Source organism: Bifidobacterium animalis subsp. animalis ATCC 25527 (assembly GCF_000260715.1).
In the GTDB taxonomy this organism is placed as follows: domain Bacteria; phylum Actinomycetota; class Actinomycetes; order Actinomycetales; family Bifidobacteriaceae; genus Bifidobacterium; species Bifidobacterium animalis.
In genome coordinates this window covers 1,614,139-1,671,809 of the sequence record NC_017834.1, presented here as the reverse complement: position 1 = coordinate 1,671,809, position 57,671 = coordinate 1,614,139, and the positions used below count along the sequence as shown (strand labels likewise).

The window sequence follows — 57,671 nt, the reverse complement described above, 5'->3', positions numbered from 1 at the left end:
CCGCGAACTCGGCCGTCTCGCCGACGCCGTGTCGAAGACGAACCGCTTGCTCGGCATGCCCGCGCCGATCATCTCGTTCGAGCCGGGCCGCTGGATCGTCGCCCCCGCCGGCGTGACGCTCTACCGTGTGGGCACCGTGAAGACCGTGCAGCTTGGCGACGGCTTCACGAACAACGCGGGCGAGCAGATTCGCGAACGCGCGTACATCTCGGTGGACGGCGGCATGAGCGACAACATTCGCCCGGCGCTCTACGACGCGAAATACACCGCGATTCTTGCCAATCGCGAGTCCGCTGAACCGGCGAAGCTCTCGCGCGTCGTCGGCATCCACTGCGAGTCCGGCGACATTGTGGTGAATGAGGCGAATCTTCCTGCCGACGTGCACCGCGGCGACATCCTGGCCGTGCCGGTCACCGGCGCCTACGGCCGTTCGATGGCGAGCAACTACAACATGGCGCTCATCCCGGCCGTCGTCGGCATTGACGGGCATGGCGCGCATGTGATGATGCGTCGGCAGACGATCGACGACCTGCTCGCGCTCGACGTGAGTGAGTGAATGGCAAACACCTGCCACCTGCGTAATCGGGGACAATTCCGCCCCGCTTTCCGTCCCCTTTTACGCAAAAGAAGGATGTGCGCCGAAAGGTGTTGCCTATATCCCTCTGCTATCCCTCTGCTGCTATCCCTCTGCTATCCCTTTGCGTAATTTGGGACAAATTTTGGTGCTATCTGTCTCTTCTTACGCAGATCACGCAAAGAGCGGCGGATTTCGATTCCACAGACAGAGCGACTGCGTACGCGGCTATACACCTCCACGTACAATGACCTAAGCAAACCCGTGAACACGCAGTGTGCACCGCATGAAAGGATTCCCATGGCAGAACAGAACGCCCCGATCCGCGTAGGCCTACTTGGAGCCGGCACCGTTGGCTCGCAGACGGCGCGCATCCTGGTCGAGCAGAAGGACGAGCTTGAGCAGCGCATTGGCCGTCCCATCGAAATCTCCGGCATCGCCTGCCTGGACCCGAACGAGGTGGACTTCCCGTGGATCGACAAGTCGCTGCTCACCAGCGACACGATGTCGGTGGTGAAGAACGCGGACATTGTGGTCGAGCTCATCGGCGGCACCGGCGTCGCGCGCACCTTCGTGCTGGAGGCGCTCAACAACGGCGCGTCTGTGGTCACCGCGAACAAGGCGCTGCTCGCGAAGTACGGCCCGGAACTGTATAAGGCGGCCGAAGACAACCATGCGGATATCTACTTCGAGGCGGCAGTCGGCGGCGCGATCCCGATCGTGCGCCCGCTGCGCGAGTCGCTCGTGGGCGACCAGGTGAAGAGCATGCTCGGCATTGTCAACGGCACGACGAACTACATTCTCGACGAGATGACCACCAAGGGCCTCGATTTCGACGTCGCACTCAAGGAGGCCCAGGAGAAGGGCTATGCCGAGGCCGACCCGACCGGTGACATCGAGGGGTATGACGCCGCGAACAAGGCTGCGATCATGGCCACGCTCGGCTTCCACACGAACGTCGGCATCGACGACGTAACCGTGGAAGGCATCACGCACATCACCGCCGACGACATTGCCGCCGCCACCGCGGAAGGCAAGGTGGTGAAGCTGCTCGCCGTGGTCGATCACACCGAAGACGGCGTCTCCGCACGCGTTTACCCTGCGCTCATTCGCAACGAGCACCCGCTGGCGTCGGTACATGGCTCGTTCAACGCGGTCTTCCTGCGCGCCGAGTATGCCGATGACCTCATGTTCTACGGCCGCGGTGCCGGCGGCGCCCCTACCGCTTCCGCAGTCGTCGGCGACATCGTCACCGTCGCGCGTCACATCGCCTCCGGTTGCACCGGTCCGGCGATCCGCATGTACAACGACTACCCGATCGCGCCGCTCAGCTCAGCCAAGGCGAGCTTCGCCGTGCGCTTCCTCATTCACGACAAGCCGGGCGTGCTGTTGCAGGTGGCGAAGGAGTTCGCAGACCGCGGCATCTCGATCAACGGCGTGAACCAGGACCTCAAGCCCACGGCGACCGAACCGGGCTATGACGGCGAGATCCAGCAGCTGCGCCTGGTCACGCATATGACCGACGAGACGACGCTGCGCGAGGCGGTCGACGCGGTGTGCCAGCTTGACTCGGTGACCGGCGACCCGTCGATCATTCGCGTGCTCGACTGATAATCTGTTATACATAGACCGGCAATTCGTATTGCCCTGACCGTCAGAGTAGGAAGTGGAAAATGGATCCGGTGACTCGTAAAGTCCACGTTCGCGTGCCGGCGACCAGCGCCAATCTCGGCTCCGGTTTCGACACTGTGGGACTTGCCTTGGATTACCATGACGAGCTCGAGTTCACGCTCAGTTCCGATCCGCTCAACATGGCGGCACAGATTCTCATCACCGGCGAAGGCGAGAACACGCTGCCGCGCGACGAGTCTCACCTGGTGGTCTCCACGTTCCGCCGCGCATGTTCGCGCTTTGGTCTGAGCAAATGCGGGTTCATCATGGAGGCGCACAACAACATTCCGCAGGCGCGCGGCATGGGCTCGTCCGCCGAGGCGATCGTGGCCGGCATCTCCGCCGCCTACGCGTTCTCGCACGAAGGAGAGCTCGACCGTGATCTCATCTTCCAATACGCGGCGGATCTCGAAGGACACCCCGACAACGTGGCGCCCGCGGTGTACGGCGGCATGACCGTCTCGTGGACCGAAGATGGGCAAAGCGAGATCGTGCAGGGCGAGGTGGTGAACACCGGCTTCCGCTCGGTGAACTACCTCGTCGACGCCGGTGTGCACGCCTCAATTTTCGTTCCGGATTACGAACTCTCCACCGCGCAGGCCCGCGCCGCATTGCTGAACACGGTGCCGTTCGCGGACGCCGTGTTCAACGTGTCTCGCATGGGATTGCTGATCGGAGCCATGAATCCGTCCGCGTTGGCAGGGGAGCAGGACCCGAACGAACTGCTGTTCACCGCCACGCAAGACAAGCTCCACCAGAGCTATCGCGCGCCGCTCATGAAGCCGTCTGCCGAACTCATCGACCTACTGCGCGAACACGGGTATGCGGCCGCCGTATCGGGTGCCGGCCCGTGCGTCTGCGTGCTGCATAACGGCGACGCCTCGGACGACCTGAACCAGATTGCCGCCGCCCAGCTCGCATCCGGCCACTGGCGTGTGCTCCACCTCAACGTGGACACGCAGGGTGTGCAGGTGGCGCGGCTGTAGCTCCAGCCTCTTTTGCGTAATTGGAGACGAGTAAGCCGCTAATGGTGTCTCTTTTTACGCAAGGAGCTATCGGAGCCTGTCGCAAATCTGCGGAGTCTGCTGAATCGATTACACATGATATTACCAGTATTGGTAATATGAATTTCGCCGGTAAGAACCATTCCCATCATTTCATCCGCACATCAGCGGGTGATCGAACTCGGTCTGGGTTTGTCTTGCATGAGCGAGAATGATCCGGTAGTGATGTGCTCTCGATATTGAGAGCGGTAATTTGCCCCGCATGAGCGGGGGTAAGGAGATGAGGGGAATAGATTTGCTTTTCATTTGGAAAGGTAGTAATGTGAAAGCAATTTGAATCACTGAATGACCTACAACCATTCTAGATCGAAGTTTTGGTACTTGGAATGGCGTTGGACATCGCGAAGGGGGTGTGCATGAGAGACTGTTACGGTCGACCTGATTTATCGGCACGTGCGCTTTGCGTTTGGGCGAAAACGGCATTCTCGGCAGATCTCAATGACCACCGCTATCTGCGGCTGTGGCAGCATATGAGGGATACGGCCGCCATATCGGAACTGTTGTGGAAATATGCCATTCCCGAGAAGGATAAAAAATTGTTGTGTGAGGATCTGGGTGGCGAGACGAATGCCGTAAGCGTCCTTACCTTCCTTGCGATGGTGCATGATGTAGGCAAGGCGTCGCCAGCCTTTGAAGTGCAGAATGATTATTTTGCAGATCGCGTTCGCGAAAGTGGTCTGCACATTCCTAGCGGTATTGCCCATACCAAGGAGCGCTCGCAATATCGGCACGAGCTGGTGGGGTATAAGGCATTACTACGATGGGCCTCACGACAGAAGCTGAACACTCAGGTAGGGTCGTTGGCGCATGGATTGGCGTCAATCGTTGCCGGGCATCATGGAACCTGCATTACCGATGAGAAGAAGCGGCTGCTCAACAGCTATGATGCGACGACCTATGTCGGTGACGCGGATTGGGAGGCGGTCAGGATGGAGCTCGTCGATTGGGCTGCGGGTGTGACCGATTTTCAGTCGACGATTGACCGATTGAACAACCGGCCAATTCGTAGCCGTTCCCAAGCATTGCTTACGGGCATGGTGATTGAATCGGACTGGATTGCAAGCGACTCCAGACTTTTCCCACTGAATGATGGCGAAGCGGACGAGCTTGGTTATGACTCGCATCGCCGTTCTCGACGAGCATGGCGGCTTCTGGCGTTGCCGCGCCCATGGGAAGCTGATACATCGGGTCTATCTCCCGACGATTTGTTTGCTTCACGGTTCGACCTTTCTGGTGCCCGACTGAGGCCGATGCAACGTGAAGCGGTTGATCTCGCCTCGACGATGGAAAAGCCGGGGCTTATGATCATCGAAGCGAATATGGGCGAGGGGAAGACTGAGGCGGCGTTGACCGCTGCGGAAATTCTGGCTTCGCGATTCCATTGTGGAGGCATTTATTATGCGCTGCCCACACGAGCAACGGTGAATGCCATGTTTCATCGCGCTCTCCAGTGGATTGGACATCTTCCCGCCCAACACGGCATGGAATTGGGTTCCGTGTTTCTGGCGCAGGCCAAGCATGATCAGAATCCGGAATATGTGCGGCTGCGCGAGGAATGGTTTGATGATCCGGCAATTCGGGATAAGATCTTTTCGCATACATCATTTGGTTATGTGGATGACGAATATTCGCAAGATTCGCCCCGCGAACGAGGTGCCGTGCAGGCGGTGGTCAATTCTTGGCTGACCGGCCCCAAACGTGGAAATCTTTCCGACTTTGTGATTGGCACAATCGATCAGGTGCTTATGGCCGCTCTTCAGAGCAAGCATGTGGTGCTTCGTCACTTGGCGCTTAGTGGGAAAGTGGTTATTCTCGATGAGGTCCATTCCAACACCGCTTATATGAACGTGTATATGGAGAATGCACTTTCGTGGCTTGGGGCATATGAGGTACCGGTCATCATGCTCAGTGCCACACTTCCGCAGGATAGGCGCGAGGCCTTCTTGCGGGCGTATAAAGCTGGTGCCCATTTCCTTCAGGCTTTGGAGGGCGATAAGGCGATTGCCACACAAATCGAAAAGGAGCAGACACAGAACAAATCACGTGCATGGTCATTGCCTATGCGGCATTCGTTGCCCAACCAATTGACTAAACCTTCTGCTGGAAGCGGAGAGAAGCCTTCGGCCGCAAAACCATTGGATCTGCGATACCCTCTCATCAGCTTGGTTGAGGGCGATGGCATTCCCCGATCAGTCAGTCCTGCTGCTTCCGGGCGTGCGATAGACGTGCAAATGAGCCTTATCGATGATTCCGATGAAGCATTGGTTGCATTATTGCGCAAGCAACTGCACGAAAGCGGTTGCGCGGTGGTCATTAGGAACACGGTATCTCGAGCACAGCACACATTCGATCTCCTCCAGAAGGAATTCGGAAGCCACATGGATGTGCTGTTGGACCATGCCCGTTTTCTGGCATGTGATAGGTCGGACATCGATCAGAATCTTCTCCTCCGATTCGGTAAATCCAGTACATCGGAGATGCGGCAAGGGATTGTTGTGGCAACACAAGTGGTGGAGCAGTCACTCGATGTCGATTTCGACATGATGATCACCGATGTCGCTCCTGCGGATCTCATCCTGCAACGTGCGGGGCGCTTGCACCGTCATCGTCGGGGTGAAGGGGAATCCGAACGACCTGAGCCACTCCGGCAAGCGCGGATGTACATCACCGGGGTCACATGGAACAGGGATGCCGCTCCTGGCTTTTCCGCAGGGATCACTCGTGTGTACCAACCATTCTTCCTGCTGCGCACATTGGCGATGCTCGGCATCGAGCCTGATCGAGCCAGTACTGTGAATCTTCCGGGTGATATTTCAAGGCTCGTGCAGTCCGTCTATGAGGACGGCACCCTCCGGTGCCGAGCGGAATGGCGCGAGGTGGAGATTGAAGCACATGCAGCACTTATGGAACATTTGGCAGACAGTCGTAGTAAAGCACGTGTATTCAGCTTGATGGCACCGCAGCGCAACACGCGCCATCCATTTGCGTTGGACGACTGGCTTACCACATGCATATCCGATGTGGAAGGCGCTGGAGACGGGATGTCGAGACAGGCCAGGGCGGCCGTACGCGATGGTGACGATTCCTTCGAAGTCATAGTGCTGCAACAGGATGCGGATGGAACATTGATGATTCCGGAATGGGTGTCGACTGCCGCGCCGCGCAGGTTGCCACAAGGTTTTGACGCACCAACCCCTGACCAAGTGCAAGCGGTGCTGGCATGCACCATCTCACTTGGAAGTAGTTCTGTGTCCTATTTGAATCTGGACGCCGTGATCAATGCAATTGAATTTGCGACACCTGCGACATGGCATGTCCTCATGCAGCAGGAGCGACTGTTGAGCGGGCAACTTCCATTGATTCTTGACCACAATGGAGAGACGACGCTCCAAGTGAAGACCAGTGACAGGAAAGGGAACAAGATATGCCGAGAATTGAGGATTCGTTACTCACCACAGAAAGGATGGGAAGCCCATGTCAATAGGAAATGACAACACGTCATTCAATTTGATGGATAGGCAATGGCTGCAGGTCATCATGAAACAGAATGGCGCCGTTCTCGAGCTGTCCATCAAAGAGACGTTGAGGCGTGCGAAGGACATCGAGTGTCTTACCGGCGACAACACCATACAGCAATTTGCGTTGGTTCGACTTCTGGAGGCGATTGTCTATGGCTCTTTGGGGAATGATTTCAATGAAGATGCCTGGTGGGGGTTGTATGAACGAGGGCCGGAAGATGAGGATGTATGGCATCGCATTGAACAGTATTGCGATGCCTATCATGATCGTTTCGACCTGTTCGATGCGAAACAGCCGTTCTATCAGGTCGCGGGACTGCATACCGCGAAGCATGAGGTTTCCGGCTTGGAACGCATTATTCTCGACGTCCCCGCTGGAGATCGCCTGTTCACCATTCGAGGTGGTGAGTCCCTTCAAACGATGTCGGCGGCGGAGGCTGCTCGCTGGCTCGTCACTGTGCAAGCGTTCGACCCATCGGGCATCAAATCCGGTGCCGTGGGCGATCCACGAGTGAAAGGCGGAAAAGGGTACCCAATCGGAGTCGCATGGAGCGGGCATCTTGGCGGTTATATCTGTGAGGGCAATGACTTGTGGACCACGCTCATGCTCAATTATGTGAGTAGGCACGCGATTAGTGCGGGGCATATGGATGTAGATTGGACCACCGATACTCCCATATGGGAACGCCCGCCACTTACGCAGTGCGCCCAGGACGGTTATGATCAGCCGGCGGAAAGCACGGGTGTGCCTCGCTACTTCCATGGACCCGCGACGTTGTACACCTGGCAGTCCAGACGAATTCTCCTATCTCATGATGGCGAGACGGTGAATGGCGTGCTGATTTGCAACGGCGACCGACTTAAGCCACAAAATGCCGAGAACTACGAACCCATGACTTCGTGGCGTCGCAGCGATGCACAGGAGAAGAAGCTCAAGATTCCTGTGGTGTACATGCCCCGCAAGCATGACCCCTCCAGAGCCTTGTGGCGAAACCTCCCCACCATTACCGTGGCTGACGCCTATGATGTGGCCAGCGTTCCGGAACGACTCCGGCCTCTTACGTTCAATTGGCTACAGCAACTCCAGTTGGGAACATCGCTGGACATGCCCATCCGCATTCATGCTTATGGGGTGGAATATGGCAATCAGGAGGCGGTGATCGACACCATTGTCGACGACAAACTGGATCTCAACCTCAGCGTGCTGACCTCCAAGAACCCTCAGGTCGGCGATGCGATTGCAAAAGCCGTGAACATCGTCGACGCAGGGATTAGAGAACTGGCTGGATTCGCCGGTAACCTCGCCAAAGCGGCGGGAAGGCCGGAGGAGACGCCCCGGGCACACGCCCACGAGTTAGCATATTCGCAATTTGATTATGCCTTCAGACAGTGGATAGCGACGGTCACCGAGGAGACGATTGACGAAGATATCGCCCGGTGGAAAAAGACCGCAAAGTCTTTGCTGTATCGACTGTGCGACGATCTGTCCCAGCAAGCGTCACCACAGGCGATTGTGGGCAGGGAAATCAGTTCGAGGAATCCGAAGACAGGCGAGACCACGTCCAGGCATTATGACGCTGCAGTCGCACAAATCTGGTTCAGGGCAAAAATCAATACCATCATTCCCAAGGAAGGAGAGTGACCATGATGAACGAAAACAGCGACGAGGGGAAAATCCGCCTATCGCCGTTTGGGCAATGGGTTGCGCGCAAAGCTGCCATGCTGGCAACCGGCGGCGGCTCGGACAAAGCAACCGCTGGAGGCTACATAGGCAACGATTCAAAAGCGGTTGCCGCCATTGCGCAACTCGCGCATGCGGCCGGACATGAGGTCGGGGCGGATCCGGATATTTTCGTATGGACCGTGCCGGACGAGGATGATGCCGCCATATATCCCTATAGGGTGCCACATGACTGCGCCCCTACAGCCGAAGAAATGGCAGCCCATCTCGCCATGACTTTATTCGCGGTGCAGCAACAATCCCATCGTGAGCAATCCATGCAGACGGATTCCAATATGTCGTTGGGACGAGCCGTGGGAATGATTGCCTATGGCAATTTCAACGAAAAAGGGATTCGCTCAACCTTTGACAAGATGCAAACGGCCAATGGGTGGGCGGAAATGTCCCATCATGCTCGGCGTTTGATCAAACTGCTGAAACGAGAGGAAATTCCCCTCAACTATGGACTGCTTGCCCAGGATCTTGTCAGGCTGCGCCGAGGCCGCGAAACCGCGAATCTGGTGAGGCTGCAATGGGGGCGTGATTACCAGAGCGGTTACCGTGCCGCAATGAATGCAGCCAGTGACGAATGACCACATCCACCAACACAACAAAACACAAGACAATGAAAGGATCTAAAATGACCAACCGAACGATTGCGGAAATCCATGCTCTCGAAACCACAGCATCCGCGAATCTGAACCGCGACGATACCGGCAGCCCGAAGACAGTCGAATATGGCGGTGTCACTCGAGCTCGGGTATCGAGTCAGGCATGGAAGCGTCCGACCCGATTGATGTTCCGTGAATTGCTGGGCGAGCAGGACTTGGGAGTGCGCACCAAGCATGTTGTGGACAAGTTGCGCACCGCCATCGACAATCTGGATGCCTCGCTCTCCGATGACTCTGAGAAGATGGCGGAAACCGTATTGGAAACGGGTGCGGGGATCAAGCTCACGGCGCCCCGTAAAAAGAAGAACGCCAACAATGAGGACGAAGAGAAAGCGAGGCAATCCACATACTTGCTGTTCCTTGGCAATAGGCAGTATGATCGTCTTGCCCAATTCGCCGTCAATGCTTGGAGGGAAGCCGGAGACCAGAAGGCATTTGAAGCGGCAATCAAGGCGCATAAGAAGGATATCAAGAAGATCGTGCAAGATGACAAGGCCATCGATGTGGCCCTGTTTGGCCGAATGGTTGCGGACGACACGGATCTGAACGTGGATGCCGCCGCGCAGGTCGCACATGCCATCAGTGTTCAAGCGGTGGACACCGAGTCCGATTACTATACGGCGGTCGATGACGCCAAGAATGATTTCCACGATGAGAACGAGGGCGGCGATCAAGGTGCCGCCATGCTTGGCGAGATTGAATTCAATGCAGCGACGTTCTACCGCTATGCCAACGTGGACGCCAATCGTCTAAACGACACGCTCGGCGATCCGAAGACGACGGCCAAAGCAGTGGGCACATTCATCCGTGCATTCGTGACCAGCATGCCGCAAGGCAAGATTAACTCGTTCGCGCAGGGTACACTGCCCGAACTTGTCATCGTCAACATTCGTGACACTCAGGCGGTGAACTTGGTCGGTGCATTCGAGCGACCGGTGCGTCCGGATTACGTGGAGCATGCGACGGAAGCCTTGGTCGAACGTGAGCAGCAAATCGACGAAGCCTACGGGACGGCTCCAATTGCCACGTGGGTGATTCGCATCGGTGACAATACCAAGGCCGCGAATCTATTGGCTGAACCGACCAATCTCAAGGCGCTCATCGATGATGTGGAACATATCGTGGAACAGCGTCTGGCTGGGGAGTGACCATGTCTGTTTTGATGATGGTGCTCAAAGGCCCCATGCAATCATGGGGTTCCTCAAGCCGTTTCACCCGGCGTGAGACGGAGATGATGCCCACCAAGAGCGGGGTGATTGGCATGATCGCGGCCGCCTTGGGCGTAGGACGCACTGAGAGTCTGTCGCGATTCAGAGGATTGCGATTCGGTGTTCGTGCTGACCAGCCTGGAACCGTGCTGTCCGACTACCACACTGCGATGGACGAACACGGGAAAATGCTCCCGCTGTCTACTCGCTTCTACATTCAGGACGCCGTGTTCGTTGTAGGAGTGGAAGGGGATAGGGACTCGTTGGAGAACTACGCCCAAGCCTTGCATACTCCGTTCTATCAGCTATTCCTCGGACGTCGCTCATGTCCACCTGCTGGACCAATCGAGACATGGATCACCGAGGGTTCCCTAGAATCCGCATTGTCCAATGCGCCCTGGAAGGCTGCTGACTGGTATCGGCGCAGAGTGCTAAATACTCAAGATGGGCGCCCTTTCCTTGAAATGAGAATTGAGCCAACGGTGGAGGAGTCTACAGAAAGCGGCGTCTTGGAGACACTGGCCGACGAGCCTGTGAATTTCAATCCCGAGAGAAGGCAATGGAAACTCCGACGATATCGGCGTTCGTATGAGGCCACTCCCGGCCTGTCCGCCAATAGCAGTAGAGGAGATGCCGCTGTGCCTACAGGGTCTGGTGAGCTCTCCAACCTGAACGATGCCGATTTCTTCGATGCTGTACGACAGGAGGTGGAATAACCATGGCCATGTTCTCCAGAGTGCTGGTGAATCCAAAAGATCGGCGAGCGCTGCGCATATTCGGTTCTTTGGAACGAATCCATGCGGTAGTCGCTCGTGCAACAGATGGCGGCTCCACCAAGGAACGGACATTGTGGCGATTGGACACGGATGGCAATGGAAAGATGTTCCGTCTCTATATTGTCTCTGCCGTGGCGCCCGACGCGACCGTGTTGAATGAGGAGCTGGGCGTGGAGCCCAAGGCGATTTCCAGCTGCGAGTATGAACCCTTCCTCGATCGACTTGAATGTGGCCAGGAACGGGTGTTCCGGCTCACCGCCAATCCAACCAAAACGTTGCCTTCTGAAGGATTTGTGACCCGAGGGAGTCGAACGCCACTGGTGAAAGTCGATGATCAAGAGGAGTGGATATTCGACAAACTGCGTAAAGCCGGCTGTCATATGACCATCAATCGACTGGAGCAGCCGGAACTGCGTATTCGTGATTCCGGATTGGTGTCATTCCGCCGGAAGAGCTCGCGTGTGACCTTGGTCAGAGCGACTTTCGAGGGAATCCTTGCCATTGATGATCCTGATCGGCTTCGCAGAGCTTTGGTCGAGGGTATAGGGCCGGCAAAAGCCTATGGGTGTGGACTGATGACCTTGGCTCCGCTGGTTACCCGGGCATCATTGGAATGAGTCCTTGGTAATAGGAGAGGTGTATGAGCAAGATTCCCGGAGTAAAACCACCAGAATTGAAATCGTTGGTGCGGGTGCAGGATAGGCTGACGTTCCTGTATGCCGAGCATTGCATTGTGAATCGGTCGGATAATGCGATAACCATTTCAGACCAGCGAGGAACAGTGCATGTTCCTGCCGCTACCCTAAGCGTGTTGATGCTCGGCCCAGGTAGCAACGTGACACACGCCGCCATCAGTCTGCTTGCGGAATCTCGCTCTACATGCATTTGGGTAGGGGAGCGAGGCGTCAGATATTACTGTCATGGTGCCTCGCTCGCCAGTTCCACCCATCTGCTTGAGGAACAGGCGAAGCTCGTGTCATCAGAGCGAAGTCGATTGAAAGTCGCTCGGAAAATGTACGAGATGCGTTTCCCCAATGAGGAAACGGCAGGGCTCACCATGCAGCAACTATTGGGAAAGGAGGGAACGCGAGTTCGCAGAGCATATGAGCGTGAATCTAGGAGAACGGGAGTCCAGTGGAGTGGTCGATCATACAAAATGACCGATTTCGATGAAGCTGATCTCATCAATCAAGCATTATCCGCAGTGAACACGTCGTTGTATGGGGTGGTGCATGCGGTAATTGTTTCCCTCGGCTGCTCTCCGGGATTGGGATTCGTGCATGCTCGGAATGAGCGTAGCTTCGTATATGACATTGCTGATCTTTACAAGGCGGATATCACAATTCCGTTGGCATTCGATCTTGCGGCTTTGGGAGTGGAAGATGTTTCCGCGGCGGCTCGGAAGGCATTGCGGGATCGCATGAAGGATGGAAAATTCCTGCAGCGATGCGTCCGTGATGTGCGATACCTCCTCCTTCCAGATTCCGAAGTTGCCGAGGAGGACGTTCAAGTGGAAGATATTACTACGCAGATTTGGGCCGGAGCAGCGGGATATTCCAACGCGGGGCATAATTTCGGGAAAGGAGTCGTTGATGGGGAAGAATTCTGATCGCGGGATTCGGGAACTACATTTGTGAGGCACCATGATAGTGATTGTGCTGACTTCCGCACCTCCGAAATTACGTGGACATCTCACTAGATGGCTGCTGGAAATCTCTGCGGGGGTGTATGTGGGCAAGGTCTCCGCTAGGGTGCGAGAACTCTTGTGGGTGCAGGTCCTTGAGAATCTGGAGGAAGGGAAAGCCGTGATGGTATATTCCTCGAATACTGAGCAGGGGCTTGAATTCAAGACTTATGGGCAGACATGGCAACCGATAGATTATGATGGATTGGAGCTTATCCTGCGGCCGGCCGAGCAATCTTCGGAGAATGATTCCGCCAGAAGACCTTCGCGCGGACGGTGCACGGGATGGAGCAATGCGTCGCGGTATCGACGATTCGGTCGATGATGGTGCGTCGAATAGCGACGACGGAAAGTGAGCGGAGTGTGCAAATCCAATCTTTTGACATAGTCGAGAGAGTGTTTTGCCAGTAAAGTCGGACTGTTTGCCCCGCACAGGCGGGGATGATCCGCTGTATCCACGGCGACCCGTCATACACGAATTGTTTGCCCCGCACAGGCGGGGATGATCCGTGCAAGGCCGAGTCCCTTGCCTACGCCGCTGCGTTTGCCCCGCACAGGCGGGGATGATCCGCGCTGCGGGAGGACAGTCAGGGTCGTCGATTGGTTTGCCCCGCACAGGCGGGGATGATCCGGTTGCCCATAGCGCCTTCGATGGTCTGCGTCGGTTTGCCCCGCACAGGCGGGGATGATCCGTTCAGTATCCATGCGTCGCCCTTGTGGTGGCGGTTTGCCCCGCACAGGCGGGGATGATCCGAGATATGGGTCGAGCGCACGAGGTCTGCGCAGGTTTGCCCCGCACAGGCGGGGATGATCCGGTTCCGGCGCTAGCGCGGTATTAGCCGCTACAGGTTTGCCCCGCACAGGCGGGGATGATCCGGTGAGAGCGCAAGTCGGGTCAAGAAAACGTTGGTTTGCCCCGCACAGGCGGGGATGATCCGTAATACCCGTAATGGGAACTCGAATAGAAGAGGTTTGCCCCGCACAGGCGGGGATGATCCGGCCGGGGCGAAGGTGAAGACCTGGCGTGAGGTGTGCGGCAACAAGGGTCCTGCCGGATTCGGCGAGGTCGCCAAGAAGTTTGCCCCGCACAGGCGGGGATGATCCGGGTATTCGCTACGAGCTAGAGGGCGCGAAGAGGTTTGCCCCGCACAGGCGGGGATGATCCGAGCGAGAATTGGCTGGACGTGCAAGCGCGTGCGTTTGCCCCGCACAGGCGGGGATGATCCGACCGAGTGTTTCATCAACTCAGCCAACGGATAGTTTGCCCCGCACAGGCGGGGATGATCCGTTGAGCGTGGGGTACTCAGGTATGCGATACATGGTTTGCCCCGCACAGGCGGGGATGATCCGGCAGCGTCAGACACGAATGCGCGCACTGTCACGTTTGCCCCGCACAGGCGGGGATGATCCGTCACGCATATTACCTTGCGTGGCCGCTGGAATGTTTGCCCCGCACAGGCGGGGATGATCCGCTCATGCCGTCCATCGCGTCCGCCATGCTCTCGTTTGCCCCGCACAGGCGGGGATGATCCGTAATCCATGACGCCGTTTTTATCGTTCTCCAAGTTTGCCCCGCACAGGCGGGGATGATCCGGACAAGCGTAAGGCAGCGAGGGGCGGGAAGTCGTTTGCCCCGCACAGGCGGGGATGATCCGGCACGCTCGGTTGCCGGCGTGTAGTTGAGTTGGTTTGCCCCGCACAGGCGGGGATGATCCGTCGGCATCACGCAACGCCTGCACCTGAGTCAAGTTTGCCCCGCACAGGCGGGGATGATCCGGCGTCCGGCATGCTCACCGCGGACGGCAAACCGTTTGCCCCGCACAGGCGGGGATGATCCGGGTGGGCGACCAGCGCGAACGGTGCCGTCCAAGTTTGCCCCGCACAGGCGGGGATGATCCGAACCGAGCGTCCAACAGCACTCAAACCGATCGGTTTGCCCCGCACAGGCGGGGATGATCCGGCGGGCAGGTCCTTGAGCGCGACATCGCCGTAGTTTGCCCCGCACAGGCGGGGATGATCCGGCGGGCAGGTCCTTGAGCGCGACATCGCCGTAGTTTGCCCCGCACAGGCGGGGATGATCCGCCAACAGCAGCCCAAGGCACGCTCATCGAAAGGTTTGCCCCGCACAGGCGGGGATGATCCAGGTTTTCGCGGCCGCATGTGATGTGCGAGCCGGTTTGCCCCGCACAGGCGGGGATGATCCGTTGGGGACGGCCGTCGGCTGTGGGTCGTCGCTGTTTGCCCCGCACAGGCGGGGATGATCCGGGCGTCTTCGACGTGGCCACCGCCTTCATACGTTTGCCCCGCACAGGCGGGGATGATCCGTAATCGGAGGGTGCAATCGCACACTCAAACACGGTTTGCCCCGTACAAGAGGGGATAATCCGCAGATTCGTCTGATCCGCGCCCGATGAAAGAAAACCGAGGCCTTGGGAAGTCACCAACAGGTGTCTTCGCAAGGCCTCATCTCATAACACATTCTACCACACCTAATCACGGTGATTGGTTTGCCTCGCACAAGTGGGACGATTCGGAGTGGTTCCGGCTAGCCTTAGCTGCCGGAACCACTTCGTCCAATCCTACCCCCCCATCACCCATTGGAGCTGAATATTATGAACAACAATGCAAGGATTTCGACCGCCATAGGAGTCGTCTCACTGACGTTCGGCATCACAGCACTATGTGGAGCGCTGAACGGAAATGCACTAATATCCGGGGGATTCGCAAGCGCCGCCGTCATCGCTGGTCTCGCTGCCGGCATCTGCGCATGGAGAGGTCGTGGCGACGACTGAACGGTATCTGCTGGTGGCCGAGGTGGTCGGTTTGCTCCGTATGACTGGGGAGAACCCGAAGCATCCTATTGGATGGCTTCTCCGCAGCGTTCTGGTGTTGTGTGATTCATTACCGGCGAGCAGAATATGGGGGTGGTACACTTTCTTGAAGATGCACCTGCTTTATGCTTTATATTGTTAGATATCCCTAACATTCCTTATCCGTTTTGAGCGGATACTCAATTTGAAAGCACGGTTTTCATTCCAGAATCCGGCAATCGACGGAACACTTCATTGTGCACGCGATTCGGTTTACGACGATCTGCGATATGTTACCGCCGCACGCCCAATCACCGCCGCCAACGCAAGCGCCCGCTGTTATCTGCCTTGCACGTGTATCCGACGCCCTTCTGTGAAACGCCTGTCTCCCAGGCTGTGGAGCAGAAGGCACCTGGATGCACTATTCGTGATGTCTGCTGTTCGACGACCTGCGGAGCTTGCTCTTGCTGCCGTGCCGCTTCCTCTGCCGCTGCTTGTGCCGCCTGAGCCTGTGCCCGGTCCCGTTCCACGGCTTCGGCCTCCGCGCGCGCCTTCTCCGCTGCGGCCGCCTGCTCCTGCTCTGCTTTCTTGCGCTGTGCAGCTTCGACTTCCGCCTGTTTCTTCGCCTCTTCCTTGCTGGCGATATTCTTCTCTCGCTCGTCGAGTTGGGTCTGGCGCTCGCTCTGTGACTTCTGCTGCTCGTCGAGCTCACGCTTCAGTTTGTCGAGTTCCTCGGCTTGCTTGTTCAGAGCCTCCTCTCGCCGTTTCAATTCGGCGTCGTCCTCCTTGGCGTCAATCTGCTCGGTGGGCGCGACTGCAGCAGACGGGATCGTTTCCACCGGTTTCACAGCGTTCGACGAGCCGGTCCCCACGCCGAGTGCAAACACCATGAGGGAGGCAAACGCGTAGATCAGCACCTTGAATCGTTTGCGTTTCTGCGGGGAGCGGCTTGTGCGGCGACTTGCATGCCCATGGCCGGACCATTGGGCATGGTTGCTGTCGGCATGTGTTGAGATTGTGGCCGATCCGTTCGCCCGGTTCGGCCGAACGGCATACGCCTCGTCGTTGGCTCCCACCGTTGTTCGCCTCATTCTTGACTTGGCCGAGCGACATGATTGACTGTCTCTAGTCGTTCTTTGGCGCTTTCTTCTTGCCGTTGAACATGACAGCACCTCGCTTCGTTGCGGGTCCGCGGCATCGTCGTCGCAGATTACTCCAGCTGTTGGAACCTTCTCAAGATTACGGTTCCAATTCTATCGCCGGAATCGCAGAGGATTCCCTATTCTCCTGCATGGCCCCAAAACTGCTCGCGTGGTAAACGAAACAGTATGAAGTGTTTGTGGAAATGAAGTTAGCGCGCCTAAATTGCCTGTTTGAGATACCGTTCTCTATACTGGCGCTTTTGTCGGTGCTGTAAGCGCCTCCTTGAGACTGGGCTTGCAAGACCGACCACCCTGGCAGCGCTTCGGTTGTCGTTATGAGACTGCGCTCTCGGTAGCGACAATATTGGAGCTCACTCGATGACCTTTGCGGCAGGCTGTTTGCAAACACGGCACGTTACCTCGCCTGCATGGTTGTCGCAGTGAGACCAAACTCTTCAATTGCGCACTACAAGATATCCGCTGCAGACTCCGCATCTTTGATCTCAACTAGCGCTGAATAGTTATTCCAGAACAAATACCAAGGCACATTCGGTGTCGGCACGTTGCTCATAATGTCAGACGTCCCCAGAGCATAGCGCCATACTGGCAGAGGGATTTCTCTTTCTCCACAGGAAAGTCGATTGGGAATGACTGTAATCGTGCATTGGCACCCTCGCTACCGCACTTTGGTGTGATTTCCGGCAAGTTCTCGCAAAAAGTGTTCTTTTGCGCCAGAAAGATGTGAAGATGCTTGGTGATTTTTGCTGGGAATCCACGCAATGTTTCGCGGCCGTAAATGATTGGTACCATATAAAAGTTGTATTCGATGGGAAACGTTGAGGTCGAAGCGAAAGCCGAGAGATGGTTCTGACTTGAGCGGTACCTCTATGCTTGAACGGGAAAGCGTTATACACGGCTGAGAATGAGGTAAATCGATACTCACAGAGTCAATCGCAAACTTCAGCATCTACGCACGAGGGCATGACTATTGCGGATTTGCTGGGCATTTTGCGCAAGCACATCATCACGATTGTTGTCACCTTCGCAGTGATACTCGGAGTGGACATACTGTATACGGCTATGTCTCCTGTGGAATATACGACCAATACGCAGTTGTTCGCGACGTATAACAGCTCCAATGATTCCGCGAACTCCTCCGAACAGTACAGTGGTAGCTCGTATATCATGAGTCAGATCAAGTCCTATCCTCAGGTGGCAAAAACACAATCGGTATTGCAGCCAGTCGTGGAAGAACTCAAATTGAGCACGACAACTACCGCACTCGCGTCGCAGATTACTGTAACGAATCCTACGAATACAGCATTTGTGAATATCGCTGTGACTGATGCCGATCCTTCGGCCGCTGCCCGCATCGCAAACAGTGCGGCTGCTTCACTCAGCAATGTTGTAGAGAAATCTCTGTACACTGCCGGTTCCAATTCTGCGGTGAAACTTTCCGTTGTGCAGCCTGCTCAAGTACCTGCGAAACCGAGCTCTCCGAAGTGGAGTCTCAATCTTCTCGCCGGCATATTGGGAGGCTTGATTATCGGCATTTTGGCGGCACTGCTGAAGGATGTGCTTTCCAAGAAGATCCAGGATGAGAACGATGTGACGGATATCGTTGACGCACCGATAATCGGTCGCGTGGTGAAGGCTGATATTCTTGCCGGTAGCTCTCCTGTTGTAGTGAGCGAGCCGGAAGTCCGATTGCTGAGGATTTCCGTCGTATTCGTACCAGTCTTTCGTTCTCCGCTCCGGTGGAAGGCACGAACTGCCGCCTTGTGGTTATTACATCGGCAGGTGCTTCCGAAGGTAAAACCACTACCGCAGTGAACATCGCTGCCGCGCTTGCCGAGGACGGATCACGAGTATTGCTCATTGATGCAGATTTACGTCATCCCTCGATTGCACACAAGATTGACATTGATGGTTCTGCCGGCTTGACCCGCGTGCTCTCCGGCCAAGCAGCGGTGAAAGACGTAATCCAGCGGTATTGGAAGCCCAACCTGCATGTCATCCCGGCCGGCCCGAAGCCGCCAAACGCGTCGACATTGTTGGACTCTCCGCTGATGACCACATTGGTAGCCAATGCGATGCAGCAGTATGATTACATCATCATCGACACCGCTCCAATGGTCGTGGCCAACGATGCCGTGATCTTCATGAAGCAGGGTGGCACGTTGGAGATGGTGTGCCGCCGCGACCAGACGCTCAAGCGTGATCTGCGAGAGATTGCGGACGAGCTGGAGACTCTGGATATGCCGGTTAGCGGTATTGTGATCAACTGTGCCAAAGAGAACAAAAAAGCACTTGAGAATAGCAATTATTATTATTCAAATAGTGGTAATGCGGCAGAAAGCAAACGCAATCGTAAGAAGTAAATCATCGGTAACACAGCACCGTACGCTTTTCGGCGTACGGTGCTTGCCGTTGTAGGGAGTAGATATGTCATTATCGCATCGCGCATCACGAACCAGCAGCAAGAAGCATCATGTATGACCATGGGTGATTGGTGTCATTGCACTTCTCACCATAGTGCTTATTTTCTCCGGGATAGCCGGATTCAATGTATATAGGCAGTCGAAGGAGGTGCAGGCGCATGAGAGTCGGGCGTTGTCTATGATCTCTGACTTCTCTACGAAGATAGACGATGCCAATGTGCAGAAGGTCAAAGACCAGCTCCCGCAGATTCAGCAAGAGACCAGCCAGGCCTCTGCCATCGCCAATGGTGCTTGGTGGAATATAGCCAATAAGATTCCATATTTCGGTAGTGATGTCTCCACCGTGCAAGGTATGACCAATGTGATCGATGATTTAATGCACCAATCGGTGCCGCAATTCATGGATGTCGTTACTAACCTGCAGCATGCGAATCTTTCCTCAACTGACGATGGCATCAATCTTCGACCAATCATCGACTGCCAGCAAGGCATGCAGAAAGCCAATGAATCCTTACAACACCAAGTGGATGCATACAATGCACTACCGCAGCCCAATATCGATATCGTTCGTTCGGCTTATGCCCAAGGCTCGGACAAATTGAACGCGCTGGCCACCCGTGTTGATGCGTTGTCTAGCACGTTCCGCATGCTTCCCGGATTCCTGAGCAATGGTCAAACCCGCACCTATGCTGTGATGTCAATGACCACTTCCGAAATGCGTTCATCTGGTGGTCTCATTGGTTCTGTGGGTGAGCTCACCGCTGACAATGGCAGTGTTCACGTTGGTGAATTCAAGGCAAATAAGGATTATTTGCCGTATGGCATTGGTGATCACTCTGCCGATATGGCGCGTGTTTTCTCGGATGAGGGTCCTCTTCACATGTCATTCGATATCCGTGACACGGCGGTTTTCCCTGACACTGAACGAGCTGCTCTGGCCATGCAATCGATTTGGAATCGTACTCCATGGGGACAGCAAAAGCCGTTGAGCGGTGTAATCATGGTCGACCCGGTGTTCGTTCAGGAAATGGTGGCAATCAACGGACCGGTCACACTCGCGGATGGTACCGTCCTTACTGGCGACAATACCGCAGAATACTTCCTCAACACTGTCTACAAGAAGTATGAGGTGTCACAGACGGGTGCTGTTTTTGGAGAGACTACAGGGAATGTCATTTCCGATATGTTCAAGAACTTGAATCTCGGTAAACTCGTCAAGATCAGCGAAGCTATGGGCACCATGGCACGGGAGCGCCATTTCACGATGTTCTCTTTCGACGAGAATCTTGAGAAGGAAATCCAGTCCGCAGGGTTCACCGGTGAGACGCCAAATGATCCCCAGCATCCTTCGGTGGGCATCTACCTGACCGAACAGAATCCTTCGAAGATGGGCTGGCATATCAAGCGAACCGCCACCATCGAAAAAACAAGATGCGATAATAGCGGGAATACCTACCATGTAGAGTACACGATTATAAACACCATGACCGAACAACAGGCTAAGGAATTGACTTGGTATATCACCGGTGTCGACGCGCCGAACAGAGGCAAGGGCATCGAAAAGATCCTATTCTATCCACCTGCCGGCGGACGTATCGACAACATCAGCCAACTCAATGGTGCTGTTGATGCCGTGCAGAAAACGACCATGGATGGCAAGGAAGTGTATAAAACCGTGGTGGAAGTTCTGCCGGAGCAAAGTGTGACGTACTCCTTTGATGTCACGGTATCCCCACAGGCACAATCCACGCTGACTGTTGATCAGACTCCACTGGGGTGGAAAGGTACGGGTATCACCGTCAAAGAGCCGAAGTGCTCAACAAAATCAAACTGACCGATGATCTGAACTGAAATGGCTGGAGCCTTGCAAGCTCCGGCCATTTCAGTACCTATTGAACTCGTTGCAGGCAGTTGAGTTATTCAGCCGCATGTCCCGCACGAGAAGGCTCCAACGCCTGTGCGATATCTGCGATTGCATACCCAATCTGGTCATGCGCTGCTTGGAACGCCGCGAATTCCTTGCGGTAGGGGTCTGCAATATCTTCTGCCTCCGGCAGCGCTCGCCGGGCCATTGATGCGTTGTACATCACCTCACGCATGCGGTCTTCCACATTGGTGCCATGCAGGAGATTGTTCTGCCCGAAGTACCGGCACAGGTTGGCGAAATCGCTGAGCAGGAAGGTCTTCGACCGCACGCGCGGTGCAAGTGCGACAATCTTTCGGCGCTGATGTTCGGTGAAGCATAGAATCAAATCACTCGACATCGCCAACTGAGGCGTGAGCCGCTTCGAACGGAATTGGCTCGAATCGATGCCGTCGAGTGCCATGAGCTTCGCGCTCGATGGGTCGATTGGGCTGTCGACAAGCCCCTGTGTTCCTGCGCTGTCGGTTTCGATGCCATCCGTATGGAAGAAATGCGGGAACAACAGTTCGCCCATGGGTGAGCGGCAGATATTGCCCGTGCATACAAACAGCACCTTTATCGCGTATGCCTTCCTCGTTGCTCTCCGGGTTGCGATGCACGCATCACTGGGTTTCACCGCAGTCCATTCAATCAATAGCATCATAATAGAGCGCGCTGGCTACGAATATGCTCACCGTTGACGATTTTCAAATGAATTTCACAGGCATTGTGCCATGTGTGTGCGTTATGGTGGGGGTATGAGTATTCCGCTGATTCTCGCTTCGAAGTCCAAGCCGCGCCGTGATCTGTTGTTCCATGCCGGCATTTGCCCCACCATTCGCGTCTCGCATGTGGACGAACCCGCGGTGATTGCGAAGGCTGCCGCGGATGCTGGCATGAGTGTGGACGATTTGCCGATCGCCACGAAGGTCATGGTGCTTGCCCAAGCGAAGGCGAACGCGGTATACCAAGCCTACAAAGATGTCGCAGAGGTATCCACGAATGCTCATGGTGACGAGGTGACTGGATTCCCATTGGAGACTGCGCCGTCGATTGCAGATTCCGCTCATACGGATGACGCCCAGACTCGTGATTTCTCGGGCGTAGAATTCCCGGTCCGCACCCAGCCGATTCAAGGCACCGTTGTTGAAACGCACGGGTTGACGAATGCGAAAGTCGGCCCGCTGATTCTCGGCTGTGATTCGATGTTCCTACTTGATGGCAAGGCATACGGCAAGCCGCATACCGAGCAGATCGCGCGCGAGCGGCTTGAATTGATGAGTGGTGCGAGCGGCGAACTGTTTACTGGCCATTGCCTGATCGATTTCGCCAGTGGTCGCATGGTGACTGGTGTGAGCCGCGCGGTGATTCATTTCGCGGAGTTCTCGGATTTGATGATCGATCGCTATATCGCAACGGGGGAGCCGCTCGAGGTGGCGGGCTCCTTCACTCTTGACGGATTTGGTGGTGCCTACATCGACAGCATCGAGGGGGATCCGAGCGGCATCATTGGTTTGAGCCTGCCGCTCGCTCGTGAACTCGTGCAGGAACTTGGCATCGATTGGACCGACCTGTGGAATGTGGCGCGTGATGAACAGTTCCCGCAGCCGCTGTCATCGGTTAAGGCATTGCCCCCGAAGGAGAACGTGCACCAACCTGGCGACGGTTGGGTGGATTGTGCATGCGGGCGTAAGCATTGGGGCACCAATGGCGCAGCCGGTGTGTTGCTTGCCCGTCGTGATCCTGAAAGCGGCGAGGTGACGCATATCGTCATGCAGCATCGCGCGGCTTGGAGTGCCGAGGGTGGCACATGGGGCATCCCCGGCGGTGCAATCGCCGACGGTGAGAGTCCAATCGAGGGTGCGCTTCGTGAGGCGTATGAGGAGGCGAACATCACTCCTGCCGATATCGAAGTGGTGGGTTCGTACTGCGAGGATCACGGTCCATGGGCATACACCACGGTGTTCGCATTCGAGAAGCCGGGCCACGAGGTGCATCCGCGCGCCAATGACGACGAGAGCATGGAGATCGAGTGGGTGCCGATTGCCGAGGTGCCCAACCTGAAGCTGCTCACCGCGATGCGAGCTGACTGGCCACGCTTCGAGAAACGATTGAATGAGATTGCCTCCACGTACAAGGGCAGATAATTCGCGTGTATATGGCAATGGGCTGCACCTGCAGGTGCAGCCCATTGCCATATATGGAGAAGAGTTGAGATCACCGTTTTCCGACGTAGAGCTGGTTGTCGATCTCGTCCTTGAACACCTGATTCACCTTAGGCCGTACGACCTTCATTGATGGTGTCAAACATTTGTTGTCCTGTGAGAACGTGACGGGCAGCACGATGAACTTGCGTACCGATTCGGCTCGTGAGACGTTCGTGTTGGCGCGGTCGATGTATTTCTGGATCTCGGCGGCGACTTCAGGCAGTCCAGCGGCCTGTTCGATAGTGAGGTCGGTGGGGAGTTTCTGGGTGGGCAGCCAGCTGGCGAGGCCTTCCTGGTCAAGGGTGATCACGGCGCCGACGAACGGGCGGTTGTCGCCCACCACCACGGCGTGTTCGACAATCGGGCAGGTCGAAATCTCCTGTTCCATCGGGATGGGCGAGACGTTCTTGCCGCCGGCAGTGATGATGATGTCCTTGGAACGGCCGGTCAGCGTGATATGGCCTTCATCGTCAATCGACGCCAGATCGCCGGTCTTGAGCCAGCCATCCTCTGCAAAGGTCTCGGCTGTCTTCTCGGGCAGATTATGATAACCAAGGAACACGTTCTGTCCCCTCACCTCGAGCTCGCCAGTGGGTGAGATGCGCACCGAGGAGCCGGGCACGGGCTGCCCGACGGTGCCGATCACGTTGTCGTGCACACGGGTGAAGGCGAATGGGGCGGCGGTTTCGGTCAGGCCGTAGCCCTGGATCATCGTCAAACCGATGCCGTTGAAGAACGTGGCGAGATTACGGTCGAGTGGTGCACCGCCACAGGCCAGGTACTTGATGCGTGGGCCGAACGCGCTGCGGATCGTCGAATACACGAGCTTCTCATACATCGCATGCTCCGCCTTCTGCTTGGCCGTCGGCGCGATGCCGGCCTGCTCCATCTCGGTCCATTCGCGGGCGAACTCGACGGACTTGGCGAACAGACGACCTTTCCAGCCGATGCCTGCCTTGCGCGATGCCGCATTGTAGACCTTTTCGAACACGCGCGGCACAGCAAGCACGAACGTGGGCTCGAACACCTGCATGTCGTGGGGCAGCGTCTTCGTGCTCGGCAGATAGCCGATCACGCCGGCATCGAAGGTGAAGGCGAAATACTGGATAAACCGTGCGAAGCAGTGGGCGAGGGGCAGGAACAACAGCAGGCGTGCATTGCCGTCAAGCACCTCGGGCACGCAATCGGCGGCAGCGCGGGTGATGCTCACGAAGTTCCGATGGGAAAGCTCGGCGCCCTTCGGCGTGCCGGTGGAGCCGGACGTGTAGACGATCGTCGCCAAGTCATCGGCGTTCACGCTCGCGATGCGCTCGTCGAGCTCCTCCGAGGAGACCATCACGCCAAGACCCTCCAGCGCTTCCACAGCATTCGCATCGAGCATCAGAATGCGCTCCAACGACGGGCAATGATCCAGCACCGAATCCAAGCGGTCGAAGCGCTCCTGATTGTCGGCAATCGCCAGTTTCACATTCGAATCGTTGAGAATGCGCTCGGCCTGCGACGCGGAATCGGTGTCGTAAATCGGCACGGTCACCGCACCGACTGCAGCGAGGGCGAAATCAAGCAGACCCCATTCGACGCGCGTGGCGGAGAAGATCGTCACTGCGTCACCCTTCTCGATGCCGAATGCAATCAGACCCTTGGCGATGGCGCGAACGCGGTCATTGAACTGCCCGGCGGTGAGCTTGCTCCACGCGCCGTCGGCCTCCTTGTTCTCCGTGAGCGGGGAGTCCTCGCCGGAACGTGCAATGCGGTCGGTGAGCAAAGCATAGATGGTCTCGTTATTGCGCACAGTGAGTGCGGGCCCCGGCGTCGTGTATTCGGTGAGCATATGCCTTAGTCCTTGTCTTGGCAAACAACAAACAATCTGCATGAATTGCTGAGCAAATCCTCAAGCATTCTAAGTTACGCTGGCGTAGCAAATCTTTGTGAGCTCCGACAACGCATGGTGATATTGATTGTCAGATTCACACAATCAGCTTTTTCGTGCCGGGGTCTGTTGCAAACGCGATTCGGCTGCTAGATTGGCACATGGTTTTCCGAGCGGAAATGTGAACTGTCGAAACGTGAACTGGAGTGTCGAATGTTCGATAAACGCCTGTTTTCCCTCGCTCCCGGCGTGCGCGGGCTCATCGCGGCGAAAGTGGTGTGCCTGTGGGTCGGTCTGCTCGCCGACATTGCGTTGTCTGTCACTGCCGTGTCGTTGATGGGCGCAGTGCTGGGCCGCAATACCGCATATACGTTCACTGCGGTGTCACTAGGGTGGTACGCGCTTGCATTCGCAGTCATCGCGTTCATGCGATTCCTTGCACACTATCTCGGTTCACGGTTCGGTACCGAGGCGGCCGAGCGTGTCAAACTCGGCTTGCGCAGTGCGCTGTATAAGAAGCTGCTTGTGCTCGGCCCGTCGTACCGTCAGCAGGTGAGCACGGCGAGCATTGTGCAGCTCGCCGGCGAAGGCGTGGACCAAGTGCAGAGCTTCTACGAGAAATTCGTGCCGCAGCTGTTCTACGCGGTTCTGGCGCCGCTGACGTTGTTCGCCGTCATCGCGCCGATCAACATGCCGACCGCGGTCGTGCTACTCGTCTGCGCGCCGCTCATCGTGATCATCGTCGGCATGGTCGCGATGCGCGCGTCCCGCGTGTTCAAGAGATACTGGGGCAAGTACACTGACATGGGCTCGGCGTTCCTCGACAATCTGCAGGGGCTGGAGACACTGAAGACCTTCGATGCCGACGAGGCGGCCGCCAAGAAGATGCACGAGGAAGCCGAGAACTTCCGCGTCATGACGATGCGCGTGCTGCAGATCCAGCTACGCTCGCTCACCGCCATGGACGTCGTCGCCTATGGCGGTGCGGCGGCCGGCATCGGCGTGGCGATCTGGCAGCTCATGCATGGCGGTGCCACGATGTTCCGTACCACCTTCGCGCCGCTGGATATGTTCACCGGACCGCAGCTTGGTTTGGCTGGCGTGTTGCTCATCGTGCTGCTCTCCGCATCGTTCTTCCTGCCGTTGCGCCAGCTCGGTTCATTCTTCCACGTGGCGATGAACGGCATGACTTCCAGCAAGAAGATCTTCGCGTTGCTCGACGCACCAGCTCCGCATCATGGTGAGCAGACGCTCCCCGCCGGGCCGATTTCTGTACACACGCATAATCTGGGTTTCTTCTACGGTGACGACGAGGCAGATGCTCAACCGGCATTGCACAAGGTCTCGCTTGACATTCCAGCACATTCGCTGACCGCCATTGTCGGCGAATCCGGATCTGGCAAGTCCACACTCGCTGCGCTCATCGCCGGCGAACTCGAAGGGTACAGTGGCTCATTGGCCTTCGAAGTGAATGGCGAATCCGTTGAAGTAGCCGATCTGTCCGAATCTGCACTGATGGCTGCCGTTTCCTTCGTCGGTGCGCGCAGTCACCTATTCGTGGGGACATTGCGCGACAATCTGATCATGGCGAATCCGCAGGCCACCGACGAGCAACTGCATCACGCGTTGAGACTCGCGCATATCGATGATTTCGTACGCGAACAGCCGGCAGGGTTTGATATGCCAATCGATCCGGCGAATCTCTCCGGCGGCCAACGTCAGCGCATCGCCATGGCACGCGCTCTGCTGCATGAGGCGCCAATCATGATCTTCGACGAGGCGACCAGCAGCGTCGACGCTGAATCCGAGGCGCTCATCATGCAGACGATCCACGAGCTCGCCCAGTCGAAGACGGTGATTGTCGTCACACATAGACTCGCCGACACGGTGGATGCCAATATGATCGCCGTCTTCGACCACGGCATCTGTGTGGAAACCGGCAATTATGACACATTGATGGCTGCGGATGGCCGCTACGCACGCATGTTCCACGCCCAGGCCACCGTCGAACAAGTGCATCGGCGTGCGGAGGGCAGCGGCATACGCTACGCGCATACGCAGAACGAAGTGGGCGGCGACTCATCGAATCGTGTTGCGGAACCTGTTGGGAGACGGAACGCTGCGCTTTCCGGCATTGATATGACTGCCGACGATGCGATGACGACCGTGCACGTGATTCGCCGTCTGCTCGCACAGGTGGGTTCATTGCGTCCGTTGATGGTGCTGGCGTGCTGCTTCGGTGTGCTCGGCCACTTGGCGGCCACGTTCATGCCGGGGTTCGGCATCATGGCGGCGTGCGCGGCGCTCGGGCGCCCGGTGTGGGGGCTATCCATCGGCTGGGCCGTGACCCTGATGGCGGTATGTGCTGCGATTCGCGGCATCATGGCCTACTGCGAGCAATACATGAACCACAATCTGGCGTTCCGTCTGCTTGCACTGTTCCGTGAACGTGTGTTTGACGCGCTGCGCAGACTCGCGCCAGCTGCGCTCGCGAACCGTGGCAACGGCGATATGATCTCGCTGATCACCACCGACGTGGAATTGCTTGAGATTTTCTTCGCCCACACGATCTCGCCGACGATCATCGCGCTCTCGACGACCGTGCTCTATACGGTGGCGCTGCTGTTCCTGAGCCCCTGGTTTGCATTGTTGCTGGTGATTGCGCATCTGCTGCTCGGCGTGGTGATGCCGCGTCTGTTCGCTGTCGCACTTCGCGGTGTGGGTTGGAAGCTGCGCAAAGACAGCGCTGCACTCGACGATCAGGTGCTCGATGACATGCATGGGCTTGATCAGATTATTCGCTTCGATTGCGGTGACGAACGGCTGAAGCGGATTGATGCATGGTCGAGATCGTTGTGGCGCCAGCGCACGAGATTGAGCGCGCGGAACGGCGCGTTCAGCGGCTACGACAGCGTGATCGTGATCGCAGTGACGGCCGTGGCGGCATTGCTGGCATTGACATTGAGCCTTGGCAATACGAACACTGTTGCCGCAAATATCGCCGCATTCGTACTCGTCGTGAGTTCCTTCGGACCCACGCTCGCGCTGAGTGCGTTGCCGGCGAATCTGACGCAGACCTTCGCCTCTGCACGCAGACTGTTCTCGGTGCTCGACGCCGAACCTGCAGTGGAGGAGCGGGGGACCGAGCAATGCGCATATGACGGTATGGCCTTGGACGGGGTGACGTTCGGCTATGGTTACGGTGCGCCGGTGTTGCGTGATGTCGCGATGGATATTCCGCTTTCGGGAATCCTTGGCATCCAGGGGCCGTCTGGACGTGGCAAGTCCACGTTGCTCAAGCTGCTGATGCGCTACTGGGATCCGCAACAAGGCACCGTGTCGATGTCCGGGCATGCTTTGGCTGCTATCGATGCGCATACGCGTAGGCGGTTGCAGACGATGATGAGCCAGGAGACCTACCTGTTCGATGATACGATCGCCGGCAACCTGCGCCTCGCCAAGCCGGAGGCGAGCGATGCCGAATTGCACAGGGCTCTGGAGCAGGCATCGATCGCTGCTTTGGTGGATGATCTTCCTGAGGGCATGGGAACCCGTGTGGGCGAACTCGGTGATCGGCTTTCGGAAGGCGAACGACAGCGCATCGGCCTGGCCCGCATGTTCCTTCGTGATGCGAGCCTCTACCTGTTCGACGAGCCGACCAGTCGCCTGGATTCACTCAATGAGGCCTACATCCTCCAGTCGATCAATGCGTTGGTCGAGGAGCGCGATGCGGCGGTTGTGCTCGTCTCGCACCGCGATTCGACGATGCGCATTGCTGATGAGACACTTCAGATGTAGAAGGACACTACAGCAAAAGAAGAAGCGGTGCGGGCACTAGAAACCTAATGCCCGCACCGCTTCTCATATTTAGCAATACCTATAGCGATAGGAAGAACTCGTGCACTCGCGTGTTGTTGGTGATTTCGGGGTGGAATGCGGTGGCGAGGATGTTGCCCTGCTGCAGTGCGACCACATTGCTGTTGGTTTTGCACATCACCTGGGCGTTTGGTCCGGTTTCGGCGACGAAGGGACCGCGGATGAACACCAGTGGGAAGTTCTCGATCATGTCGGACGGAGTGCCGTCGGCGTGGAATGTGGCGACGTTCTCGGTGGCCGTGAACGAACCGAGTTGCCGGCCGTAGGCGTTGCGCCTCACGGTGGCGTCGAGTGCTCCGAAGTACACGTTCGGGTCGTTTTCGAGCCGCTGGGCGAGCAGGATCATGCCGGCGCAGGTGCCGAACACCGGCTTGCCGGCCTTGATGTGCTCGTTGATCGGGTCGAACAGGCCGGTGGAGCGTAGGAGCTTGCCTTGCGTGGTGCTTTCGCCGCCGGGTAGGATCACGCGGTCGATCGAGTCGTCGAAGTCCTCGCGGGCGCGCAGCAGTTTCCATGGGGCGCCGAGTCTGTCGAGCATCGCCGCATGTTCGGCGAAGGCGCCTTGCACGGCGAGAATGCCGGTCACGCCGGAGGATGCCTTTGTGGCGTCCTCCGAGTGTTCCTTCGAGATATAGGAAACGTCAACAACCATGAATAGTCCTCAACAGCAGTGCCGTGTCACTCGCCGCGTGCGGCCATGATCGTTTCGATCTCGTCTTCGTTGATGCCCACCATCGCCTCGCCGAGGTTCTCCGAGAGACGGGCGAGCAGGTCGGCGTCGCGCCAGTTCGCGGTGGCCTGCACGATGGCGGCGGCGCGCTTGGCCGGGTCGCCGGACTTGAAGATGCCGGAGCCGACGAACACGCCTTCGGCGCCGAGTTCCATCATCAGCGCGGCGTCCGCGGGCGTCGCCACGCCGCCGGCGGCGAAGTTGACGACCGGCAATCTGCCATTATCGTGCACATATTTCGCGAGCTCATACGGCACGGCGAGCTGCTTGGCCGCCTCGTACACCTCGTCGTCGCGCAGCGAGGCGAGTTCGCGAATCTGCTTGGTCATCGTGCGCATGTGGCGCACGGCCTGGATCACGTTGCCGGTGCCCGGCTCGCCCTTCGTGCGGATCATCGAAGCGCCCTCCTCAATGCGTCGCAGTGCCTCGCCGAGGTTCTTCGCGCCGCATACGAACGGCACGTCGAATTCGCGCTTGTCGATGTGGTAGACGTCATCGGCGGGGGAGAGCACCTCCGACTCGTCGATATAATCAATCTCGATGGCCTGCAGAATACGTGCCTCGGCAATGTGACCGATACGCACCTTCGCCATCACCGGAATCGACACGGCCTCCTGAATGCCCTTGATCATCGCCGGATCGCTCATACGGCTCACGCCGCCGGCGGCGCGGATGTCGGCCGGAATGCGCTCCAGCGCCATGACGGCGCATGCACCGGCGTCTTCGGCAATGCGGGCCTGCTCGGGTGTGGTCACATCCATGATCACACCGCCCTTGAGCATCTGCGCCAGGTTCCTGTTGAGTTCGTTGCGAGTGGTTTCCATGAGTCTCTTCCCTCACTGTGCTTCCGTGTCAACACGACAATTAGCACACGAACACGCATATCCCGGAAAACTGTCCCCATTGTGAACGCGAGCGGCAGTAAAACATTCGAGAACACGCAAGACTGTAGTTTTCAAACGTGCGCGTTTACACTGTGCGTATGGCACGACGATTCAAGCGCAAATACGGAGTGACACCGCTCGAGCGAATCCTGATCATCCTGCTCATCGCAGTGGTGATCGGAGCGACCCTCGGCGTGATTCTGCCGCGCATCAACAACGGCATCGCCGAGATCACTGGCCGCTACACGGCAACCGGAACCGCCGCGGAGACGCTGAACAAGCTTGCCGTGGTGGACAGGCCCAATGGCGACGGCTATGACCGCGATCTGTTCGGATTCCGCGAGACTGACGACGACGGCAACGGGTGCGATGTGCGCGAAGACATTCTGGCGCGCGATCTGACCGATGTGGCATATGTCACACGCAACGGCTGTAAAGTGAAATCCGGCGTGTTGAACGACCCGTACACGGGAAAGGTGATTCATTTCACACGCGGGCAGAACACGAGCGCCGCCGTGCAGATCGACCACGTGGTTGCCCTGCAGAACGCATGGCAGTCTGGGGCCAAGGATTGGAACACGAGAAAGCGCATGCAGTTCGCGAACGATCCGTATAATCTGCTCGCCGTGGACGGCCCGGCGAATCAAGGCAAAGGATCCTCTTCCGCTGCATACTGGCTGCCGACGAATGCTTCGTATCGATGCGATTACGTGGCCCGGCAGATTGGTGTGAAAGACAAATACGGGCTGTCGGTGACGAGCAGCGAGAAACGCGCGATGCAAAGCGTGCTGCATAGCTGCCCGGGGCAGGAGATCCCCGTCGATTGAGCGCAGTGCGAACGGATTTCGGTTGGTTACAATTGCCACCTAAAACCTGAAGCAGAACGGCAACCTGAAGCAGAACGAGAACGACACAGAAGAGTGAGGTGGCGGGAGCATGGCGGAACAGGATGAGTGCGCGACAGGCAGCCAATCGGCAAGTGTGAGCGGCGAACCGGTGGTGAACATCGACACGGTGGCCGAGGCGGCTGTGGTGAATCAGGATGTTGCGATAGCGCGCAAGGATTCCGGCAAACCGGAGAAGCCCATCCACGCGCTCACCAGCATGCTCGGCCCCGCTTTCGTCGCCGCGGTTGCCTACGTGGATCCGGGTAACGTGGCCGCCAACCTCACGTCAGGCGCGAAATACGGCTACCTGCTCGTCTGGGTGCTCGTGCTTGCAAACTGCATGGCCGTGCTCATTCAATACCAGGCCTCGAAACTCGGCATTGTGACCGGCAAGAGCCTGCCACAGATTCTCGGCGAACGCATGGGCAGCGCCGGCAGCTTCCTGTTCTTCGCACAGGCCGAGGTGATTGCGATCGCCACCGACCTGGCTGAGGTGATTGGCGGCGCGATTGCGCTGCATCTGCTGTTTGGATTGCCGTTGCTCGTGGGAGGGCTCATCATAGGTGCCGTATCCACCGTGCTGCTGCTGTTCCAAGGAGGGGAGACCCATAAAATCTTCGAACGCCTGGTGATCGGCCTGCTGCTCGTGATCACCCTCGGCTTCATAGCCGGTTTGTTCATGGACCCGCCGAATCCGCTCAAGGTGGCTGAGGGGCTCATCCCGCGGTTCAATGGAGGCGCTTCGGTGCTCATGGCTACTTCGATGCTCGGTGCGACCGTGATGCCGCATGCGATCTATTTGCATTCCACGCTGGTCAACGACCACTACGCGCATAAGGCACATAAGCCCAGCATCAAGGAGATGCTGCACGGCAGCCGCATTGATGTGGTGTGGGCGCTCGCGCTTGCTGGTTCGGTGAACATCGCCCTGCTCGTGCTGGCGGCGAATTCGCTGCACGGCATGGGTGGCACCGACACGATAGAAGGGGCGCAGCATGCGATCTCACAGGTGCTCGGCCCTACCGTCGGCACGGTGTTCTCGATTGGACTGCTCGCCTCCAGCCTTTCCTCGACTTCGGTGGGCACCTATGCGGGCTCGGAGATCATGAAGGGGCTGCTGCATTGGAATGTGCCGATGTGGGCGTGCCGCATCACGACGCTTGTGCCGGCACTTGTGGTGCTCGCCTTGGCCTCGAACCCCACCGAAGCGTTGATCATAGGTCAGGTGGTGCTGTCGATTGGCATTCCGTTTGCGGTGATTCCCTTGATGCGATACACGCATAACAAGCAGATCATGGGCAAGTACGTGGATGGGCCCGTCAAGCACGCCATCTGCTTGTTGGTGGTCGCCGTGATCATCGCCCTGAACCTTGTGCTCATTGTGCTCACCCTAATGGGTAAAGCCTGAGGGAAGCGCTGGGCCGGGGATCCCTCGCTTCGTCAAGGTGAAATGCTGCCGCGGTGCGGCTTCGCCGCATGCGGCGGGCATCACGCTCCTCAGCAAGGGATCCCCGGCCCAGCGCTTCCCGTCACGTGTATTTCTGCCTATTTACCCGTTTCGATGGTGTGGAGCTTGGCGGTGTCATCGATATGGGCGAGGGACTTCGTGGCCTTGTCTTCCTGCTTTAGCGAGTCGTGGTGAAGCGCGATGCGGACGGCTTCGCGGGCCGAGCCGGCATCTTCACCCTTGACGCCGAAGATGACCATGAGAATCATGATGAGGTTGATGACGGCGCTGATGCGCAGTGCCCATTCTATGCCGGTGATGTTGGCGGGAATGGTCTGCTGCCCGTTGGACATGCTGGCCGCAGCGATCGAATACATGATGAGAATCATTACCGGGGAGCCGACTGCGCCGGCAATTTGACGCACCGTGTTCGTAACTGCCGAGCCAGCGGAGACTTCGGAGGGTTTGAGGCAGTTCAACGACCATGTGGTCACCGGCATCATGACGAAGCCCATGCCGATCTGGCGAATGAACTGGTAGAACGAGATGGACCAGATCCACGTATGCAAGCCGATCGTGCTCATGCACGCAGTGCCTGCCGTGAGCAGAATCGTGCCGATGAGGGCCACGGGCCGCGCGCCGAAGCGGTCGAGCGCGCGGCCGCCGAAGAACTGCGAGATCGCCTGGGCAATGGCGCCGGGGAGCATGATGAGTCCGCTGATCGTGGCGCTGTAGCCGCGGCAATCCTGAATGAAGAGCGGAATGAGCACAATAAGCGAGCTGAATGCGAAGAAGCTCAGCGATGCGATGATCGTGCCGATTGAGAAGCTCCGATTGCGCAGCACCGAAAGGTCAAGCAGGGCAGGGCGGCTGCTCTTGCCTGCCTTGAACATCTTCTCGGTGTGGAACTGACGCAGCACGAACCAGATGATGCCGGCCAAACCAATGACCATGGGCAGCCAGACCACCGGAACAGAGAACGGGTAGGCCTGAATGTTCGTGAAGCCGAACATGAGGCCGCCGAAGCCGATGATCGAAAGACCCACCGAGAAGAAGTCCGCATGCGCGGATGTGTCTGCCTGCCCGAAATTATGCAAGCCGAAGGTGGTGAGCACAATGGCGAGGCAGCCTATCACCGTGAGGGTGAGGAATATGGAGCGCCAGCCGTTCAGATCGGTCTGCACACCGCCGAGCGTGGGGCCGATGGCCGGAGCCACGGCCATCGCCATGCCGACGATACCCATCGCCATGCCTCGCCGTGCCAGCGGGAAAATGGAAAACACAGTGATCTGCAACACCGGCCACATCACGCCGGTGCCCACGGCCTCAAGGAAGCGGCCGAAGAGCGCTAACGGGAACGACGGGCTAAGCCATGCCAGCACCGAGCCGAGTGTGAATACGACCATGGAGGTGATGACGATCTGCCGTGTGGAGAAGCGGCGCGTGAGGTACGCTGTCAGCGGCACCATGACGCCCATCGTGAGCTGGAAAATCGACGTCATCCACTGCCCGAGTGTCACCGAGATATGGAAGTCGCTCACCAAGGTGGGCAGAGCGGCGCTCAGCTGCAGCTGCGTGAAGTTGCCGACGAAAGTGATGAACGTGAGAATGGCCAGCGAGAGGAACGCGGGTCGGCTCAAATGCCCGTCACGGTATGCATCGGTGCGCGTGAGTGCCTGGGTGAGTCCGGCGAAGTAGCCCGAAGCCCGAGGAGGAGCTGGTTCTGTGTCGTGATGCACATCGCGGGTGTATGGTTTGCCGGCTGCGTTTACTCTGTTCCCGCCGTGTTGCTCGCCCTCCTCGGGTTCCTCGTGGCTGGTCATCGCTTGGTAATTCCCTGTTCTCTTCTATGCGGTTCTGAACTGTGTTGTTGCGCCGACGTGCTTGGAATCGCGGCGTCGATTATTCCGCGGCCTGCGCATCTGCCTCGGCATCCGCTTCGCTTTCTGCGGCGTCAAGCGCGGCGTCTTCCGGGCTGTATTCGTTCACGGTGAGAATGGCGGTGCCTTCGGCGGTCCGCACGAACACGTTGGCCGAGCCGCCGAGCTCCTCAATGCCGTCGAGCAGATGCGCAATCGGCTCGGTGTCGAGCATCGGCAGCACCTGTGCCACGCCGTTCTCATCGGTGATGGAAAGCGCGGAGTCGAGTTCGCCGGTCGAAAGCATCTCGTTGACGCGCTGTTCAAATGCCTCAAGCTCGGCGTCGGAATCGTTGGTGATCGGTGAGTCATTGATGGTGGTCATGGGGTCTCCTTCATGTGACGAATGGCCGTATCGGCCGATTCATGCTGTGCGTGTGGCGAGGTTGATATACCCGGATGCCCAGATTGTATATGAGAACGGTGTATATACAACCATCTGGTTCCCATTCTAGAACCGGCCTGTACTATTCACTGCTCGTGAACTTGGGCGATGGCCCTGCTTGTTGATTGTGCAGTGCGTACATTGCGATATGATTGACCTTTGTATTGAATCCTGAATAGGTAGAACCACGGACGGTAGGTATGAGGGAGAGCCATGGCACAGGCGAAAAGCGATGCTCAGCTCGCTGAGGAAGTGGACGTCCGTTCCAGCAAGGTACTGCGCTGGCGTTTTGTCATGAATCTGGCACTCATGCTGTTCGATGCGTTGGTTTACTTCGCTACCAGCATGATTGTGCTCGTCGTGACACATGGCACAAACCTCATGACGACTCGCCTGCAGTTGAATCTTCCTATAGATCCACTGCTCTATTCGGCTGTATGTGCGGCAATCTACGTCTATTGCATGCATGTGGCAGGGGTATACCATCGACATGTGTTCGCCGACGGGTACCAGCTCAATATGCTGTTGCTCAAGGGCGGTTTCATTGCGTGGGTGGCGATTTGCGCGCTCGACTTCATTATTCAGTGCAACGTGTTCTTCTACATGGTCTGCTTCACCTCGTTGATTGTGTGGATTGCGGAAATGATCGTTCGCTTCATCGCGCGCGTTATCCTCACCAGCAAGCATCGCAAGGGGGAGTATTCGTATCCGACTGTCATCGTCGGTTCCCCCGAGGGCATTGGGCAGATTCTCAAGTTCCTCAACCAGCGCAAGCAGCTCAATTACAAACCGATTCGCCTGTGCCCGATTCGGGTCAATAGTGAGACGGGACTCATTGAGGGAGACCCTGACATCGAATTACTCAATCAAGAGGTGCACGAGTCATGGAATTCCCCGATTGATGTGATTGAATATGGACCCCAGCTGGCTGGACGGATTGCGGAAACCGGCGCACAGACGGTGATGGTCACCGATGTGCTCGACCGCTTCTCCGACAATCTGAGCACTTTTGCTTTGCAGATGGAATCTGTGAATCTTGAGATCGCGCTGATCACCTCTGCGCTTGACATTGCCGAACATGCCACGCAGATGCGCAACATTCAGGGTATGAGCATCATGACGATCAGTCTGCCTCAGTACTCCCCCTCCGCACAGATTAAGAAACGCGTGTTCGATCTCGTGGTGTCGACGATTGCAATCATTCTGAGCTCGCCGATCATGCTGATTGTGGCGTTGGCGATCAAGATTGAAGACGGCGGTCCGGTGTTCTACAAGCAGGAGCGTATCGGCTTGCGTGGCAAGCCGTTCTACATCCATAAGTTCCGTTCGATGCGTGTGGACGCCGACGCACACCTGAAAGAGGTGTTGGCCGCGCAAGGGCAGGAATTGGGAGCCCGGTACAAGCTCAAGCACGACCCGCGCATCACGAAGGTGGGTAACTTCATTCGCAAGACGAGCCTCGACGAGCTACCGCAGTTCTTCGACGTGTTCACGGGTTCGATGAGTGTGGTGGGGCCGCGCCCACAGCGTTCGTTCGAAGTGGCCGAATACGACCCGGTCTATGCGACGCGCCTGCTGGTCAAGCCCGGCATCACTGGCCCCTGGCAGGTGTCTGGCCGCAATGACCTCAATGAGGAGGAGAGCCGTCAGCTCGATGTGAGTTATGTGCAGGACTGGAGCGTCATGGGTGATGTCGTGTACATTCTGCGCACGATTGGCACGGTATTGCATCCGAGTGGAGCGTACTAAACGCTGATGAAGATGAAAATACTATGATCATGTTCCAATCTTCAGTATGATTGTTGATTGTTAGTCATGTGGCTAGCGCATACAGTATTGGAGTTGTTATGAAGATTGCTGTTGCCGGTACGGGATACGTGGGACTGTCGGTTGCATTGTTGCTGTCGCAGCATAATGAGGTGCATGCGCTCGACATCGTTCCCGAGAAGGTCGAACTGCTCAACAATTGCGAGAGCCCGATTGTCGATACCGAGATCACGCGTTTCCTCGATGGCAAGCGCGATGGCACGATGGATCTCGACTTCCAGGCCACGCTCGACCCGGCTGTCGCCTATACCGGTGCCGATTACGCGGTGGTGGCAACTCCGACGAACTATGACTCGAAGAAGAACTACTTCGATACCTCCAGCGTCGAGGCCGCTATCAAGGCGATTCGTGAATATGACCCGGATTGCTGGATTGTCATCAAGTCGACGATTCCGGTAGGCTATACGGCTCAGTTGCGTGAGAAGACGGGGGATAAGAAGATTATCTTCTCTCCCGAGTTCCTGCGAGAGGGCCATGCGCTCTACGACAACCTCCATCCTTCCCGCATTGTTGTGGGAGCCCCTACCGATGATGCCCAGGCGGTGAAGGCAGCGCAGACGTTCGCGATGCTTCTGGCGGAAGGTGCGGCTCCAGAGGAAAACGATCGACTCAGCGCCGATGGTTCCACAGGCATTCCGGAACTGGTGTGCGGCACGACTGAGGCCGAGGCGATCAAGTTGTTCGCCAACACCTTCCTCGCACTGCGAGTGGCCTATTTCAATGAGCTCGACACCTATGCAGAGTCGCGTGGTCTGAACACTGCCGAGATCATTCGCGGCGTGTGCCTCGACCCGCGCATCGGCACGCATTACAACAACCCATCGTTCGGGTATGGCGGCTACTGTCTGCCGAAGGATTCGAAGCAGCTGCTGGCCAATTACGCCGATGTGCCGCAGAATCTCATCGGGGCGATTGTCGAATCGAACCGCACGCGCAAGGATTTCATCGCCGATCAAATCCTCGAGAAGATCGACGGTGTGAAGAATCCGGTTGTGGGCATCTATCGTCTCACGATGAAGTCGGGTTCCGACAACTTCCGCCAGTCGAGCATCCAAGGCATCATGAAGCGTATCAAGGCCAAGGGCATTGACGTGCTCGTGTATGAGCCGACGCTCGGCGCTGCCGAGTTCTTTGGCAGTGAGGTCACGCACGATCTCGATGCCTTCAAGAAGTGCTGCGACATCATCGTCGCGAACCGATGGAATGAGTCGGATCTCGCCGATGCCGCCGACAAGGTGTATACGCGCGATCTCTTCCGCCGCGATTGATTTCAAGGGACGTCATGGGCAAAATTCGCAATGTGAGGAGCAAATTGGCGCGTTTTGGGAGTGAGTTCGATAGCTCGCGCCAGCTATTTGGGAGTCGCATCGCTGCATTGGGGTACATCAACCATGTAACAGGTAAATTGGGAGAAGTGTACTTCAAACAGCTTGGCGACCTTACATGGCAAAAGCTCATGAAGGCGATACCATGCCATCCACAGAAGCTGTCCGACAACTTACAGCATGCTGAGTGCGCACCTATTTGGGTTATGTGGTGGCAAGGTTTGGACGTTAACACCCCAGCAATCGTAAAAGCCTGTATACGAAGCATTCGAGCTCACGCTGGTAGTCATCCGGTGCATATAGTCACGAAAGACAATGTGACTGCATTCGCCGACATTGATCCAAAGGTCTTGAAAGAGCTGGACAGGGGGAATATCAGCCTTGCATTATTCTCGGATATTGTTCGGTTTGCTTTACTGTACACGCACGGGGGTGCTTGGATTGATTCAACGGTGTATGTCACGGAAATAATCCCTGAGAAGGTCTTCTCCGCGCCATTCTATTCGATTCCGGTGCATCGGAGGAATCCTCCTAGGAATTGGGCAGCTTATTTCATTGCCGGAGTCAAAGGCAACCCTCTTTTCAAATACATGTACGACGCTCTGGACAAACTTGCTTGCGCGGGGAAAGGTGTGCCCGAGTATTTCATGATAGATGTGATGCTATATGAGGCATATGTGCATTACCCGGAATTCCAGCGGATGATTGACTCCGTACCAGAGAATAATCTTGGCAGGTTCGAACTCAGCGAGCAACTGCAGTCGACTGATGAAAAGCCACGGTTATCTGCGGGTAATTACATCAATAAATTGACATACAAAATCAATTATCCAACCACGGTCAATGGTAAGGAAACCATCTACCAACGTCTTCTTGATGGTGAATTCTAAGGTGGAAGGTGTCATGTATGAAACCTACGCAATACCACTGCGATTTGAGCTGAGCTGAACGTAATCAGCGTATGCTGTTACCATTCCTGTAGGTTCCCGGAGCTCGGAATGAATAATGTAATGGCGTATGAGACGTGGGAGGAAACGAGTTGGTGGATGGCGCAATCTCGGTTATTGTACCTACGCTGAATGCGGGCAGGCAAATCGACACATTGCTTGCACGATTGGAGCAGCAGACGCGTAAACCCGATGAGATCATTGTTGTGGACTCCTCGTCTGAAGACATCACGCAGGAGATGGTCCAGCGCCATCTCGAGGTGAAACTGATCGTCATCGACCGCAAGGATTTCAATCACGGTGGTACGCGCGATGCGATGCTTCGCGAGAGCACTGGTGATTTCGTGCTGTTCCTCACGCAGGACGCCATGCCAAGTGACAATGACTATATTGCGAAGATTGTGGCCCCATTCACAGACGATGAAGTGGCGCTGGTATATGGACGTCAACTTCCACGCAAGGCCGCACGCCCGGCAGAGGTACTCGTTCGTAAGTACTCGTATGGCGATGAATCCATGGTGGTCACCAAGGCCGATATTCCAAGCTTGGGCATCAAGGCCTTCCACTCTACCGATGTATGTGCGGCCTATCGTCGTACGGCATATCTGGAAGTCGGTGGTTTCGAAACGGATGTGCTGACCAACGAAGATATGTTCATTGCTGCGCGCTTCCTGCATGCAGGGTGGAAGATCGTGTATGAAGCGAACGCCACGGTGATTCATTCCCACAACTTCACCTTCAAGCAGCAGTACAAGCGCAACTACATTCAGGGCGTGGAGATTGCCAAGCACAAAGACATTCTTGGCGATGCGTCATTGTCTGGCGAAGGACTCTCCTTGGTCAAGTACACGCTTGGCGGTTTGCTCAGGCAAGGGCATGTGATTGAAGCAATGCGATTCACCGTTGATTGCGGATTCCGCCTCATCGGCAATCGCAATGGTCAGAGGGCTGCTGCCAAATCTCATGGCAGGAAGGAGAGATAAAGTGCCTGTTTCCTCCGAGACGATCATGTATATCGTAAGCCACAAGGATTTTGATGCACCCCAGCTTCCTGGGTATGTTCCCATTCTTGCAGGGGCGGTCAAGAACCATGCCTCCATTGAGGTAAAAGACAATACTGGCGATAACATCTCTGCCAAGAATCCGGGGTTCTGCGAGCTCACCGCGCAGTATTGGGTGTGGAAGAACCGTGATGACCGTGATGCGAACATCGGCTTCGTGCACTATCGTCGTTATTTCTATACCGACCACCGAAAAACGCAGATTGTTCCAGCCGAACAATTCTCACGCGATCTTGAACAATACGATGTGATCCTCCCTGAGCCGTGGGTGTTGAAGAAGACCATAGGGAACCAGTTCGCCCAGTTCCACAACATGGATGACTTGGAAGTCGTGCGGTCGATCATACAAGAGCAATGCCCGGAGTACATACCGGCATTGGATGAGATGCTGAAAAACCATTCGCTATATGCCTACAACATGTTCGTCATGTCGGGTGAGCGGTTCGATGCATATATGACCTGGCTGTTCCGTATTCTCGACGAGGCTGAGCGTCGCATCGATGTGTCGAAGTATGACGCATACAATCAGCGGCTCTTCGGATTCCTTTCCGAGCGTCTGCTCAACGTATGGGTGAACGCGCGCAAGCTGCAGGTCAAGGAATACCCGGTATACATGCCCGAGCAAAGTGCGTGGAAGGAGAGTCTGCGCACGCGTGTAAAATCGCTGCTGTTCGAACACAAGCTGTAGAGAGGGTACCGTATGCGTTGCGCAGGGATAGTCACCTATAATCCCGATCTCGAACGGTTGCGTGCGAACCTGAATAACACCGTCAGCCAAGTGGATGCGGTGTTCATCTTCGACAATGGATCGGAGAACGTCGCGGATATCCGCTCGCTTGCGGACTCGGAATATACGACCATGAAGGTCGAAGCCGACCCGAATAACGGGGGCATAGCCTTTGCCTTGAACAGGTTGTTGGATGCCGCCAAGGAGCACGGGTTCAAGCATATGCTGCTGCTCGATCAAGACAGTGTGCCCACGGAAGGCATGTGCGACGAGTTGGAACGACATCTCACCGGTTCCGTGGCGTTGGTATGCCCATTCATACTCGACCGCAACCGCATGACCGAGGAGGAGTGGCAAGCGCAGAAGATGCCACCGTTGGAGCGGCTGACCCATGCTGCCAAGCATGGTGCGATCACTTCGGGTTCCTTGGTCGATGTTGCAGCGGCCTTAGCAGTTGGTGGCTTCGATGACAACTTGTTCATCGATTACGTGGACTTCGATTTCAACGAGCGCCTGATATTGAACGGCTATGAGATTGTCAAAGACAACACCGTCTATCTGTTGCATGAGAAGGGCAAATCCGAGCGTACCTGGCTGAAGGTGCCTCGCAGGACGTCGGCGGGTGTGCAATGGCAGCCGCTGTATAAGCTCGGCTACTCACCAATGCGTTGCTACTACCAGTCACGCAACCGCATTGTGTATTGGAAGAAATACCATAGGCACACCGGTGGCGAGGGGCTTACGGAAATTCCGTTGCTCATGGCATTGTCATTGCTGTTCGAGAACCATCGCATTGCAAAACTACGCGCCTATTCGCGGGGCATTCACGATGGCATGAAGATGAAGGTTGTGGAGTACAGGAAGTGACAGACACCACCGAAACCGTTCAACGGCAGGCGGCATATACCCCGCGAATTCATGAGGTGGTGAACACGTTGATGGATTACGCGCTTGTTCTCGCCATCATCTACAACTCGAATTCGTTGTGGGCACTTGCAGATGATAATTTCTCGCTCTCGTGCTTCGTGTTGCTTGCCGTGTGCCTTGCGTACATGCTGTGTTGTTGGCGCGAGGCGCGGCACCGTCTGCATCGCGTGGGGTCTGCGATGCTCGTGCTCGTGCTGGCCACCGTCATTGGGCAGTTGGTAATGGCGGTCTCTCATGGGGGATCAGGGTACACGGACGGCATCTGGTTCCAATATGCGCTCATCGTGCCTGCATTGATGGGGTGCATGCTCATGCGTGGCCACGAATATGTGCGTAAGGTGCTGCTCAACCGTTTGGTGGTGGTGGCGGCGGTGTTCGCCGCTATATCAGTGGTGCTATGGGCGGCCAGCTCCTTTCTTCTGCTGCCACCCTCGCACGTCGAACGATTGAGTTGGGTGCATAATGTACCACCGATCTATTCGTACGCGGATGTGTACTACAACGTGCAGGATGCTCATGTACTGGGCATGACGGTGTGGAGAAACTCGTCGATTTTCAATGAACCACCCTGCGCTGCGGCTTTTTACGGTATGGTACTCGCCATCGACTTGTATATAGGCAAGAAAGTGCACTGGGGCGCCGATCTCTGCATTATCGGCGCACTTGTCACATCCCTGTCCACTGGGGGCGCGCTCTACGTATTGGTACTGTTGGTGCCGTTGCTATGGAAGGCCATGCTTCACGTACAGCGCAGAGGATTGCGCTATGCGTTGCTCAGTGTTGCGGCTCTTGTGTCCATCGCTGCCGTGGTCGTAGGCACGCACATCGTAATCTCCAAAATGGCCACGTCCTATTCCGGCCAAACCCACTTGCTCGATTTCACTGAAGGCTTCCGCATTTGGTGGCAGCGCCCGCTGACGGGATTCGGATTCGATTCCGACGAGTACATTTGGACGCATTATATGAGTGCCTACCGCGATGGCATGGGGTATACCAGTGGTTTGCTGTTCCTGCTCATCCATGGTGGATTAGTGCTGGCGCTTTATATGATTGTGCCATTTGTGCTGCTGGTGCTAGGTTCCCATGATTGGCACGTGTGGTATTTCGCCGGATTCGTGATGATCGTGTTCATCACCGCGCCGGTACAGAATTGCGCGTTCCTGTTGCTCGTGGCCGTGTACGGCTATGCCAGCTTCATTTGGCGTTACAGTAGACGTATGAGCAATCTGCCATTGGTGGCCCGTACGCCATTGACCCATGAGGGGAGTGAGGGGCATGCCTGAGATCTCGGTAATCATTCCGGTATACAACCAAGAAGAATACGTAGGCGCATGCATGGATTCGCTCCTCGACCAGAGTTTCGAGGATTTCGAGGTGCTGGCCGTCAATGACGGTTCCACCGATGCCTCCGCCTCCATTCTCGAGGGCTACGAGCAGCGTGATGGTCGTGTTCAGCTCATTGATCAGAACAATTCCGGCGTATCCGTGGCCCGTAACAATGGACTGTCCCATGCCAAAGGCGAATGGGTGTGCTTCATCGATCCGGATGATTATGTGGCTCCTGACTATCTCGAAACCCTGCTGAAAGCCACCGAACGTAATCCGGATATCGTCATGAGCACCTGCGTGGCATTCGATGACCAGCATTCCGCCAGGCAGCATTTCTTCCCTGAATCCTTCACGGCCCGTGCCGCTGACGAGAAGGTGGAACTGTTCCGTCAATTGATGGATGGTTCATATGCACAGCCCAAAGGATTCGTCACGGCCATTGGAGTGCCGTGGGGCAAACTGTACAGGCACGCTTTCCTGCAGGAGCATGGACTGCAGTTCGACGCAGCATTGCCTCGCATGCAAGACAATCTGTTCAATATGCAGGCTTTCCAATTGGCACACGAGATTGTGTATGTGGATTATGCAGGGTATTACTACCGTATGGGCGGATTGAGTGCACGCACCTACAAAAACAATGCCAAGGGTCTATACCATCCGGCCATTGACGAGCGTGCCCGGCTCATGCATGAGTACCATCTCGATGGAGATGCGACGTTGCTTTGGGCTTGGAACGAGGAGCAGGTGAACCTGTATTTCCAGGAACTGAAGGCGGTCATCATGCTCGCCGACCCCCAATCCGCCAAGCAGGCGGCTCGGACTCGTGCACAGGCATTGGGGCCACGATTGGATCAGATTGATGTTTCCGCATTGAGCCCTGCAATTCGATTCAAATACACGATGATGCGAAATGCCGTGTTGCGTTCGCTTCTGGTGCATGCCTTGCGTGCCAAGGGCTGATACCACTGAAGGAGATCCATGACTGCTGCGAAATTCGGATTCGTGGTGCTGCATTATCTTGCGGGAGATGCCACGGCAGGTTGCATCGAATCCATCAAAACGCATTGCCCTCAAGCCGCCATAGTGGTGGTGGACAATAACTCTGCCAATGGTAGCTACGAAGAGCTGCAACGCAAGTATGGTGCTGATTCCACCGTGACATTGCTGCATAACGCAGTGAATGAAGGGTTCGCCGGCGGTAACAATACCGGGTATGAATATGCGCGGAATCGCCTACATTGCGATTTCATCGTCACGATGAACAACGTGCCACCATTGCCTGCGATGATTTCATGGAGCTGTGCGAGGAGGATTTCAAGGCGCATCCTGATGTGGGGGTGATTGGTCCGGACATTGTGTCAGGCAAGAACGGTTCGCACTCGAACCCGATCTATTCGATCATCGACACCCGCGCGGAGGTGGATCGTCAGATATGGCGCTTCAAGGTAATCCTGCTTCTGCTGCACCTTCACCTGTTCGGCCCGCTGACCCGACTCAAGGCAAAACTCACGCATTCCGATGCCAATGCATTGCCTGAGCATGTCAATGCCACGGCAGATGCCATTACCGGCAGACCTTACAAGCTCCATGGTGCGTGCTTTGTATTCACACCGGCATTCGTCAAGCAGTTCAGCTGCGCATTCGACTCCGGAACCTTCCTCTATTTTGAGGAAGACATTCTGTTGATGCGATGCCGAGCCCGGCACCTGACGATGTGGTACGACAAGCACATCCGGGTCGATCATATGAAAGATGTCTCCACTGACCAGATGATGAGGAAAGATGAGCATAGGAAGATGATCTTCACGCTGAGTAATTACGTGAAGTCATTGAAGGTACTACGTAACTACACACGGTAGGCTCGGTTATTTACGGCATTTCAGTGTGAGGTTGATGATCTGGAAGAGCACGGGGTTCTTCAGCAGCCAGGAAATTATTATGTAAGTTAGCGATCCAAATCCGACGCTGGCGATAAGACACAAAATGAGATTACTAATCAGTAATTTGAAACAATAGACTACGACAGCCATGAGAATGGAGGCCAAGATAGTCTTGGCAATGATTTTTTTGTCAAAATGTAGTTTGATTGTTTGGGCTGAGAAGAAAATAGCGACTCCGGTGACTATGCCTTCGCTCAGCACAGAGGCAATAGCAGTTCCGTTTTGTTGGAGCACGGGGATGAGCACATAATTTAAAACTAAGCAGGAAAGAGCTCCAGAGATAGAGCATATAAGATATTCTTTATCTTTGGCGAAAGCAAGATTGATAGAGACAAAAAGATTATTGAATCCTAGTGTATAGATGAGAAGTGACATTATTTGCAACGTTAGAATAGATGGGGCATAAGCAGACCCGAATAATATGAGTACTATTTCTTTCGACATAAGTATCAGCCCAATACCAGTAGGTACGAATATGAAGAAAAGGATGTTAAATACTGAAGACACGATATTTGAGCACCGTTTTTTTTCTCCACGTTTGGCATAAATGCTCAAGCGAGGGAGCAGGACATTCCCAATGCCGGCGATTACTGTAATGATAATGCGGACGACTTTATCGGAATTGGAATAAAACGCGACAGCGTCATCTGTGGAGAATATGCCAAGAAATGTCACGTTTAGGAGTGTGTAGAGTCTTACCGAAATCGAGTTGGCGAAGAAAATCATGATTGGCTTGACGTGCTGTTTGAATGTGAGATTCCTGAATGTCAGGTGCACACCGATCTTGGGGAGGTGCAGCACGTTGAGTATGTTGTTCGCACCGACCGCACAGGTGGAGATCAACGCGTAGATGACGAAATCGTTCCTGTTCCGCACCAACACCAGCAATGCGATGAGCGAGAGCAGTTTGACGATGAAGCTGCGCATGGCAATGTAGCCGTAGTCCTCAATGCCTTGGTAGAGCCAGTCGATGGTGATGTAGTTGAACAGGATGCCAGCGCCAACGGCCAAATACAGTGCGATGTTCTCGCGGAAGGTTCCGAAGGTGAACAGCATGATTATGTAGGCGATGACGCTGATCGTGGTGGAGATGGTGTTGATCATCAGCAGCTCGCTGAAAGCCTTGTCGAGTTCCTGCTTGTTCTTCCGATGTTGGGCGGTTTCCCGCACCGCGTAGGTGGGAAGGCCGAGTGCCGCGAACACGATAAAGTATTGTGCCCAGTTCTGTGCCACTGCCACTTTGCCGACATTTTCCGGTAGCAGCACGCGAGCCACGTACGGTGCTGTGATGAGTGGAAACAGCACATTCAACAATTGATAGACAACATTGAAGAATGAGTTCTTGACTAGGGATTTGCTCATCGAGACTGCTCCATGGGTATTCGATTAAAACCAACCGACATACTCATAGTAGTTTGTCGTGCGTATCGGCGGAATCTCCTGATGCTCGAATTCCATTGCCTAGGATTCGATATGCGGCGTATGGAAGGCATGTGTCTATAGAGAAAAAATGGGTATTGGATGAATGAATGGTGTCTCATTGCTACAGTAGTAGCCATGACAGAAGCGTTCATTCCGAAGAACATCATTGTGACCGGCGGCTGCGGTTTCATCGGCTCGAATTTCGTGCATTACGTGTATAACAATCACCCGGATGTGCACATTACGGTACTTGATGCACTTACATATGCGGGCAACCTCGAGAACATCAAGCCGATTCTCGGCGATCGTGTCGAGTTCGTGCATGGCAACATCTGCGATGCACAGCTGCTTGACGAACTGGTGCCAGGTCATGATGCCATCGTGCATTATGCAGCCGAGTCGCATAACGACAATTCAATCGCGAATCCGGAGCCGTTCGTGAAGACGAACGTCGAGGGTACGTTCCGCCTGCTTGAAGCGGCGCGCAAGTATGATGTGCGGTTCCATCACATCAGCACCGACGAGGTGTATGGCGACCTGGCTCTGGATGATCCAGCGAAGTTCACCGAGGAAACGCCGTACCATCCGTCAAGCCCGTATTCATCGACGAAGGCGAGCTCCGACATGCTCGTGCGCGCATGGCACCGCACCTATGGGTTGCGCACCACGATCTCGAACTGCTCGAACAACTATGGCCCGTACCAGCATGTGGAGAAGTTCATCCCGCGCCAGATCACGAACATCATTGAAGGCATTCGCCCGAAGCTTTATGGCGATGGCCTCAATGTACGTGACTGGATTCACACCGAAGATCATTCGAGCGCGGTGTGGACGATTCTGACCACTGGCCGTTTGGGCGAAACCTACCTCATTGGCGCCAATGGTGAGCGCAACAACCTGACCGTGCTGCACGACATTCTGCGGGTGATGGGTCAGCCGGAGGACGCCTTCGATTGGGTGAAGGACCGTCCGGGCCACGACCGCAGGTATGCCATCGATTCGACGAAGTTGCAGACCGAGTTGGGTTGGCGCCCAACGCACACCGACTTCGAGTCAGGCCTGCGCCAGACCGTGCAATGGTACATCGACAATCCGCAGTGGTGGGAGCCGGCGAAAGCCGCCACCGAGGCCAAATACAAGGCCCAAGGCCAGTGAATGCTTTGAATCCGCCGCAACTACGGCGGATTCATCATGTACAGACATGCAACAGTGATGTGGAAAGCGTGAAATATGGAATTCGAAAAGGAACTCAAGGTCACAGAGACGAACATTCCAGGCCTGCTTGTCTTCGATTTGCCGGTGCACGGCGATAACCGCGGCTGGTTCAAGGAGAACTGGCAGAAGGCGAAGATGACGGCACTCGGCTTGCCGAAGGACTTCCAGCCGGTACAGAACAATGTCAGTTTCAATGCGAAACGCGGTGTGACCCGTGGCATCCACGCCGAGCCGTGGGACAAGTTCATCTCGCTGGCCACAGGCGAGATCTTCGGTGCTTGGGTGGATCTGCGTCCAGGTGACACCTTCGGGCAGGTATATACGACGCGCCTCGATCCGTCGAAGGCAATCTATGTGCCACGCGGAGTGGGCAACAGCTTCCAGGCGCTCGAAGATGGCACTGCATACACGTATTTGGTGAACGCGCATTGGTCTCTCGAGCAGAAGAAGACCTACACCTTCGTGAACCTGGCCGACCCGGAACTCAACATCCAATGGCCGATTCCGCTTGAGCAGGCCGAACTCTCCAAAGCGGACCTGCATCACCCGATGCTCAAGGATGCCAAGCCAATGGATCCGAAGCGTACATTGGTCACCGGTGCGAACGGACAGCTCGGGCAGTCGATTCGCAAGTATGTTGAAGAGCATGATCTCAAAGGATTCGAATTCACCGACATCGACGAATTCGATTTCTCGGATCCTGCCGCCTATGAGGGCTATGACTGGAGCCTGTACGGCACGATCATCAATGCCGGGGCATTCACGGCGGTGGATAAGGCCGAGACACCCGAGGGGCGTGTGACGGCATGGAAGGCCAATGCCCTTGGCCCGGCATTGCTGACGAAAGTGGCCGCCGAGCATAACCTGACCTTGGTGCATGTGAGCTCCGACTATGTGTTCGATGGTACGGCCAAGGTGCATGACGAAGATGAGGCGTTCTCGCCGCTCGGCGTATATGGACAGACGAAGGCGGCCGGCGACATCGCTGTGACCAACGCCCCGAAGCACTATATCGTGCGCTCGAGTTGGGTGATTGGCAACGGGCACAACTTCGTCAAGACGATGATGATGCTCTCGAACAAGGTGTCTGATCCGAATGATGCATTGAATGAGGTGACGGTAGTGGATGACCAATATGGCCGTCTGACGTTCACCGATGACATGGCAGCTGCCATTTTCCATCTGCTTGATGATGAGGATCCGTATGGCACGTACGATCTCACTGGTTCCGGTGACGTGGTGAGCTGGGCACAGATTGCCGCCGAGGTGTTCGCCATGACGAATGGCAATGGCGACAAGGTGCGTCCGATCTCCACCGAGCAGTACTTCGAGAACGCGAAGGCTCCAGTGAGCCCACGGCCGACGAACAGCACGCTCGACTTGGCCAAGATCGAGGAGACCGGCTACGAGACCACCGATTGGCACGACAGCCTCAAGGCATACGTCGAAGCTGAATTGAAGAAGTGAGGATGGGTCCCAGATGAAAGGCATTATTCTTGCCGGCGGTTCCGGCACTCGCCTGTACCCGTTGACAACAGTCACCTCCAAGCAGTTGTTGCCGGTGTACGACAAGCCGATGATCTTCTACCCATTGAGTGCGCTGATGATGGCGGGAATCCGAGACATCCTGATTATCTCGACGCCGAAGGATTTGCCGAATTTCGAGCGCCTGCTTGGCGATGGCTCCCGTTATGGCATCTCGTTGCAGTACAAGGTGCAACCGAGCCCGGACGGCCTCGCACAGGCCTTCCTGCTCGGTGAGGACTTCATCGGTGACGATGCATGTGCCCTCGTGCTCGGCGACAACATCTTCTACGGCAACGGTTTGGGCCGCCTACTGCGCAAGGCAGCCGCGCTCGAACATGGCGCTACGGTGTTCGGCTACTACGTGGATGACCCGGAACGGTACGGTGTCGTTGAGTTTGACAAGGACCACAAGGCAGTGAGCATTGTGGAGAAACCCGAGCACCCTGCATCGAACTATGCGGTGACCGGCCTGTATTTCTATGACAACCGCGTGGTCGACTTCGCCAAGCAAGTCAAACCATCTCCTCGAGGCGAACTGGAGATCACCGACCTGAACCGTATGTACCTTGAGGATGGTTCATTGCATGTGCAGACGCTCGGTCGAGGCTATGCGTGGCTCGACACCGGCACCATGGACTCGCTATTCGAAGCCGGCGAATTCGTGCGCACAGTGGAGCACGCTCAGGGGTTGCCGATCTCGGTGATCGAGGAGATTGCCTACGAGAACCACTGGATCGACCGTGACCAACTGCTCGCTGCTGCCGAACGGTATGGCAAGAGCCCGTACGGCAAGCACCTGCTCGACGTTGCCGACCATCGGTTCCTCAGCACCATCGACGATTGATGTATTGGCTGTGTAGTGCGCGTGCATGATTGCGAAAGGTTCGTTTTTGGGAAATGATTCCGAGCGAACCTTTCGCGCTTTTTGTACTGCAGCACCCCTATTCTTGAAAGACATTGATTTGGACCTTGGTCCGACACGAAAGGGTAGGCATGTCCCGAGCAGAAGGAAATGTACCCGAGATTGAGAAAATCACTGATCAATCTGCGGAGTCTGTAGGAACCACTCCTCAATCTGGCTTGGCAGACTCACAGCAACATGTGCCTTCTGGCGTAAAGCAACCATGGTACAAACGCATACGCTGGTGGGGCTGGACGCTCATCGCCATCGCTGTGCTTTTTGTTGGTTTCTTCGGAACGTTCGGCGCGCAGGCATATATGGTGTACAGGCACGAGATGGCGGCCGTCCATACAGTGGTGGATACAGCCCGGAGCGGTAACATGCAGGAACTGCCGAATGCCGTGCGCCAGATGCAGGAGGAGACGAGGAAGGCGAACGCCATCACCCACAACGGTCTGTGGCAATTCACCGGCAAGATTCGCGGTTTGCGCAGCAACATTCGCGCTGCGCAGGAACTTACGCAGATTGTGGAGGATGCCAGTGTGGAGGTGGTACCCGATTACGTGGATATTGCCTCGCATCTCTCCGAGTCGAAATTGTTGGATGATGGCAGAATCAATGTGATGCCATTGGTGGGGCAGTATGCCAATTTCGTAAGGGCGAATGATGGTCTCAAGGCACAGCTCGCCAAGATTCAGGAGATCCATGACCCATCGTTGCCGCCGGTGCGCAAGGCAATTCAGCAGATCAAGGGCGTTAGTTCCATGACGGGATACTGGCTGGACCGCTCTGAGGTATTTGTGAAGAATCTGCCGGATTTCCTCGGCTATAAAGGCAAGCAGACGTATGCAATTCTAGCCATGACTCCTGCCGAAATGCGTATGTCGGGTGGTCTCATTGGAGCCATAGGCACTCTCACTTTTGAGAATGGGGCTTTCTCGATTGGAGAGTTTAGGTCAAATCCCGATTATCTGGAACATGCAGATACCGCAGATGTAGACCCCGACACGCAACGGATCTTCAAGAGTGAAGGGCCTCTATATATGTCATATGACGTGCGAGATTTGGCAAATTACCCTAACACGAAAATGACGGCAGAGGCGTTTAATAGTGTATGGAAGACCACTCCGTGGGGGAAGAATGTGGATCTTAGTGGTGTTATTCTTGTGGATCCTGTGATCGTGCAGGCTTTGGTAAAGGCGACCGGAGAGATCAAGCTTCCCGACGGACGCATTCTTAATGGCAACAACACTGCGGAGTTCCTGATGAATACTGTTTACAAGGATTATCCAATCGAGGAAACCGATCAATACTTTGGCATCGTTGCAAAAGAATGTGTGAGCAAAATCACTTCGAATCTGAGTATGGGGACCATGGCTAAACTCGCCAAAGAGGTATATGCCCTGTCGCAACAACGGCATCTGTCAATGTATTCGTTCAATCCTGTTTTGGAGAGCTTCCTAGAGGAGTCGGGGCTAACAGCCGAGTATTCCACCGACAAGACTAAGCCGGAGGTAGGCGTCTACCTTACCGAGGAGAACCCATCCAAGATGGGCTGGTACATCAAGCGTTCCGCGAAGATCAAGCAGATTTGCACCGATTCTGCGCCATACAAATATCAGGTGCAATACACGTTGGAGAACACGCTCAAAGAAGACGAGGTAGGTAAGCTCAGTTGGTATGTCACCGGTCAATTGCCATACAACGAAGGCGCCAGTCTCGACAAGGTGCTTTTCTACCCGCCATACGGTGGTGAATTGAGCAATTTCAAGGTACAGGGAACAGGTTCCGTACCTGCTATGGATTCAATGAACTCGGCGATCATGTACCGCTCGTTGGCACAGGTGAGACCAGAACAGACGGTGACCTACACGTTCGATGTGACGACATCTAAGCAGGCGACGAGTCGACTCGCCATCGACCAGACGCCGATGGGCACTAAGAACACGAATGTGGAATACCTCAATTCGTGTTCGGTAAATTAATCGATATAAATACATGTGTTGAGTGGGAGGCAGAATGTGACTCTGCCTCCCACTTTTCATATGCCTATTGCCGAAATACTGAGAGAACCCTGTAAATTAGGGTCTATTTTCAGCAAAATGTGCGAAATTGGTAAATAATACGAACTGATTATGCTATATTGAACATGTATCGCTGTGACATGCGGTCTCAGTTTGTTGTGAAATAATCCGTCTGTCGACGTAAGGAAGTTTGTATATGTCGTCTCTGCAAGGATTCGAAGTAGTCAGCCCGAACACGGCCTCCGGTCGTTCCGTACTCACAGTCACGAAGAACTACGCTCGGTTGAACAAGAACGCCGTGCTTGAACTTGGGCGCCCTGAATTCATTGAGTTCTTCATCAACCCGACCACCAAGCAGTTCGCGTTCAAAGCATGCGAGGAAAGCAACCCGAATGCGATTCCGTTCTTCATTCCCGGCAAGACCACCGCTTCGGTGACGCTGAACCAGCAGTTCGTGCTTGACGCAATGGGGCCGTATTTCGAGTTCCCCGAAGTCGAGGATGATCAGGAAGCTTATGCACAGATCAAGGGCACGCTGCTGAACTCCGAGGATATGCTGGTGTTCAATGCGGCGAAGGCCGAGCAAGGCGTAATGAAGAAGCGTGGCCGCAAGAAGGGCCAGAAAGTAAAGACCTCTCAGGAGTAGTGGTAATCGTTCCGGTTGCTGACAAAACATGGCGTGGAACGCGTATGTGAATGTCCCCGTTGCTTATGCAAGCAACGGGGACATTCACATACGCCGTATGCCGGTTTTTAGTACCAGTGGTTCGCCTGCCAGAAGTTGTAGGCGCCCTGCACGGAGCCGTAACGGCCCTTGCAGTAGTCCCAGAACCACTTGAGCTGTGTCTGGTAGTTCGACTGCCAGTCGGCGCCGTGCGAGGCCATCTTGCTGCCCGGCAGTGCCTGAGCGAGGCCATAGGCGCCGGAGCTCGGGTTCGTGGCGTTCACATTCCAGCCCGATTCGCGGCTGATGATGTATACGGTGGCGGTGAAGTCGCCTTCCGAGCCGCCGTTGGCGAGCAGGTAGTCATGCGCCCACTGCTGCATCTCGCCCACAGGAGCGGTGGAGCCGATGCTCGAGGCCGCCGCCTGCTGCGACGAGTTGTTATTCGAGTTGTCGTCCTTCTGCGCCGGGGCCGAGGTGGCGGCGGGCTGCGGATTCCCTGTGCCCACGAGCACCACCTTCTCGACCGGGGCCTTCTTCACCCAAGTGGCGAAGGTGTTCGATGAGACCACCTTGTCGCCGGTGCGGGTGACCAGATTCGTCTTTTCGAGAATGCCTTCCTCGCCCTCGGTCTGCACCTTCTCGGTGCCCTTCGGCAGCGACGGGTCGTCTTTCTTCACCGTGTTGAATGGGATCTTCGACTCCGAGGTCTCCATCTTCGCGCCCTGGCGTTCGATGGAGATCGTGGTGGATTCGTCCACCTTCGAGGTGAGCGATGGATTCACCTGATCGCCCGGCTCCAACGTGATGTCGCCGGCATCGAGCACCGACTTCACGTCGGTGAAGTCCTGGCCGAGCACGACGCGGGACTTGCCGTTCACCTTGACGGTGACGTACGAGGTATCGCCGTCCATGGCCTCACGGGCGTTGCCACGGGATGCGGCGTGATTCTCGGTGATGGAATATGCGGTTGCGCTGGGCGTTGGCTGCGCCTCGGAACGCGAATACATGCTTTGGGTTGCGACTACTCCGGCCACTACAAGACCCACCGACGCCATCGCAGTGGAAATGCGAATCCACTGCCGTTTGCTCAACGAGCGCAGCGTAGGTGCGTTGTGCTTGCTATGGTGTGCCATTCTTCTCCTAAAGTCTGCGGATAATGCCGATGCCAAGACGCCGACTTCGTTAACGAGCGTCTTCTGTGTGCGGCTGCCAAACCGGGCGTCTCAAACACATGCTGGGCAGAAGTATACGCGCACCGTTGCAGTTTTTCCACGCAGAGGGCAATATGGCACCCAGTCCTCACATTCGGCCGATAGAGAAAACCGTGCATGTACGGCTTGAATTCCCGGCAAACGAAAAGGCGGCACATGCATGCATGTGCCGCCTTGACGAAGATGCCTATGAATCAGGCGTCATGCTCCTCGATCAGTTCGTCCTGATCGGCGCCTGCAGCCTTGGCCGCTGCGAGCGCAGCCTCGACGTCGAGTGCCTTGGCCTGGCCGATGAGATCGTTCAGGTCGGCTTCGCGCAGTGCGCCTGCCTCCTGATAGATCACATGGCCCTTCTTCACGATCATGAGCGTGGGGACGGCCTGCACGTTGGCTGCGTTGGCGAGTTCTTGGTTCTTGTCGATGTCGATCTTGCCGAAGAAGATGTCGGGGTTCTCGTCCGCCACCTTGTCGAAGATCGGGCTGAACGCCTTGCACGGGCCGCACCAGGTTGCGAAGAAGTCGAACAGCGCGATCTCGTTGCCCTTCACTGCCTGTTCGAAATCTGCGGAAGTGAGTTCCTTAACTGCCATATCTAGCTCCTTAAAGTCTGTCGGGGCGTTCCTTGGCGTCCCTTATTCACGTACAACCCCATGTTTAGCAATTCATTCCGTGAGTTTCCTGCAATACGCCACGAGGTAAATATGTCGGCGTGCCGGATTCTGCCTGCCGTCGTGCGTTCGTTGCTTGCGCGCGTCATAATAGGAGTATGCGAGTCTTGAATGATGAAGTGCCCGATGACGGCGATTTCGACGCCGGACGCTCCCGCGGCGAGTTCGACCACATCACGCCCGAAGACATCACGCGTGGCACGGGCAACCCTCCCGGTTGGCTCGGTGACGACGACATTGCCGATTTGCGTTCGCGCATGCCCATTGCGTATGTGGAGATTGTGCCCGTGCGCGTCGATGATTTCGGCCGCATCACGCAGATTGGCTCCCTGCTGCGCGTGGCGAACGACCAGTCGATTGTGGAGCGCACGCTGATCGCTGGCCGCGTGCTGTATCACGAGTCGTTGCGTGAGGCGATTGCCCGCAACATTTCGAAGGACATGGGCGAGCTCGCATTGCCGGTGCTGCCGCAGACGTTGACGCCGTTCACGGTGGCCGAGTTCTTCCCGACCCCGGGAGTCTCGCCGTACTTCGACGCGCGCCAGCATGCGATTGCGCTGTGCTATGTGGTGCCGATTGCGGGCGACTGCAAACCGCAGGATGAGACGCTCGACGTGGAGTGGGTGGATCCGCATGGCCCGCAGATTACCGAGTTCATTGAGCAGATGAACGATGGGCATGGCACGATTGTGCGCCAGGCGCTCGCGTGGGTGAATCTGTGAGCAGACTGGTGGATTTCTGGGTGTTTACGGTTAACAGTTGTTTGACAGTATGAAATGAAACCGAGTGAGGGAGATGGGTATGGCGGACGACCATGCAAAGGAATTGCCGGTGATTGCAAACCATGTGATTCGTGAGGGCAACGGCATTCCGTTGGTGCTGGTGCATGGCTTCCCGGTGGACAGTCGCATGTGGGGCCGTTGTGCGATGGCGCTCATGGAGCTGAGCGATGCCGATGAGCTCGTGCAGTACCCGATCTGGGCGCCGGATATGCCGGGTGCGGGCGAGAGTCCGGTGCCGACCGCGGCACAGAGCGGGCGTGAGAACGAGGACGGTTCGTTGCCGGACGGTTTGGATCGCATCGCCGACGCCTACGTGGCCCTGCTCAACGACGCCGGGTATACGCAGGCGGTCTGGGCTGGCCTGTCGATGGGCGGTTATGCGGTGCTCGACATTCAACGCCGCCACCCTCAGGCGGTGGCCGGCATGGCGTTGCTCGACACGAAGGGCGACGCGGACAGTGATCAGGCGCATGCCTCACGCATCGCCATTGCGAAGGAATGCGTGGAACGGCAGACCACGGAACCGGTGATGTTCTTCGTGGACGTGCACGAAGGCGATTCAAGCGTGAAGAAATCCGCCGCGTACATTGACCAGTTCTCGCAATGGATTCGCGAACAGCAGCCCGACGGCGTCGCCTGGCGTGAACGCATGGCGGCCGCGCGCCCCGACCTGAACGACGAATTCGCGAAGATCACGGCGCCGGCTGCGGTGATCTGCGGCGAGGAGGACCCATCGAGCGCTCCCGCCGTGATGAGACCCCTCGCCGAACGCATGGTGAACACGACGGTGGTGATGACCGAAATAGAGGATTGCGGGCACTTCAGCGCATGGGAACGCCCTGAGACGGTGGCCCGCGCCTTGCATGAACTCGTTTCGAGGGTGCCGGCCGCCGCCGGAGCCGACCCCGCTGTCGCCGATGCGGCCATTGCAGCCAAGGAGGCCTGATGTTCGCACCACTCGCATTGACGCAGGCATTGCCCTACCTGCCCTTGGCCCAAGGCGACATCGACTACCAGGTGGAACGGCGAGCGGACCCGCAGCTCATCGAGCAGGTGCTCCAAATGCCCTCCACCCGTGTGCTGCTGTGCCGCAAGGGCAAGGTGGCCGTGCCATTCGGGCAGCACAACATGGCGCAATTGGCCTCCTCCCGCATGCGTTTGGCAACCTTGCCCGGCTCGTATGTGGCACGGGCGCTCGACCATGGCGACAACGGTGTGGTGGCCATGTATCTGGGCCGCTACAAAGGCGCGCACGATGAGCATGCCATTGCGTTGGACCTGACGGCTGTGGAAGAGGGCGAGGAGCTGCGTCGCGTGGAGGAGCGCGCGGCAGCGGCAGGGCATGCCGTCGACGCGGCCTTCGGCGATGACGTGGATGCGCGCGAATCTGCACACAGCAACGCCGTGAACATGTTCGAGCAGGCGGTGGAGCGGTTCGACTGGGTCGACCTGCGCATGTTCGTGCCCCACGCCAGCGCACGTGAGATAGGGCAGGCGGTCACGATGCTCTCGCTCGCCAACTGGCACGACATGCAACGGCATTGCCCGCACTGCGGCGCACCCACTGAACCGGCGATGTCGGGCTGGGCGCAGCGCTGCACAAGCGAGTCGGACGACCACCGCATACTGTTCCCGCGCGTCGAACCGGCGGTGATCTGTACCGTGGTCGATGCGAAGGACCGCCTGCTGCTGCAGCACAACCGCGCGTGGAAACACAGCAATCTGTTCTCCGTGTCGGCAGGGTTCGTGGAGACCGGCGAGAACCTCGAACACGCGTGCAGGCG

At 56.4% G+C, this 57,671-nt stretch carries 44 protein-coding genes, 1 pseudogene and 2 CRISPR repeat arrays (2 of these 47 only partly in view); of the genes and pseudogenes, 35 read left to right on the top strand and 10 right to left on the bottom strand.

Annotated elements, in window-relative coordinates; all coding sequences use genetic code 11:
• From BANAN_RS06940 to cas2e, 11 genes are all read left to right on the top strand, one after another.
• Positions 1-556, top strand: the 3' portion of a protein-coding gene (locus BANAN_RS06940) for a diaminopimelate decarboxylase family protein (protein ID WP_014698198.1). 1,034 nt of this gene lie to the left of the window's left edge; only the last 556 of its 1,590 coding nucleotides appear in the window; the start codon falls outside the window, past its left edge; its stop codon occupies positions 554-556.
• 318 nt (positions 557-874) lie between these two features.
• Positions 875-2,185, top strand: a complete 1,311-nt coding sequence (locus BANAN_RS06935; protein ID WP_014698197.1) for a homoserine dehydrogenase — start codon at positions 875-877, stop codon at positions 2,183-2,185.
• Between the two features lie 62 nt (positions 2,186-2,247).
• Positions 2,248-3,231, top strand: coding sequence for a homoserine kinase (thrB, locus tag BANAN_RS06930; protein WP_014698196.1), 984 nt, complete (start codon positions 2,248-2,250; stop codon positions 3,229-3,231).
• Between the two features lie 404 nt (positions 3,232-3,635).
• On the top strand, positions 3,636-6,800 hold the full coding sequence (locus BANAN_RS07985; RefSeq protein WP_014698195.1) for a CRISPR-associated helicase/endonuclease Cas3: 3,165 nt from the start codon (positions 3,636-3,638) through the stop codon (positions 6,798-6,800).
• Positions 6,784-8,469, top strand: a complete 1,686-nt coding sequence (gene casA, locus BANAN_RS06915) for a type I-E CRISPR-associated protein Cse1/CasA (RefSeq protein ID WP_014698194.1) — start codon at positions 6,784-6,786, stop codon at positions 8,467-8,469. The genes BANAN_RS07985 and casA overlap by 17 nt, the downstream gene beginning before the upstream one ends.
• Before the next feature lie 2 nt (positions 8,470-8,471).
• Entirely contained in the window at positions 8,472-9,140 is a 669-nt protein-coding gene (gene casB / locus BANAN_RS06910; RefSeq protein WP_014698193.1) for a type I-E CRISPR-associated protein Cse2/CasB, read from the top strand.
• Between the two features lie 47 nt (positions 9,141-9,187).
• Positions 9,188-10,366: a type I-E CRISPR-associated protein Cas7/Cse4/CasC gene (gene cas7e / locus BANAN_RS06905; RefSeq protein ID WP_014698192.1), complete on the top strand. Its 1,179-nt coding sequence runs from the start codon at positions 9,188-9,190 to the stop codon at positions 10,364-10,366.
• 2 nt (positions 10,367-10,368) lie between these two features.
• A complete protein-coding gene (gene cas5e, locus BANAN_RS06900) occupies positions 10,369-11,142 on the top strand; it encodes a type I-E CRISPR-associated protein Cas5/CasD (protein WP_050858012.1) in 774 nt (257 codons plus the stop codon).
• A gap of 2 nt (positions 11,143-11,144) precedes the next feature.
• Positions 11,145-11,819 (top strand): type I-E CRISPR-associated protein Cas6/Cse3/CasE, encoded by a 675-nt coding sequence (gene cas6e, locus BANAN_RS06895; RefSeq protein ID WP_014698190.1) that lies wholly within the window; start codon positions 11,145-11,147, stop codon positions 11,817-11,819.
• A gap of 23 nt (positions 11,820-11,842) precedes the next feature.
• Positions 11,843-12,811 carry a type I-E CRISPR-associated endonuclease Cas1e gene (cas1e, locus tag BANAN_RS06890; RefSeq protein WP_014698189.1) on the top strand — a complete coding sequence of 323 codons (969 nt, stop codon included), beginning with the start codon at positions 11,843-11,845 and terminating at the stop codon, positions 12,809-12,811.
• Positions 12,812-12,845: 34 nt separating this feature from the next.
• Positions 12,846-13,211: a type I-E CRISPR-associated endoribonuclease Cas2e gene (gene cas2e / locus BANAN_RS08270; RefSeq protein WP_014698188.1), complete on the top strand. Its 366-nt coding sequence runs from the start codon at positions 12,846-12,848 to the stop codon at positions 13,209-13,211.
• Between the two features lie 95 nt (positions 13,212-13,306).
• Positions 13,307-13,885: direct repeats of the CRISPR family, unit length 29 nt; unit sequence GTTTGCCCCGCACAGGCGGGGATGATCCG.
• A gap of 76 nt (positions 13,886-13,961) precedes the next feature.
• Positions 13,962-15,273: direct repeats of the CRISPR family, unit length 29 nt; unit sequence GTTTGCCCCGCACAGGCGGGGATGATCCG.
• 734 nt (positions 15,274-16,007) lie between these two features.
• On the opposite strand, the gene BANAN_RS06885 is transcribed toward cas2e, so the two are convergent.
• On the bottom strand, positions 16,008-16,787 hold the full coding sequence (locus BANAN_RS06885) for a coiled-coil domain-containing protein (protein WP_237705797.1): 780 nt from the start codon (positions 16,785-16,787) through the stop codon (positions 16,008-16,010).
• A gap of 1,032 nt (positions 16,788-17,819) precedes the next feature.
• Between BANAN_RS06885 and BANAN_RS08795 the strand changes: the two are divergent.
• Both BANAN_RS08795 and BANAN_RS06875 read left to right on the top strand, forming a co-directional pair.
• Positions 17,820-19,219, top strand: a pseudogene (locus BANAN_RS08795) (tyrosine-protein kinase domain-containing protein).
• Positions 19,220-19,457: 238 nt separating this feature from the next.
• Entirely contained in the window at positions 19,458-21,113 is a 1,656-nt protein-coding gene (locus BANAN_RS06875) for a DUF4012 domain-containing protein (RefSeq protein WP_237705855.1), read from the top strand.
• An 82-nt stretch (positions 21,114-21,195) separates the two neighbouring features.
• On the opposite strand, the gene BANAN_RS06870 is transcribed toward BANAN_RS06875, so the two are convergent.
• Positions 21,196-21,762 (bottom strand): arsenate reductase/protein-tyrosine-phosphatase family protein, encoded by a 567-nt coding sequence (locus tag BANAN_RS06870; protein ID WP_041777166.1) that lies wholly within the window; start codon positions 21,760-21,762, stop codon positions 21,196-21,198.
• Positions 21,763-21,940: 178 nt separating this feature from the next.
• On the opposite strand from BANAN_RS06870, the gene BANAN_RS06865 reads away from it, so the two are divergent.
• Entirely contained in the window at positions 21,941-23,329 is a 1,389-nt protein-coding gene (locus tag BANAN_RS06865) for a Maf family nucleotide pyrophosphatase (RefSeq protein ID WP_014698183.1), read from the top strand.
• A 70-nt stretch (positions 23,330-23,399) separates the two neighbouring features.
• Here the strand turns inward: BANAN_RS06865 and BANAN_RS06860 are convergent, their stop codons facing one another.
• Positions 23,400-25,220, bottom strand: a complete 1,821-nt coding sequence (locus tag BANAN_RS06860) for an AMP-dependent synthetase/ligase (protein WP_014698182.1) — start codon at positions 25,218-25,220, stop codon at positions 23,400-23,402.
• Positions 25,221-25,472: 252 nt separating this feature from the next.
• Between BANAN_RS06860 and BANAN_RS06855 the strand changes: the two genes are divergently transcribed.
• On the top strand, positions 25,473-29,057 hold the full coding sequence (locus tag BANAN_RS06855) for a thiol reductant ABC exporter subunit CydD/CydC (protein ID WP_014698181.1): 3,585 nt from the start codon (positions 25,473-25,475) through the stop codon (positions 29,055-29,057).
• Between the two features lie 79 nt (positions 29,058-29,136).
• Here BANAN_RS06855 and pdxT read toward each other — a convergent pair whose 3' ends face one another.
• Both pdxT and pdxS read right to left on the bottom strand, forming a co-directional pair.
• On the bottom strand, positions 29,137-29,787 hold the full coding sequence (pdxT, locus tag BANAN_RS06850) for a pyridoxal 5'-phosphate synthase glutaminase subunit PdxT (protein WP_014698180.1): 651 nt from the start codon (positions 29,785-29,787) through the stop codon (positions 29,137-29,139).
• A gap of 26 nt (positions 29,788-29,813) precedes the next feature.
• The gene (gene pdxS, locus BANAN_RS06845) at positions 29,814-30,689 is read right to left on the bottom strand and encodes a pyridoxal 5'-phosphate synthase lyase subunit PdxS (protein ID WP_014698179.1); all 876 of its coding nucleotides are present in this window, start codon (positions 30,687-30,689) and stop codon (positions 29,814-29,816) included.
• Between the two features lie 158 nt (positions 30,690-30,847).
• Here pdxS and BANAN_RS06840 point away from each other — a divergent pair, with 158 nt between their 5' ends.
• Together BANAN_RS06840 and BANAN_RS06835 are read left to right on the top strand one after the other, a co-directional pair.
• Positions 30,848-31,576 carry an HNH endonuclease family protein gene (locus tag BANAN_RS06840; RefSeq protein WP_014698178.1) on the top strand — a complete coding sequence of 243 codons (729 nt, stop codon included), beginning with the start codon at positions 30,848-30,850 and terminating at the stop codon, positions 31,574-31,576.
• A gap of 109 nt (positions 31,577-31,685) precedes the next feature.
• A complete protein-coding gene (locus BANAN_RS06835) occupies positions 31,686-33,044 on the top strand; it encodes an Nramp family divalent metal transporter (RefSeq protein WP_014698177.1) in 1,359 nt (452 codons plus the stop codon).
• A gap of 137 nt (positions 33,045-33,181) precedes the next feature.
• Here BANAN_RS06835 and BANAN_RS06830 read toward each other — a convergent pair whose 3' ends face one another.
• Positions 33,182-34,906 carry an MDR family MFS transporter gene (locus BANAN_RS06830; RefSeq protein ID WP_014698176.1) on the bottom strand — a complete coding sequence of 575 codons (1,725 nt, stop codon included), beginning with the start codon at positions 34,904-34,906 and terminating at the stop codon, positions 33,182-33,184.
• 79 nt (positions 34,907-34,985) lie between these two features.
• Positions 34,986-35,327 (bottom strand): hypothetical protein, encoded by a 342-nt coding sequence (locus BANAN_RS06825; RefSeq protein ID WP_014698175.1) that lies wholly within the window; start codon positions 35,325-35,327, stop codon positions 34,986-34,988.
• A gap of 273 nt (positions 35,328-35,600) precedes the next feature.
• Here BANAN_RS06825 and BANAN_RS06820 point away from each other — a divergent pair, with 273 nt between their 5' ends.
• From BANAN_RS06820 to BANAN_RS08645, 10 genes are all read left to right on the top strand, one after another.
• Positions 35,601-37,136 carry a sugar transferase gene (locus BANAN_RS06820; RefSeq protein WP_014698174.1) on the top strand — a complete coding sequence of 512 codons (1,536 nt, stop codon included), beginning with the start codon at positions 35,601-35,603 and terminating at the stop codon, positions 37,134-37,136.
• A 98-nt stretch (positions 37,137-37,234) separates the two neighbouring features.
• Complete coding sequence (locus BANAN_RS06815; RefSeq protein ID WP_014698173.1) at positions 37,235-38,482, top strand: nucleotide sugar dehydrogenase; 1,248 nt, start codon at positions 37,235-37,237, stop codon at positions 38,480-38,482.
• Between the two features lie 14 nt (positions 38,483-38,496).
• Entirely contained in the window at positions 38,497-39,429 is a 933-nt protein-coding gene (locus tag BANAN_RS06810) for a capsular polysaccharide synthesis protein (protein ID WP_014698172.1), read from the top strand.
• A gap of 152 nt (positions 39,430-39,581) precedes the next feature.
• Positions 39,582-40,469, top strand: a complete 888-nt coding sequence (locus BANAN_RS06805; RefSeq protein ID WP_041777165.1) for a glycosyltransferase family 2 protein — start codon at positions 39,582-39,584, stop codon at positions 40,467-40,469.
• Position 40,470: 1 nt separating this feature from the next.
• On the top strand, positions 40,471-41,235 hold the full coding sequence (locus BANAN_RS06800) for a DUF4422 domain-containing protein (protein WP_014698170.1): 765 nt from the start codon (positions 40,471-40,473) through the stop codon (positions 41,233-41,235).
• 12 nt (positions 41,236-41,247) lie between these two features.
• The gene (locus tag BANAN_RS06795) at positions 41,248-42,141 is read left to right on the top strand and encodes a glycosyltransferase (protein ID WP_014698169.1); all 894 of its coding nucleotides are present in this window, start codon (positions 41,248-41,250) and stop codon (positions 42,139-42,141) included.
• On the top strand, positions 42,138-43,484 hold the full coding sequence (locus BANAN_RS06790; protein ID WP_014698168.1) for a hypothetical protein: 1,347 nt from the start codon (positions 42,138-42,140) through the stop codon (positions 43,482-43,484). Before BANAN_RS06795 ends, BANAN_RS06790 begins: the two co-directional genes overlap by 4 nt.
• The gene (locus BANAN_RS06785; protein WP_014698167.1) at positions 43,477-44,490 is read left to right on the top strand and encodes a glycosyltransferase; all 1,014 of its coding nucleotides are present in this window, start codon (positions 43,477-43,479) and stop codon (positions 44,488-44,490) included. Before BANAN_RS06790 ends, BANAN_RS06785 begins: the two co-directional genes overlap by 8 nt.
• An 18-nt stretch (positions 44,491-44,508) precedes the next feature.
• Positions 44,509-44,871 carry a glycosyltransferase family 2 protein gene (locus tag BANAN_RS08650; RefSeq protein WP_237705792.1) on the top strand — a complete coding sequence of 121 codons (363 nt, stop codon included), beginning with the start codon at positions 44,509-44,511 and terminating at the stop codon, positions 44,869-44,871.
• Positions 44,823-45,389, top strand: a complete 567-nt coding sequence (locus BANAN_RS08645) for a glycosyltransferase family 2 protein (protein WP_237705791.1) — start codon at positions 44,823-44,825, stop codon at positions 45,387-45,389. Before BANAN_RS08650 ends, BANAN_RS08645 begins: the two co-directional genes overlap by 49 nt.
• 6 nt (positions 45,390-45,395) lie before the next feature.
• On the opposite strand, the gene BANAN_RS06775 is transcribed toward BANAN_RS08645, so the two are convergent.
• On the bottom strand, positions 45,396-46,832 hold the full coding sequence (locus BANAN_RS06775) for a flippase (protein ID WP_014698166.1): 1,437 nt from the start codon (positions 46,830-46,832) through the stop codon (positions 45,396-45,398).
• Between the two features lie 195 nt (positions 46,833-47,027).
• Between BANAN_RS06775 and rfbB the strand changes: the two genes are divergently transcribed.
• From rfbB to BANAN_RS06750, 5 genes are all read left to right on the top strand, one after another.
• Positions 47,028-48,047, top strand: a complete 1,020-nt coding sequence (gene rfbB / locus BANAN_RS06770; RefSeq protein ID WP_014698165.1) for a dTDP-glucose 4,6-dehydratase — start codon at positions 47,028-47,030, stop codon at positions 48,045-48,047.
• Positions 48,048-48,122: 75 nt separating this feature from the next.
• Positions 48,123-49,574, top strand: coding sequence for a sugar nucleotide-binding protein (locus BANAN_RS06765; protein ID WP_014698164.1), 1,452 nt, complete (start codon positions 48,123-48,125; stop codon positions 49,572-49,574).
• A gap of 13 nt (positions 49,575-49,587) precedes the next feature.
• Positions 49,588-50,478, top strand: a complete 891-nt coding sequence (gene rfbA, locus BANAN_RS06760; protein ID WP_014698163.1) for a glucose-1-phosphate thymidylyltransferase RfbA — start codon at positions 49,588-49,590, stop codon at positions 50,476-50,478.
• 149 nt (positions 50,479-50,627) lie between these two features.
• Positions 50,628-52,520: a DUF4012 domain-containing protein gene (locus BANAN_RS06755; protein ID WP_041777048.1), complete on the top strand. Its 1,893-nt coding sequence runs from the start codon at positions 50,628-50,630 to the stop codon at positions 52,518-52,520.
• A 235-nt stretch (positions 52,521-52,755) separates the two neighbouring features.
• Positions 52,756-53,205 carry a hypothetical protein gene (locus BANAN_RS06750; protein WP_014698161.1) on the top strand — a complete coding sequence of 150 codons (450 nt, stop codon included), beginning with the start codon at positions 52,756-52,758 and terminating at the stop codon, positions 53,203-53,205.
• 107 nt (positions 53,206-53,312) lie between these two features.
• Here the strand turns inward: BANAN_RS06750 and BANAN_RS06745 are convergent, their stop codons facing one another.
• Together BANAN_RS06745 and trxA are read right to left on the bottom strand one after the other, a co-directional pair.
• Positions 53,313-54,359, bottom strand: coding sequence for an aggregation-promoting factor C-terminal-like domain-containing protein (locus tag BANAN_RS06745; protein WP_014698160.1), 1,047 nt, complete (start codon positions 54,357-54,359; stop codon positions 53,313-53,315).
• Positions 54,360-54,631: 272 nt separating this feature from the next.
• The gene (gene trxA / locus BANAN_RS06740) at positions 54,632-55,027 is read right to left on the bottom strand and encodes a thioredoxin (protein WP_014698159.1); all 396 of its coding nucleotides are present in this window, start codon (positions 55,025-55,027) and stop codon (positions 54,632-54,634) included.
• A gap of 176 nt (positions 55,028-55,203) precedes the next feature.
• Here trxA and BANAN_RS06735 point away from each other — a divergent pair, with 176 nt between their 5' ends.
• The 3 genes from BANAN_RS06735 to nudC form a co-directional block, all read left to right on the top strand.
• Positions 55,204-55,827: an NUDIX hydrolase family protein gene (locus BANAN_RS06735; RefSeq protein ID WP_041777047.1), complete on the top strand. Its 624-nt coding sequence runs from the start codon at positions 55,204-55,206 to the stop codon at positions 55,825-55,827.
• A 79-nt stretch (positions 55,828-55,906) separates the two neighbouring features.
• Positions 55,907-56,833, top strand: coding sequence for an alpha/beta fold hydrolase (locus BANAN_RS06730; protein ID WP_014698157.1), 927 nt, complete (start codon positions 55,907-55,909; stop codon positions 56,831-56,833).
• Positions 56,833-57,671 carry the 5' portion of an NAD(+) diphosphatase gene (nudC, locus tag BANAN_RS06725; RefSeq protein ID WP_014698156.1) on the top strand. 271 nt of this gene lie beyond the right edge of the window, so only the first 839 of its 1,110 coding nucleotides appear in the window; its start codon is at positions 56,833-56,835; its stop codon lies beyond the right edge, outside the window. Before BANAN_RS06730 ends, nudC begins: the two co-directional genes overlap by 1 nt.

Coding starts and splice junctions, on each gene's coding strand:
- BANAN_RS06935 (WP_014698197.1), top strand. CDS start 875: ATGGCAGAACAGAACGCCCCGATCCGCGTAGGCCTACTTGGAGCCGGC.
- thrB (WP_014698196.1), top strand. CDS start 2,248: ATGGATCCGGTGACTCGTAAAGTCCACGTTCGCGTGCCGGCGACCAGC.
- BANAN_RS07985 (WP_014698195.1), top strand. CDS start 3,636: ATGGCGTTGGACATCGCGAAGGGGGTGTGCATGAGAGACTGTTACGGT.
- casA (WP_014698194.1), top strand. CDS start 6,784: ATGTCAATAGGAAATGACAACACGTCATTCAATTTGATGGATAGGCAA.
- casB (WP_014698193.1), top strand. CDS start 8,472: ATGATGAACGAAAACAGCGACGAGGGGAAAATCCGCCTATCGCCGTTT.
- cas7e (WP_014698192.1), top strand. CDS start 9,188: ATGACCAACCGAACGATTGCGGAAATCCATGCTCTCGAAACCACAGCA.
- cas5e (WP_050858012.1), top strand. CDS start 10,369: ATGTCTGTTTTGATGATGGTGCTCAAAGGCCCCATGCAATCATGGGGT.
- cas6e (WP_014698190.1), top strand. CDS start 11,145: ATGGCCATGTTCTCCAGAGTGCTGGTGAATCCAAAAGATCGGCGAGCG.
- cas1e (WP_014698189.1), top strand. CDS start 11,843: ATGAGCAAGATTCCCGGAGTAAAACCACCAGAATTGAAATCGTTGGTG.
- cas2e (WP_014698188.1), top strand. CDS start 12,846: ATGATAGTGATTGTGCTGACTTCCGCACCTCCGAAATTACGTGGACAT.
- BANAN_RS06885 (WP_237705797.1), bottom strand. CDS start 16,787: ATGAGGCGAACAACGGTGGGAGCCAACGACGAGGCGTATGCCGTTCGG.
- BANAN_RS06875 (WP_237705855.1), top strand. CDS start 19,458: ATGATCTCTGACTTCTCTACGAAGATAGACGATGCCAATGTGCAGAAG.
- BANAN_RS06865 (WP_014698183.1), top strand. CDS start 21,941: ATGAGTATTCCGCTGATTCTCGCTTCGAAGTCCAAGCCGCGCCGTGAT.
- BANAN_RS06860 (WP_014698182.1), bottom strand. CDS start 25,220: ATGCTCACCGAATACACGACGCCGGGGCCCGCACTCACTGTGCGCAAT.
- BANAN_RS06855 (WP_014698181.1), top strand. CDS start 25,473: ATGTTCGATAAACGCCTGTTTTCCCTCGCTCCCGGCGTGCGCGGGCTC.
- pdxT (WP_014698180.1), bottom strand. CDS start 29,787: ATGGTTGTTGACGTTTCCTATATCTCGAAGGAACACTCGGAGGACGCC.
- pdxS (WP_014698179.1), bottom strand. CDS start 30,689: ATGGAAACCACTCGCAACGAACTCAACAGGAACCTGGCGCAGATGCTC.
- BANAN_RS06840 (WP_014698178.1), top strand. CDS start 30,848: ATGGCACGACGATTCAAGCGCAAATACGGAGTGACACCGCTCGAGCGA.
- BANAN_RS06835 (WP_014698177.1), top strand. CDS start 31,686: ATGGCGGAACAGGATGAGTGCGCGACAGGCAGCCAATCGGCAAGTGTG.
- BANAN_RS06830 (WP_014698176.1), bottom strand. CDS start 34,906: ATGACCAGCCACGAGGAACCCGAGGAGGGCGAGCAACACGGCGGGAAC.
- BANAN_RS06825 (WP_014698175.1), bottom strand. CDS start 35,327: ATGACCACCATCAATGACTCACCGATCACCAACGATTCCGACGCCGAG.
- BANAN_RS06820 (WP_014698174.1), top strand. CDS start 35,601: ATGGCACAGGCGAAAAGCGATGCTCAGCTCGCTGAGGAAGTGGACGTC.
- BANAN_RS06815 (WP_014698173.1), top strand. CDS start 37,235: ATGAAGATTGCTGTTGCCGGTACGGGATACGTGGGACTGTCGGTTGCA.
- BANAN_RS06810 (WP_014698172.1), top strand. CDS start 38,497: ATGGGCAAAATTCGCAATGTGAGGAGCAAATTGGCGCGTTTTGGGAGT.
- BANAN_RS06795 (WP_014698169.1), top strand. CDS start 41,248: ATGCGTTGCGCAGGGATAGTCACCTATAATCCCGATCTCGAACGGTTG.
- BANAN_RS06785 (WP_014698167.1), top strand. CDS start 43,477: ATGCCTGAGATCTCGGTAATCATTCCGGTATACAACCAAGAAGAATAC.
- BANAN_RS08650 (WP_237705792.1), top strand. CDS start 44,509: ATGACTGCTGCGAAATTCGGATTCGTGGTGCTGCATTATCTTGCGGGA.
- BANAN_RS08645 (WP_237705791.1), top strand. CDS start 44,823: ATGGAGCTGTGCGAGGAGGATTTCAAGGCGCATCCTGATGTGGGGGTG.
- BANAN_RS06775 (WP_014698166.1), bottom strand. CDS start 46,832: ATGAGCAAATCCCTAGTCAAGAACTCATTCTTCAATGTTGTCTATCAA.
- rfbB (WP_014698165.1), top strand. CDS start 47,028: ATGACAGAAGCGTTCATTCCGAAGAACATCATTGTGACCGGCGGCTGC.
- BANAN_RS06765 (WP_014698164.1), top strand. CDS start 48,123: ATGGAATTCGAAAAGGAACTCAAGGTCACAGAGACGAACATTCCAGGC.
- rfbA (WP_014698163.1), top strand. CDS start 49,588: ATGAAAGGCATTATTCTTGCCGGCGGTTCCGGCACTCGCCTGTACCCG.
- BANAN_RS06755 (WP_041777048.1), top strand. CDS start 50,628: ATGTCCCGAGCAGAAGGAAATGTACCCGAGATTGAGAAAATCACTGAT.
- BANAN_RS06750 (WP_014698161.1), top strand. CDS start 52,756: ATGTCGTCTCTGCAAGGATTCGAAGTAGTCAGCCCGAACACGGCCTCC.
- BANAN_RS06745 (WP_014698160.1), bottom strand. CDS start 54,359: ATGGCACACCATAGCAAGCACAACGCACCTACGCTGCGCTCGTTGAGC.
- trxA (WP_014698159.1), bottom strand. CDS start 55,027: ATGGCAGTTAAGGAACTCACTTCCGCAGATTTCGAACAGGCAGTGAAG.
- BANAN_RS06735 (WP_041777047.1), top strand. CDS start 55,204: ATGCGAGTCTTGAATGATGAAGTGCCCGATGACGGCGATTTCGACGCC.
- BANAN_RS06730 (WP_014698157.1), top strand. CDS start 55,907: ATGGCGGACGACCATGCAAAGGAATTGCCGGTGATTGCAAACCATGTG.